This window comes from Vibrio sp. 10N.222.49.C12 (assembly GCF_041475025.1).
Classification (GTDB): Bacteria; Pseudomonadota; Gammaproteobacteria; order Enterobacterales; family Vibrionaceae; genus Vibrio; species Vibrio crassostreae_C.
This window is the reverse complement of record NZ_JBFRVF010000022.1, coordinates 1-57671: the sequence shown is the minus strand read 5'-3', so window position 1 is coordinate 57671 and position 57671 is coordinate 1. Positions and strand designations below refer to the sequence as shown.

51 protein-coding genes (1 of these 51 running past the window's edge) are annotated in these 57671 nt (G+C 45.4%); 32 read left to right on the top strand and 19 right to left on the bottom strand.

Annotation, left to right across the window (positions count from 1 at the left end):
• On the bottom strand, window positions 1–308 hold the 5' portion of the coding sequence (locus AB4583_RS07625) for a DUF805 domain-containing protein (protein WP_017061156.1). Its footprint begins 121 nt before the window's first position; the window shows 308 of its 429 coding nt (coding positions 1–308); its start codon is at window positions 306–308; the stop codon falls past the left edge of the window.
• 45 nt (window positions 309–353) lie between these two features.
• On the bottom strand, window positions 354–701 hold the full coding sequence (locus tag AB4583_RS07620) for a 5-carboxymethyl-2-hydroxymuconate Delta-isomerase (RefSeq protein WP_017061157.1): 348 nt from the start codon (window positions 699–701) through the stop codon (window positions 354–356).
• A 249-nt stretch (window positions 702–950) separates the two neighbouring features.
• Between AB4583_RS07620 and tpiA the strand changes: the two genes are divergently transcribed.
• Entirely contained in the window at window positions 951–1721 is a 771-nt protein-coding gene (gene tpiA, locus AB4583_RS07615; protein ID WP_017061158.1) for a triose-phosphate isomerase, read from the top strand.
• Between the two features lie 149 nt (window positions 1722–1870).
• Here the strand turns inward: tpiA and pfkA are convergent, their stop codons facing one another.
• The 3 genes from pfkA to AB4583_RS07600 all read right to left on the bottom strand — a co-directional run bounded on the left by pfkA (window position 1871) and on the right by AB4583_RS07600 (window position 4733).
• A complete protein-coding gene (gene pfkA, locus AB4583_RS07610) occupies window positions 1871–2833 on the bottom strand; it encodes a 6-phosphofructokinase (RefSeq protein ID WP_017061160.1) in 963 nt (320 codons plus the stop codon).
• Window positions 2834–3150: 317 nt separating this feature from the next.
• Window positions 3151–4059 carry a CDF family cation-efflux transporter FieF gene (gene fieF, locus AB4583_RS07605; RefSeq protein ID WP_029235400.1) on the bottom strand — a complete coding sequence of 303 codons (909 nt, stop codon included), beginning with the start codon at window positions 4057–4059 and terminating at the stop codon, window positions 3151–3153.
• Window positions 4060–4223: 164 nt separating this feature from the next.
• On the bottom strand, window positions 4224–4733 hold the full coding sequence (locus tag AB4583_RS07600) for a CpxP family protein (RefSeq protein WP_017063671.1): 510 nt from the start codon (window positions 4731–4733) through the stop codon (window positions 4224–4226).
• Window positions 4734–4911: 178 nt separating this feature from the next.
• On the opposite strand from AB4583_RS07600, the gene AB4583_RS07595 reads away from it, so the two are divergent.
• From AB4583_RS07595 to trmL, 4 genes are all read left to right on the top strand, one after another.
• Window positions 4912–5601 carry a response regulator gene (locus tag AB4583_RS07595; RefSeq protein ID WP_017066566.1) on the top strand — a complete coding sequence of 230 codons (690 nt, stop codon included), beginning with the start codon at window positions 4912–4914 and terminating at the stop codon, window positions 5599–5601.
• Window positions 5601–6980, top strand: a complete 1380-nt coding sequence (gene cpxA, locus AB4583_RS07590) for an envelope stress sensor histidine kinase CpxA (RefSeq protein ID WP_017068848.1) — start codon at window positions 5601–5603, stop codon at window positions 6978–6980. The genes AB4583_RS07595 and cpxA overlap by 1 nt, the downstream gene beginning before the upstream one ends.
• A gap of 76 nt (window positions 6981–7056) precedes the next feature.
• On the top strand, window positions 7057–7674 hold the full coding sequence (locus AB4583_RS07585) for a superoxide dismutase (RefSeq protein ID WP_136977491.1): 618 nt from the start codon (window positions 7057–7059) through the stop codon (window positions 7672–7674).
• Window positions 7675–7751: 77 nt separating this feature from the next.
• Complete coding sequence (gene trmL, locus AB4583_RS07580) at window positions 7752–8231, top strand: tRNA (uridine(34)/cytosine(34)/5-carboxymethylaminomethyluridine(34)-2'-O)-methyltransferase TrmL (protein ID WP_009844716.1); 480 nt, start codon at window positions 7752–7754, stop codon at window positions 8229–8231.
• Window positions 8232–8382: 151 nt separating this feature from the next.
• On the opposite strand, the gene AB4583_RS07575 is transcribed toward trmL, so the two are convergent.
• A complete protein-coding gene (locus tag AB4583_RS07575) occupies window positions 8383–8907 on the bottom strand; it encodes an FxsA family protein (RefSeq protein WP_012604974.1) in 525 nt (174 codons plus the stop codon).
• A 284-nt stretch (window positions 8908–9191) separates the two neighbouring features.
• Between AB4583_RS07575 and aspA the strand changes: the two genes are divergently transcribed.
• The 11 genes from aspA to AB4583_RS07520 all read left to right on the top strand — a co-directional run bounded on the left by aspA (window position 9192) and on the right by AB4583_RS07520 (window position 23830).
• A complete protein-coding gene (gene aspA / locus AB4583_RS07570; protein WP_017063668.1) occupies window positions 9192–10643 on the top strand; it encodes an aspartate ammonia-lyase in 1452 nt (483 codons plus the stop codon).
• Between the two features lie 180 nt (window positions 10644–10823).
• The gene (locus AB4583_RS07565; RefSeq protein WP_017061168.1) at window positions 10824–12131 is read left to right on the top strand and encodes an anaerobic C4-dicarboxylate transporter; all 1308 of its coding nucleotides are present in this window, start codon (window positions 10824–10826) and stop codon (window positions 12129–12131) included.
• A 510-nt stretch (window positions 12132–12641) separates the two neighbouring features.
• Window positions 12642–14090 (top strand): YfcC family protein, encoded by a 1449-nt coding sequence (locus AB4583_RS07560; RefSeq protein ID WP_372116947.1) that lies wholly within the window; start codon window positions 12642–12644, stop codon window positions 14088–14090.
• A gap of 805 nt (window positions 14091–14895) precedes the next feature.
• Window positions 14896–16119, top strand: coding sequence for an arginine deiminase (arcA, locus tag AB4583_RS07555; RefSeq protein ID WP_017062724.1), 1224 nt, complete (start codon window positions 14896–14898; stop codon window positions 16117–16119).
• Between the two features lie 72 nt (window positions 16120–16191).
• Complete coding sequence (gene arcC / locus AB4583_RS07550) at window positions 16192–17103, top strand: carbamate kinase (protein ID WP_017062723.1); 912 nt, start codon at window positions 16192–16194, stop codon at window positions 17101–17103.
• Between the two features lie 141 nt (window positions 17104–17244).
• Window positions 17245–18255 carry an ornithine carbamoyltransferase gene (locus tag AB4583_RS07545; protein ID WP_017062722.1) on the top strand — a complete coding sequence of 337 codons (1011 nt, stop codon included), beginning with the start codon at window positions 17245–17247 and terminating at the stop codon, window positions 18253–18255.
• A 484-nt stretch (window positions 18256–18739) separates the two neighbouring features.
• Entirely contained in the window at window positions 18740–19669 is a 930-nt protein-coding gene (gene pyrB, locus AB4583_RS07540; RefSeq protein ID WP_004729720.1) for an aspartate carbamoyltransferase, read from the top strand.
• 15 nt (window positions 19670–19684) lie between these two features.
• Window positions 19685–20149, top strand: a complete 465-nt coding sequence (pyrI, locus tag AB4583_RS07535) for an aspartate carbamoyltransferase regulatory subunit (RefSeq protein ID WP_060983419.1) — start codon at window positions 19685–19687, stop codon at window positions 20147–20149.
• 327 nt (window positions 20150–20476) lie between these two features.
• Window positions 20477–20965: an arginine repressor gene (locus AB4583_RS07530; protein ID WP_017063664.1), complete on the top strand. Its 489-nt coding sequence runs from the start codon at window positions 20477–20479 to the stop codon at window positions 20963–20965.
• Window positions 20966–21140: 175 nt separating this feature from the next.
• Complete coding sequence (locus AB4583_RS07525) at window positions 21141–22988, top strand: protein-disulfide reductase DsbD (protein ID WP_372116945.1); 1848 nt, start codon at window positions 21141–21143, stop codon at window positions 22986–22988.
• A gap of 212 nt (window positions 22989–23200) precedes the next feature.
• Window positions 23201–23830: a response regulator transcription factor gene (locus tag AB4583_RS07520; RefSeq protein ID WP_017062717.1), complete on the top strand. Its 630-nt coding sequence runs from the start codon at window positions 23201–23203 to the stop codon at window positions 23828–23830.
• Here AB4583_RS07520 and AB4583_RS07515 read toward each other — a convergent pair.
• Entirely contained in the window at window positions 23827–25578 is a 1752-nt protein-coding gene (locus AB4583_RS07515; protein ID WP_372116943.1) for a potassium/proton antiporter, read from the bottom strand. The genes AB4583_RS07520 and AB4583_RS07515 overlap by 4 nt on opposite strands.
• A gap of 426 nt (window positions 25579–26004) precedes the next feature.
• On the opposite strand from AB4583_RS07515, the gene AB4583_RS07510 reads away from it, so the two are divergent.
• The 4 genes from AB4583_RS07510 (at window position 26005) to AB4583_RS07495 (ending at window position 29970) form a co-directional block, all read left to right on the top strand.
• A complete protein-coding gene (locus AB4583_RS07510) occupies window positions 26005–26271 on the top strand; it encodes a DUF4212 domain-containing protein (RefSeq protein WP_010435433.1) in 267 nt (88 codons plus the stop codon).
• Between the two features lie 10 nt (window positions 26272–26281).
• Entirely contained in the window at window positions 26282–27985 is a 1704-nt protein-coding gene (locus AB4583_RS07505) for a sodium:solute symporter family protein (RefSeq protein ID WP_102394136.1), read from the top strand.
• Window positions 27986–28185: 200 nt separating this feature from the next.
• Window positions 28186–28572, top strand: coding sequence for a hypothetical protein (locus tag AB4583_RS07500; protein ID WP_017068852.1), 387 nt, complete (start codon window positions 28186–28188; stop codon window positions 28570–28572).
• A 12-nt stretch (window positions 28573–28584) separates the two neighbouring features.
• The gene (locus tag AB4583_RS07495) at window positions 28585–29970 is read left to right on the top strand and encodes a lyase family protein (RefSeq protein ID WP_017062713.1); all 1386 of its coding nucleotides are present in this window, start codon (window positions 28585–28587) and stop codon (window positions 29968–29970) included.
• A 117-nt stretch (window positions 29971–30087) separates the two neighbouring features.
• Here AB4583_RS07495 and AB4583_RS07490 read toward each other — a convergent pair whose 3' ends face one another.
• Window positions 30088–33519 carry a PAS domain-containing hybrid sensor histidine kinase/response regulator gene (locus tag AB4583_RS07490; protein ID WP_102398381.1) on the bottom strand — a complete coding sequence of 1144 codons (3432 nt, stop codon included), beginning with the start codon at window positions 33517–33519 and terminating at the stop codon, window positions 30088–30090.
• 117 nt (window positions 33520–33636) lie between these two features.
• Window positions 33637–34833: a 3-phenylpropionate MFS transporter gene (locus AB4583_RS07485; protein WP_017062710.1), complete on the bottom strand. Its 1197-nt coding sequence runs from the start codon at window positions 34831–34833 to the stop codon at window positions 33637–33639.
• Between the two features lie 232 nt (window positions 34834–35065).
• Between AB4583_RS07485 and AB4583_RS07480 the strand changes: the two genes are divergently transcribed.
• The 9 genes from AB4583_RS07480 to fis all read left to right on the top strand — a co-directional run bounded on the left by AB4583_RS07480 (window position 35066) and on the right by fis (window position 44854).
• Window positions 35066–36898 (top strand): DUF294 nucleotidyltransferase-like domain-containing protein, encoded by a 1833-nt coding sequence (locus AB4583_RS07480; RefSeq protein WP_017068856.1) that lies wholly within the window; start codon window positions 35066–35068, stop codon window positions 36896–36898.
• 10 nt (window positions 36899–36908) lie between these two features.
• Window positions 36909–37541: a 3'-5' exonuclease gene (locus tag AB4583_RS07475; protein ID WP_017062708.1), complete on the top strand. Its 633-nt coding sequence runs from the start codon at window positions 36909–36911 to the stop codon at window positions 37539–37541.
• Between the two features lie 218 nt (window positions 37542–37759).
• Entirely contained in the window at window positions 37760–39709 is a 1950-nt protein-coding gene (acs, locus tag AB4583_RS07470; protein ID WP_009844693.1) for an acetate--CoA ligase, read from the top strand.
• 322 nt (window positions 39710–40031) lie between these two features.
• A complete protein-coding gene (aroQ, locus tag AB4583_RS07465; RefSeq protein ID WP_010435475.1) occupies window positions 40032–40481 on the top strand; it encodes a type II 3-dehydroquinate dehydratase in 450 nt (149 codons plus the stop codon).
• Window positions 40482–40555: 74 nt separating this feature from the next.
• The gene (accB, locus tag AB4583_RS07460; protein WP_017062707.1) at window positions 40556–41008 is read left to right on the top strand and encodes an acetyl-CoA carboxylase biotin carboxyl carrier protein; all 453 of its coding nucleotides are present in this window, start codon (window positions 40556–40558) and stop codon (window positions 41006–41008) included.
• Window positions 41009–41023: 15 nt separating this feature from the next.
• Window positions 41024–42367 carry an acetyl-CoA carboxylase biotin carboxylase subunit gene (gene accC / locus AB4583_RS07455; RefSeq protein ID WP_017062706.1) on the top strand — a complete coding sequence of 448 codons (1344 nt, stop codon included), beginning with the start codon at window positions 41024–41026 and terminating at the stop codon, window positions 42365–42367.
• A gap of 170 nt (window positions 42368–42537) precedes the next feature.
• Window positions 42538–43425: a 50S ribosomal protein L11 methyltransferase gene (gene prmA, locus AB4583_RS07450; protein WP_017055901.1), complete on the top strand. Its 888-nt coding sequence runs from the start codon at window positions 42538–42540 to the stop codon at window positions 43423–43425.
• Between the two features lie 140 nt (window positions 43426–43565).
• Window positions 43566–44534 carry a tRNA dihydrouridine synthase DusB gene (gene dusB, locus AB4583_RS07445; RefSeq protein ID WP_032546269.1) on the top strand — a complete coding sequence of 323 codons (969 nt, stop codon included), beginning with the start codon at window positions 43566–43568 and terminating at the stop codon, window positions 44532–44534.
• Window positions 44535–44557: 23 nt separating this feature from the next.
• Window positions 44558–44854 (top strand): DNA-binding transcriptional regulator Fis, encoded by a 297-nt coding sequence (gene fis, locus AB4583_RS07440; protein ID WP_004729744.1) that lies wholly within the window; start codon window positions 44558–44560, stop codon window positions 44852–44854.
• A 511-nt stretch (window positions 44855–45365) separates the two neighbouring features.
• On the opposite strand, the gene AB4583_RS07435 is transcribed toward fis, so the two are convergent.
• The 8 genes from AB4583_RS07435 to zntR all read right to left on the bottom strand — a co-directional run bounded on the left by AB4583_RS07435 (window position 45366) and on the right by zntR (window position 51477).
• Window positions 45366–45626, bottom strand: a complete 261-nt coding sequence (locus AB4583_RS07435; RefSeq protein WP_019820774.1) for a hypothetical protein — start codon at window positions 45624–45626, stop codon at window positions 45366–45368.
• A complete protein-coding gene (locus AB4583_RS07430; protein ID WP_108187361.1) occupies window positions 45623–45943 on the bottom strand; it encodes a hypothetical protein in 321 nt (106 codons plus the stop codon). The genes AB4583_RS07435 and AB4583_RS07430 overlap by 4 nt, the downstream gene beginning before the upstream one ends.
• A gap of 238 nt (window positions 45944–46181) precedes the next feature.
• Window positions 46182–46469, bottom strand: coding sequence for a hypothetical protein (locus tag AB4583_RS07425; RefSeq protein ID WP_372116940.1), 288 nt, complete (start codon window positions 46467–46469; stop codon window positions 46182–46184).
• A gap of 84 nt (window positions 46470–46553) precedes the next feature.
• Complete coding sequence (locus AB4583_RS07420; protein WP_372116938.1) at window positions 46554–48326, bottom strand: primase-helicase family protein; 1773 nt, start codon at window positions 48324–48326, stop codon at window positions 46554–46556.
• Between the two features lie 263 nt (window positions 48327–48589).
• Window positions 48590–48772 (bottom strand): AlpA family transcriptional regulator, encoded by a 183-nt coding sequence (locus AB4583_RS07415; protein WP_102459171.1) that lies wholly within the window; start codon window positions 48770–48772, stop codon window positions 48590–48592.
• Between the two features lie 80 nt (window positions 48773–48852).
• A complete protein-coding gene (locus AB4583_RS07410; protein WP_372116936.1) occupies window positions 48853–49434 on the bottom strand; it encodes a hypothetical protein in 582 nt (193 codons plus the stop codon).
• Entirely contained in the window at window positions 49434–50636 is a 1203-nt protein-coding gene (locus AB4583_RS07405; RefSeq protein WP_372116934.1) for a tyrosine-type recombinase/integrase, read from the bottom strand. The genes AB4583_RS07410 and AB4583_RS07405 overlap by 1 nt, the downstream gene beginning before the upstream one ends.
• A 400-nt stretch (window positions 50637–51036) precedes the next feature.
• On the bottom strand, window positions 51037–51477 hold the full coding sequence (zntR, locus tag AB4583_RS07400; protein ID WP_017062704.1) for a Zn(2+)-responsive transcriptional regulator: 441 nt from the start codon (window positions 51475–51477) through the stop codon (window positions 51037–51039).
• Between the two features lie 324 nt (window positions 51478–51801).
• On the opposite strand from zntR, the gene purH reads away from it, so the two are divergent.
• Complete coding sequence (gene purH, locus AB4583_RS07395; protein ID WP_372116932.1) at window positions 51802–53409, top strand: bifunctional phosphoribosylaminoimidazolecarboxamide formyltransferase/IMP cyclohydrolase; 1608 nt, start codon at window positions 51802–51804, stop codon at window positions 53407–53409.
• A 282-nt stretch (window positions 53410–53691) separates the two neighbouring features.
• Window positions 53692–54981, top strand: coding sequence for a phosphoribosylamine--glycine ligase (gene purD, locus AB4583_RS07390; RefSeq protein WP_116871566.1), 1290 nt, complete (start codon window positions 53692–53694; stop codon window positions 54979–54981).
• Window positions 54982–55141: 160 nt separating this feature from the next.
• Here purD and AB4583_RS07385 read toward each other — a convergent pair whose 3' ends face one another.
• Complete coding sequence (locus AB4583_RS07385) at window positions 55142–55846, bottom strand: DUF1481 domain-containing protein (RefSeq protein ID WP_372116930.1); 705 nt, start codon at window positions 55844–55846, stop codon at window positions 55142–55144.
• A gap of 47 nt (window positions 55847–55893) precedes the next feature.
• Window positions 55894–56166: a nucleoid-associated protein HU-alpha gene (hupA, locus tag AB4583_RS07380; protein ID WP_004729753.1), complete on the bottom strand. Its 273-nt coding sequence runs from the start codon at window positions 56164–56166 to the stop codon at window positions 55894–55896.
• Between the two features lie 270 nt (window positions 56167–56436).
• On the opposite strand from hupA, the gene AB4583_RS07375 reads away from it, so the two are divergent.
• A complete protein-coding gene (locus AB4583_RS07375) occupies window positions 56437–57588 on the top strand; it encodes a CNNM domain-containing protein (RefSeq protein ID WP_372116928.1) in 1152 nt (383 codons plus the stop codon).
• The last annotated feature ends 83 nt before the right edge of the window (window positions 57589–57671 follow it).

The following is a 57671-nucleotide window of genomic DNA, read 5'->3' as shown; positions in this document are numbered from 1 at the left end:
GGCGATACCGGCTCTGTCGTCGTTGCAACCATTGGCGAAGCTAAACGACCCAATACTAATGGCACATTCAATAGTAGCCAGTAATTAGACTTATTGCGGTCGTGCCAGCGCTTAGCGGTTACCGCAAGGTCTGGGATCACAAGCATCAATAGGATGATTGGTAGCAGGATATAAGAGTAAGCAGGGAACAACACAGAGATACCTGAAGCAAAACCGGTAATCGCTATGTAGTAGAAAACATTCCAAATCCAGTAAGTCTTACGACCAATTCTCCCCTTGAAAGAGAGCAGTAATTCTTTCATCGACATCTTAAATACTCAAATTTATACGCCGCTAAAAGTCAGCAGCAATGGTTAGTTTATTACTTTTTGAAAGCAACTTTTATCCATATCACGAATATTCACCGTTAAGCTTCTTACATGACTCGCTTGTTCTTGCAGGATCTGCATTAACGATCGTGACAATTCTCGCTTTTGCTCTTCCGTTCGTCCCGAAAGTAACTCAAAGCTGATATGAATAAAGTCTACACTATCTTCCTCATCACCGACCAACCAATTATGGCAACGCAGTGAACGAGATTTCACTGATGGCACATCAAACAAGCCACATGTGAGAGCGACTTGGTGGAGATCTTCCAGTAAGCCTTGGATATTTACTCGCTCATCCACTGAATTGGAGTACTCTAGAACTAGATTCGGCATTGTTACTTCCTGTTGTTAACGCAATCGTTTGTCCCTTAATAACAACTAACGATGAAAAATCCGAGAAGTTAGCTATTATTCTGTCTGCCGGATCACTGATATATGCTCAAAATCTACTCTGACCATTGAGTAAGATCCAAGAAAGTCATGACCACAGTCATGATCTGTTGATATTAATCTGTTATATTATTTCGTAATAAAGTTTACTTTTTTACATTCGATTTATTTAAATACTTTGGAGATATTCCTATGCGTCATCCTGTAGTTATGGGTAACTGGAAACTAAACGGCAGCAAAGAAATGGTTGTTGATCTACTAAACGGTCTTAACGCTGAACTTGAAGGCGTAACAGGCGTAGACGTAGCAGTTGCTCCACCAGCACTTTTCGTTGATCTAGCAGAGCGTACGCTTACTGAAGCGGGCAGCGCGATCATCCTAGGTGCTCAAAACTCTGACCTAAACAACAGCGGTGCATTCACTGGCGACATGTCTCCAGCAATGCTTAAAGAGTTCGGCGCATCTCACATCATCATCGGTCACTCTGAGCGTCGTGAATACCACAACGAATCAGATGAGTTCGTAGCTAAGAAATTCGCATTCCTAAAAGAGAACGGCCTAACTCCAGTTCTTTGTATCGGTGAATCTGAAGCACAAAACGAAGCAGGCGAAACTGTTGCAGTATGTGCTCGTCAACTTGACGCTGTTATCAACACTCAAGGTGTTGAAGCTCTTGAAGGCGCTATCATCGCTTACGAACCAATCTGGGCTATCGGTACTGGTAAAGCAGCTACAGCTGAAGATGCACAACGCATCCACGCTCAAATCCGTGCACACATCGCAGAGAAATCTGAAGAAGTTGCTAAGAAAGTTGTTATCCAATACGGCGGTTCTGTTAAGCCAGAAAACGCAGCAGCTTACTTCGCACAACCAGACATCGACGGTGCTCTAGTTGGCGGCGCAGCTCTAGACGCGAAAAGCTTCGCAGCTATCGCTAAAGCAGCAGCTGAAGCAAAAGCTTAATTTAAACATCACCGTTTAGATTAGATGAAAGGTCAACTTAGGTTGGCCTTTTTTAGTACCTGTCGTTTCTGAAACCCAAACGGCGGGCACAAAAAAACCGCTGAATAATCAGCGGTTTTTAAATTCTTTAAGAGAACGCTAAGCGTGGCTTAGAACAACTCTTCTGCAACGCGGAACAGCTCAGAACGGTCTGGATTCTGCATGTTCTCGATACAATCGATGATGTCGTGGTGAACAAGTTCTTCTTTCTCGATACCCACACAACGACCACCGTGACCTTCTTGAAGAAGGTGAACAGCGTAGTTACCCATGCGAGAAGCCAATACACGGTCAAATGCAGTAGGACGACCACCACGTTGGATGTGACCAAGAACCGTTGCACGAGTTTCACGACCTGTTGAAGATTCAATCTCTTTAGCCAGTTCGTTAGCATCCATCATTAGCTCAGTTAGAGCGATGATTGCGTGCTTCTTACCTTTCGCAATGCCATCTTGGATGTTGCTGATAAGCTGTTCTTTATCTAGGCCAGTCTCTGGAGTAATGATGTACTCACAACCACCCGCGATTGCTGACATAAGCGTAAGATCACCACAGTGACGGCCCATGATTTCAACAATAGAAATACGTTGGTGAGAAGAAGACGTGTCACGTAGACGGTCAATTGAATCAATAACAGTGTTAAGCGCTGTTAGGTAACCGATTGTGTAGTCAGTACCCGCGATATCGTTATCGATTGTGCCTGGAAGACCGATACATGGGTAACCCATTTCAGTCAGCTTCTTAGCACCCATGTAAGAACCGTCACCACCGATAACAACAAGTGCTTCGATACCGTGCTTCTTAAGGTTCTCAATGCCTTTCTCACGAACAGCAACGTCTTTAAATTCAGGGAAACGTGCAGAACCTAAGAAAGTACCACCACGGTTGATCACGTCAGATACGCTTGAACGGTCAAGCTTTTCGATACGGTCTTCAACAAGGCCTTGGTAGCCATCGTAAATACCGTAAACTTCAATGCCAACTGATAACGCAGTACGAACAACGCCGCGAACTGCTGCGTTCATACCTGGAGCGTCACCACCACTGGTCAAAACACCGATCTTCTTAATCATGCTCACCCTCGATTTTTGGGAATCTATTATTCAATTCTTGTTCTTGCTGATTGTATATCAACAAGATTTTAAATCTATATTTGTGCGTTATGTTACATTTCCTCAACAGGAATAGCACTCAAATCGCGTAAAATTATGTAACATTTCTACTTCTGTAAGAGTATTACAGTTTTACTCAATAACTTTGTTGATTCACATCAGAATCAACATTAATTGTTACTAAGGTGGTTTTTGAATCACCTAACAGTTAATAATTTTTACTCACTTTAGTTCAAAAGCCACTCACTTACCATTTGCCCGCTGATTTTTAGCACGCATTACCACGAGTGGAATTTCTGCTGCTTCTCTGGTCCAAATACGACCGAATACGGGTCTTGGTGAATTAATACATCAGCATCAGGGAACACGGAGATAAGCTTAGCCTCTACTTCGTCAGAAATGCGATGCGCTTCAATAAGTGGGATATTATCTTCCAATTCTAGATGCAGTTGGATGAAGCGTATTGGCCCCGAGCGACGCGTTCGTAATTGATGCACACCCAACACGCCTTCCACGCTCAATGATGTCTCTTTAATCTGTTTCAGCTCATCATCTGGCAGCTTATGATCAAGCAGAGACTGAACCGCTTCCATCGCCATTTGATAAGCGCTGTACAGAATGTAGATACCGATACCGACCGCGAATACTGAGTCCGCCTGACCAATCCCAAACCAGCTCAATGCCAGTGCCAGCATGATCGCAGCGTTCATATAAAGGTCTGATTGATAGTGCAGAGAGTCGGCCGCAATAGCTTGGCTGCCTGTTTTGTTGACCACATGCTTTTGGAATCGAACCAAACCGAAGGTCATCACCATCGCAAATAAGCTGACATAGATACCAATCTCTGGAGAATTCAGTTCATGAGGTCGGAAGAAGCGCTCAATACCATTGAGAATAAGGAAACATGCAGAGCCTGAAATAAACATTGCCTGCGCTAATGCAGCGAGAGATTCAGCCTTACCATGACCAAAGGTGTGCTCTTTGTCGGCAGGCTGCAGAGAGTAGCGAACCACGATAAGGTTAACGACAGAGGCTGCGATATCAAGCATGGAGTCCACGACGGAAGCCAACAGACTCACAGAACCTGTTACCCACCACGCTGCGACTTTCACTATCAATAAAATAGTGGCGATGGTGGTGGCTGCCCAAGCGGCGAGCGTAACTAAACGTGCGTATTCTTGTTTCATAACTTGGCTATAAAGTGACTGATAGCACAAAGTATAACCTGCAAACCACCAATTGAATATGACAGCTATGATGTAAAACATTCATTTTTAAGGATCAAAAAAAGCGGCACTCGGCCGCTTCTTTCTAAACACTTTCATTCAACGCTGATTTTTCAAGCAATGAATTACTTGTCTTTGTTCATGCGTTTTCCCATTTTGTCAGCACACTTAGTCATGCGCTCTTGTTGGATTTCTTTCAGTTGAGTCTTTTGCTCAGCCGTTAGTACGCTCATCATTTGGTGTTGCTTCTTAAGCATTGCTACGCGACGCTCAGTTTGCTTCTCAACCATTTGGCTTGCTAGGTCGTTTGCTGCTGCTTCGTCAAAGTTGTCAGCAAGTACCAATGCTTGAACCTTTTCGTGATGCGCTTTCATTTGCGCCATTTTTGCCGTTTTGTTTGCACCGCGCTTTGCTTTCATCTCAGCACGGTCTGCTTCACGCATCTCTTTTAACTGTTCTTTTTGAGCGTCGGTTAGGTCTAGTTGGCGCATTACTTTTTTATCGAAACCGCCACACTTGTCGTGCATACCTTTGTGGTCACCTTTATCACCACCACCGTAAGCATACGCGCTTGCTGTACCAAAAATAAGTGGAAGTGCCGCAGCTGCTAGTACAAGTTTCTTAGTCATTTTCATAATTGTTGCCTCAATTCGGTATAATAAGTCATGTGTTGCGTCTGTTTCTCAGCGCTTAGATATAGATTAGTCTTTCCCTCGTAAAGTGACGTTTAGAAAGCGTAAAGAATCGTAAAGAGTGAAAGTTGACGAATAATTATCAGTATTATTAACCTAACTAAATGATTAAGGCTTCCCAATGGCGAACATTCTTCTTATTGATGACGACACAGAGTTAACCAGCTTACTTAAAGACATTTTGAGCTTTGAGGGCTTCACTGTCTCCGAAGCCAATGATGGCTATGCCGGGCTTGAAGCGATCAATGATGAGATTGATCTGGTCCTTTTGGATGTGATGATGCCGCGCCTTAATGGCATGGAAACGCTAAAAAAGCTGAGGGAAAATTGGGAAACGCCGGTACTAATGCTGACCGCAAAAGGCGAAGAGATCGACCGTGTGATTGGTCTTGAACTTGGCGCGGATGATTACCTGCCTAAACCTTTCAGTGACCGAGAGTTGTTAGCTCGTATTCGAGCTATCTTGCGTCGTACTCAAACCAACACCGCACCTAAGGCGGCCAGTGATAGAGTTCAATATCAAGACATCGAAGTCTTCCCGGGCAAACAAGAAGCCTACTGCAATGGGGAGCTCATCGACCTCACCACAACCGAGTTCGCCCTACTGAGTCACCTTATCCAAAACCCAGGGCAAGTGATCACCAAAGAAGCATTGAGTTTGGATGTGCTGGGTAAAAGGCTCGCAGCGTTTGACCGCGCGATAGACATGCACATCTCTAATCTACGTAAGAAGATTCCTGAGCGCACTGACGGCAAATCACGTATCAAAACCTTACGAGGCCGTGGCTACTTATTGGTAGAGGAAGATTAATGCGTATACCTAAAATCACCAGCTTATATGGACGTATCTTTGCTATCTTTTGGTTCACCATGTTACTGGTGCTTTTGTCGGTGCTGTCACTTCCCCATTTAGACCCTCGAGTCGCGCGAGATGTGCCCGCAGATCACCTCGATAAACTCGAGCGTATCGCTAAAATCACAGAGAAACGCTACGCCAAAGAACCTAATCTGGGCAAGATTGTCTTCCAACTGGAGGCGCCACGCAGCCGCAAGGATTCTAGAGCTCGCATCTACCTGACCGATCTTGAGGGCGCAGTCCTTACCTCGAAAAGGCATTCAGACTATAAGCTAAAGGCGATTCGTAACTTTGTTACCTCGATTGATAACCCTGAGATACCGAAGCAAAAACTCTACGGACACTACATGGTCGCAGGGCCAGTGCCAATTACTCTCGCTGGTGAAGAGTTGCTGATGTATGCCGGAGTGAAGTGGAACCAACCACCGCCATTCTTACTGCGCCTGTTTGATAGACCTCTGCAGCTATTGCTTGCCGTGATGTTGGCGAGTACCCCGCTATTACTTTGGTTAGCTTGGGCACTGAGTCAACCCGCTCGCAGGCTAGAACGCGCGGCACAACGCGTGGCGAAAGGTCAATTCGAGGTCGATCCAACACTCGAAAAAGGTACTTCAGAGTTCAGACAAGCTGGTGAAAGCTTTAACCAGATGGTAGAAGCGGTAAACCAGATGATTTCGGGGCAACAACGCCTGCTCTCTGATATCTCACACGAGCTCCGCTCGCCACTGACACGTCTTCGCATGGCCAATGCACTGGCGATTCGTAAACAAGGCGAGAGCCAAGAGTTAGAACGCATTGATACCGAAGCACAGCGTTTGGAACAGATGATCAGTGAGCTGCTGACGCTATCTCGTATGCAGGTCGACAGTCATATTACTCGTGAGGTTCAGCCTATCTCGAGCCTATGGGAAGAGATCTTAAAAGACGCAGAGTTTGAAGCCGAACAGATGGGCAAACAACTGACGTTCTCGGAGATCCCAGAACGCTCTATTTCGGGGAACCCTAAACTGCTGATGAGTGCGCTAGACAACATTACACGCAATGCCATCTACTACGGTAAAGACCAAGTGGATGTACAGTTCCATGTGGTTCAAGATCAGCTAACAATTTGCGTCAATGATAATGGTGATGGTGTTCCAGAGGATGAACTCGATTCTATCTTCAGACCTTTTTACCGTGTCTCAACAGCGCGTGACAGAAACTCTGGCGGCACAGGGCTTGGATTAACCATTACTGAAAGTGCGATTCGCCAACACAGCGGAACCATCACCGCAACCCGCAGCCAGCTCGGTGGATTACAACTCGAAATCACCCTGCCTATCTTACCGGTGTAATACCCCCACAAAGATCGCAGTTGATAATGATTGTCATTACCATTATGGTAAATCCTCTAATTAAGGAGGATTTACCATGTCGCACACTTTCCCTGCTTTACCCTACGCTTACGATGCCCTAGAGCCTTACATTGACGCTAAGACAATGGAAGTGCATTACAGCAAGCACCATAGAACCTACTACGATAAGTTTGTTGCGGCGGTGTCTGGCAGCGAGCTAGAACAGCAATCTCTGACCGAGATCTTCGCCAACATCTCTCAGCACAGCCCGGCTGTTCGTAACAATGGCGGTGGCTACTACAATCACATCTTGTACTGGAACTGCATGTCGCGAGACGGCGGTGGTGAACCTACGGGCGAGCTTGGTGAGGCTATCAAGAGTACCTTCGGTGATTTCGAGACATTCCAAGATCAGTTCGCCCAAGCGGCGATCAATACCTTTGGCTCCGGCTTTGCTTGGCTAGTGGTAGAGCAAGGGCAACTGAAGATCATCTCAACCTCGAACCAAGATAATCCGTGGATGGATACCGTGGCGAGTGATGGCGAACCGATTCTTGCGCTCGATGTTTGGGAACACGCCTACTACATCAGCTACCAAAACCGTCGTCCTGATTACATCAACGCATGGTGGAATGTGGTGAATTGGAAGGCGGTTGCTGAAAACTACGCACAAGCACTCGCGAATAAAGCGTAAGCGAATGGTGGTGAACTGTACTCACTCAGCTTGCCACCGTATACTCGGGCTATCTTTGATTACTCTTGTGAACCAACATGTTTGATATCGCTCTATACGAACCAGAAATTGCACCCAATACGGGTAACATCATCCGCCTATGTGCTAACTGCGGCGCAAACCTGCACCTGATTGAACCGCTTGGCTTTGATTTTGAAGAGAAGAAGGTTCGTCGTGCTGGCTTGGATTACCACGACCTTGCGCGAGTTAAGCGTCACAAGAACCTAGAAGCTTTCCTTGAGTATCTTGAGAATGAACGCGAGGGTGACTTCCGCATCTTTGCCTGCACCACTAAAACGACAGGTCACCACGTTGATGCAAAATTCCAACAAGGTGATGTGTTGATGTTTGGCCCAGAGACTCGCGGCCTGCCTGCTGAGTTCATTGAAAGCATGCCAATGGAACAACGCATTCGTATTCCAATGATGCCAGACGCGCGCAGCCTGAACCTGTCTAACGCAGTGGCAATCATTGCTTTTGAAGCATGGCGACAAATGGGTTTTGAAGGCGCGGTATAACCGAACACTCAAACTAATCTGTTATCAATAGACAATAAGCAACAACAGACGACAGACAATAAAAAAGGCTCTTACCATTATCACTTTCTTGCGAAGGATAAAGGTAAGAGCCTTTTCTGTTTTCCCTCTATCTAAAGAGAAAAAAGATTAATTAGTTTAAGCGATTACGATCGTTGTCGTCGTCTTTCTTCTCAAACTCACCCTCAAAGGTGTTGCCGTCTTTTGATTGATCAGATGGATCGCGATTGAATGGGTCTTGTCCAAATGGGCTCTGGCCAAAACCAGCTTGCCCACCCGCATGGAAACCGCCAGACATATTAGTCACCACCATTTTTTCCATCATTTTCTTGGCAATCATCGCTCTTGGTGCTGGCAGTAATACCAACATACCGAGTGCGTCCGTCATAAAGCCCGGAGTCAGCAGCAATACACCGGCAACTGCAAGCATCACGCCTTCAAGAATCTGTTGTGCTGGCATTTCGCCTTGTTGCAAACGACCTTGCACAGACATAAGTGTCTGAATGCCTTGGCTACGAACCAGCGATGCACCCACAAATGCAGTGATCAAAACCAACGCAATAGTTGGCCACAATCCTAAGAAGCCACCAACTTGAATAAATAGCCCAATCTCAATGATGGGTACGAAGATAAATAGTAATAATAAGATAGGAAACACACGCCCTCCTTTGTTACTTGCAGTTTACGCTGAAAGCCCTAACAATCTCAAATTTATCCTGTAAATAAGCGTGTTTATTGACCAAGAATAACTTTGCAAAATATTGACGAAACAAAACCGAAAAAGGTGATCCACTTAATATTTTTATGCGCTAAGTACAGTATCATGTGCCACATAAGTCAGGACGGATTTATCAGCCCAATATTCTAGCGAACGGAGTATTTGCACACAGAATAGGCTAATAACTAACTATATAATCAGAATAATTCTCTAAGGATCCTGTTATGGCTACTCAATCAGAAGCTCAAGTTGAAGCTCCTCAAGCTACTCGTCTCGAAGAAGATCTATTAGGTCAACGTCATGTTCCGGCTGATGCTTACTACGGCATCCACACTCTACGCGCAGTTGAAAACTTCAACATCTCAAATGTAACGATCTCAGATGTACCTGAATTCGTTCGCGGTATGGTGATGACTAAGAAAGCAGCGGCTTTAGCAAACAAAGAGTTAGGTGTAATTCCAAGCGAAGTGGCTAAATACATCATCCAAGCTTGTGACCTAATTCTAGACACGGGTAAGTGCATGGATCAGTTCCCATCGGACGTTTTCCAAGGTGGTGCTGGTACTTCTGTAAACATGAACGCAAACGAAGTTGTTGCGAACGTGGCTCTTGAACTTATGGGCAAAGAAAAAGGCCAATACGAGTTCATCAACCCGAACGACCATGTAAACCGCAGCCAATCTACAAACTGTGCTTACCCAACTGGCTTCCGTATCTCTGTTTACAACAGCGTTCGTAAACTGATTGATGCGATCGAATACCTAAAAGGTGCATTCGAGCTTAAGAGCCAAGAATTCAACACGATTTTGAAGATGGGTCGTACTCAGCTTCAAGACGCAGTTCCAATGACGGTTGGCCAAGAGTTCCACGCTTGGGCTGTAACCATCAATGAAGAAATCAAAAACCTAGAATACACTTCAAAACTACTGCTTGAAGTAAACCTAGGCGCAACGGCTATCGGTACAGGTCTGAACGCAGCACCGGGTTACCAAGGCCTAGCAGTGAAACACCTAGCAGAAGTAACAGGCCTAGAGTGTGTAGCGGCTGAAGATTTAATCGAAGCAACGTCTGACTGTGGCGCATACGTAATGACGCACGGCGCACTTAAGCGTCTAGCAGTTAAGCTATCTAAGATCTGTAACGACTTGCGTCTACTTTCTTCAGGTCCACGTACTGGTTTGAACGAGCTAAACCTACCTGAACTGCAAGCAGGTTCTTCAATCATGCCTGCTAAAGTAAACCCAGTTGTACCTGAAGTAGTAAACCAAGTTTGCTTCAAAGTTCTAGGTAACGACAACACGGTTTCTTTCGCTGCGGAAGGTGGTCAACTTCAACTGAACGTAATGGAACCTGTTATTGCACAAAGCATGTTTGAGTCTCTAGACATTCTGACAAACGCTTGTGTCAACCTGCGCGACAAGTGTGTAGACGGCATTACGGTAAACAAAGAAGTATGTGAAGCGCACGTATTTAACTCTATCGGTATCGTCACTTACCTAAACCCATACATTGGCCACCACGAAGGTGACATTGTTGGTAAGATCTGTGCAGAAACAGGTAAGAGTGTTCGTGATGTAGTTCTAGAACGCGGTTTATTAACCGAAGAAGAACTTGATGACATTTTCTCTGTTGAAAATTTGATGCATCCTCAGTATAAAGCGAAGCGCTACGAATAAAGTTAGCGAGAAAGGGTTCCAAACGGAGCCCTTTTTTAGGCTCCAATACGGTTAACCATGATTATTTTGTGGATTTCCGTTGGTTGCGCTTTTGCCAAATTGAATCTAAACCATAGAACTATTATGTGAACATTCCAGCGGCGAATGTTCACATAATAAAATCTAAATGAGGTGTTACTTATGATTGCAGTAGAACTGTTTGTCGTCCTGCTCTTTATCTTTTTGGGGGCCAGAATTGGCGGTATCGGTATTGGTTTTGCCGGTGGTGCTGGTGTTATTGCCCTTTCACTTATTCTTGGCGTTCCAACAAGCCAATCTTTCATCCCGATCGACGTAATCTTGATCATCATGTCAGTTATCACCGCAATTGCTGCAATGCAAGTTGCTGGCGGTATGGACTGGTTGGTACAAATTGCCGAAAACTTTTTGCGTAAACACCCTGAACGCATCACCTTTTACGCGCCGATTGTGACCTTTGTAATGACATTAATGGCGGGTACTGGTCACACAGCATTCTCTACGCTTCCTGTTATTGCAGAAGTAGCGAAAGGCCAAGGTGTTCGTCCTTCTCGTCCACTGTCTATCGCAGTTGTCGCTTCTCAAATTGCTATCACAGCTTCGCCAATCTCGGCTGCAGTTGTGGCTTTCGCAGCAATGTTGGCACCATTTGGTGTTGATTACCTAACGCTATTGATGGTTTGTATCCCAACAACCTTCATCGCTTGTATGGTTGGTGCGGTTGTTGCTAACTACATGGGTAGCGAATTGAAAGACGATCCTGTTTATCAAGAACGTCTAGAGAAAGGTCTAATCAAGCTAGCAACAGAAGAGAAACGCGAAATTCTACCTACAGCGAAGAAAGCAACGTACATCTTCCTAGCTGCAATTGGTTTCGTGGTTTGTTACGCAGCGGCTATCTCTAGCTCTGTTGGCCTAATTGAAAACCCGGCGCTAGGTCGTAACGAAGCGATCATGTCTGTAATGCTGGCAGCAGCAGCGGCTATCGTGATGTTCACTAAGATTGATGCAGCGAAGATTTCTTCAGCACCAACGTTCCGTTCTGGTATGACGGCATGTGTATGTGTACTTGGTGTGGCTTGGTTAGGTTCAACGTTTGTAAACGCACACGTTGCTGAAATCAAAGACGTAGCAGGCGCTCTACTGGCTGACTACCCATGGATGCTGGCTCTTGTTCTGTTCTTCGCTTCTATGCTGCTTTACTCTCAAGGCGCAACAACAGTTGCACTGATGCCTGCAGCACTAGCGATTGGCGTAGCACCACTAACAGCCGTTGCTTCTTTTGCTGCGGTAAGTGCGCTGTTCGTACTTCCAACTTACCCTACGCTACTAGCAGCGGTTGAGATGGATGACACAGGCTCAACGCGTATCGGTAACTACGTATTCAACCACCCATTCTTCATTCCAGGTGTGGTAACAATCAGTACTGCGGTAGCACTCGGCTTCGCATTCGGCGGTCTGTTTATCTAACATTCGCTGGTGATTGAACATTTAAAAGGAAGCTTCGGCTTCCTTTTTTGTTTTCTGCTCAATGTGTTATTTGATACGCATCAAATAACCATTATAAACTTTAAAAACCGCCTAAAAATAAAGTTTGAATAAAATTCCAAGATTATTCTGCCTAATCATAAACAACACCTACCAAATCAATCTCCTTCCACTTCCAGTTAATCCACAACGAATATTAATCCAAGCTAACTAACCAAAAAACCTTGACGATTTTCTGCCATTTTTTAGCCCTTTCATTAGCCATTATTTTTGTGAACAGCACCAAACTTAAATACCGGAGTAAGGAATAAAATAACCGCAGCTAAATTAAATCTAACTTCATTTGGATTAGTAAATATAAAAACAACCTTAATTTAAAGTCAGCAACTTTATATCGTTGAGTGCTTTATAAGTGTCCGTGTATTTACAATCTATAAATCATTAGTCGCTAATTCACATCACTTCTATTTAAGATGATGTAAGGAGATAGCCATGACAACTCAAACGATACCAAGCGAGAAAAAAAAGGGCGGCTTCTTTGCCAACTTTAAATTCCCTTCTGCCTACACCATTCTATTTATTCTGATTGCGTTCGTCGCACTGCTTACCTGGATTGTTCCAGCAGGCCAATACGACCGTGCAATGAATGAAGAGCTAGGCCGAGAAGTACCCGTAACCGGAACCTATCAAGCGGTAGAAGGTAACCCTCAAGGCGTGATTGATGTACTGCTCGCGCCTATTGACGGCTTCTATGACCACAATAGCTATGAAGCGGCGGCTATCGACGTTTCGCTGTTCATCTTAATCATTGGTGGCTTCTTAGGGCTAGTAACCAAAACGGGTGCCATTGATGCCGGTATCGAGCGCGTCACCGCCCGCTTAGAAGGGCGAGAAGAGTTGATGATACCAATACTGATGGCGCTATTTGCCGCAGGTGGTACCGTCTACGGCATGGCGGAAGAATCACTGCCCTTCTATACATTGCTAGTGCCGGTAATGATGGCAGCTCGCTTTGACCCTCTTGTTGCCGCTGCGACCGTACTGCTTGGTGCAGGTATTGGGGTGCTGGGTTCAACGATTAACCCATTCGCAACCGTGATCGCTGCCAACGCCTCTGGTATTCCATTTACAGACGGTATCGTGTTGCGCATTGCGATGTTGATTATTGGTTGGGGTATTTGTGTTGCCTACGTAATGCGTTACGCAAGAATGGTTCAAGCCGATCCAACAACATCAATTGTCTACGACAAATACGAAGAGAACAAAGCGCACTTCTTAGGTAATGCGAGCGGCGAAAAACTTGAATTCACCGCGACTCGCAAACTGATTCTGACCATTTTTGGTGGCTCGTTCGCTGTAATGATTTATGGTGTATCCGTTGCTGGATGGTGGATGGCTGAGATCTCAGCGATGTTCTTAGCAGCAACCATCATCGTTGGTATTGTGGCTCGCATGAACGAAGAAGAGTTTACCACCAGCTTCATTGATGGTGCCCGCGACCTACTTGGCGTTGCGCTCATCATAGGTATTGCACGTGGTATCGTAGTGGTGATGGACCGCGGTATGATCACCGATACCATTCTCTTCTCAGCAGAACAGATGGTAACGGGGCTTTCTTCGGTTATCTTCATTAACGTGATGTTCTTCTTAGAGATTCTACTGTCGTTCTTAGTGCCATCGACCTCTGGCTTAGCGGTACTGACCATGCCAATCATGGCACCACTGGCCGACTTTGCTGGCGTAGGTCGTGACTTGGTTATCACTGCGTACCAATCTGCATCTGGCTTGGTGAACCTAATCACCCCAACCTCCGCGGTGGTGATGGGTGGTTTGGCGATTGCTCGTGTCCCTTACGTGCGCTGGGTTAAATGGGTGATGCCACTAGTCGGTATATTGATGGTGTTCTGCATTGTTGTACTGAGTATTGGTGCGCTGATCTAACTAACAGCACTTCACTCCTTTCTCATCCAAAGCCGCTTCTCACAGCGGCTTTTTTATTGTTCCCTCTCAATGTAACCCTCTGCCACTGAAACAGCTCCTCAAAGCCATACACGCGATATTCAAGGTTCTTCTGTTCGTAGCCAAGCTCAACCAAACTCAAAGCACTCGCAATAGAAGAATCAATCCTACTTTTAAACATCTAATTTTCTTGATGAAATAACACTCTATTTTCAACCATGATGTTTAAACAAATAGTTAGTCACTTATTAGCGTTAATTATATTTAAAGTAATTAATAGCCTAATAAACAGACGAGGATTAATGCCCTTTTCTATCAAAAAAAACACTTAAACAGCCGATTTTAAAATGTGATCGCAACAGCTTTATTCGCATTTACTTTGTTAATAAACAATTAATTCCACATCAAAAATTAAATATCTAAATAAAAACACTGCATACTTCCAAGCTAAGTACACTCTTATCAATAAAACTATTCTGCATATAATCCCTCGTAAATTAGATTCTAGTAAGTTTCGTCAAAAAAGCGTGCATAAAGTTCCCTAACTGCTAACTATTTAGAATGTATTATTCATAACTGAAAGTGCATAAAGTTTGTTAAAACCCTTAATTTTAAAGGGCTGCGGGATAAAAAACGATTTGTGATAGATCTCTAAGAATACCTGACTAGCAGGCGTAATATTAATTCCAGACAAGAGATATGAATAAATAATTCATTCTTCTCAACTGAAAATAAATAATTACTCTTAGCGATAAAAGTAATTCAAATATATAAGAGAGAGACGATCATGAGTAAGTTCTATGTAGGTTCTGAAATAGGTCAATTACGCCGCGTTCTAGTTCACCGTCCAAGACGCGCACTGACTCACCTAACACCCTCTAACTGTCACGATTTACTATTTGATGACGTACTGGCTGTTGAACGTGCTGGTAAAGAGCATGACGCATTTACTCAAACGCTGCGTGATCAAGGTGTTGAAGTTCTTCTTCTTACTGACCTACTAGCAGACACGCTAGCAGTGCCAGAAGCGAAAGATTGGCTTTTGAATCATCAAGTTTCTGATTACCGCTTAGGCAAAACCTTTGCTAACGATGTGCGCTGCTACTTGGGCGACTTACCAAACCTAGAACTAGCAAAAATCCTAACGGGTGGTCTGTCTTACGCTGAGATGCCAATGAAATCATCTTCAATGATGCAAGGCATGCACGCACCAACCGACTTCATTATCGAACCGCTACCAAACCACCTATTTACTCGTGACACATCTTGCTGGGTATACGGTGGCGTATCCATCAACCCGATGGCGAAGCCTGCTCGTCAACGTGAAACCAACCACGTTCGCGCTATTTACCGCTGGCACCCAACATTTGCTGGCCAAGACTTCATTAAGTACTTCGGCGATGAAGAAAACATCAGCTACGACAACTCAACCATTGAAGGCGGTGACGTTCTTGTAATCGGTCGCGGTACGGTTCTTATCGGTATGTCTGAGCGTACAACAGCACAAGGTGTTGAGCACTTAGCATCTAGCCTATTCAAACACGGTCAAGCGAAACAAGTTATCGCAATGCAGCTACCAAAACACCGCTCTTGCATGCACTTAGACACCGTTATGACGCACATGAACGAAGATACGTTCTCTGTTTACCCTGAAGTGGTGAGTAAAGACGTACAGTGTTGGAACCTAACTGGTGATGAGTCTGGCGCAGTGAAAGTGAAAGAAGAAGGCTACTTCGTAACAGCTATCGAAAAAGCACTTGGCGTAGACAAGCTAAACCTAATCACGACCGGTGGTGACAACTTCCATGCAGAACGTGAGCAGTGGAACGATGCAAACAACGTTCTAACGGTTAAACCTGGCGTTGTGATTGGCTACGAAGGCAACACCTACACCAATGAAAAATACGATAAAGCAGGCATCACAGTTCTTCCTATCCCTGGAGATGAACTTGGCCGCGGTCGCGGTGGCGCACGCTGCATGAGCTGCCCAATTGAGCGTGATGGTATCTAATCACTAAGACGAAACGGCCAAGTTGAATGATCTTAAATAATCTCAGCTTGGCCAAAATGAGAGAACACAATTATGACTAAGCAAACTGTTGTTGTTGCACTCGGCGGTAATGCCTTACTTCGTCGCGGTGAGCCGTTAGAAGCCGATGTTCAACGCCGTAATATTGAAACAGCGGTTAAAACCATCTCTGAAATCGCGAAAGTGTACAACGTGGTTCTAGTACATGGTAATGGCCCACAAGTTGGTTTACTGGCTCTGCAAGGTTTGGAATACAAAAAAGTAAACCCGTATCCGCTAGATGTATTGGGCAGTGAGACTCAAGGCATGATCGGCTACATGCTGATGCAAGAGTTCAAGAACTATCTACCTAACCGCAACATCTCGTGCATGTTGACGCAAATGACCGTTGATCCAAACGATCCTGCATTCGCCGATCCAACGAAGCCGATTGGCCCGATCTACGAAGAAGCGGAAGCGCGTGAATTGGCGGAGAAATTCCACTGGATCGTCAAACCAGACGGCCAACACTTCCGTCGCGTTGTGCCAAGCCCACGCCCTACTGGCATTGTTGAGCACGAAGCGATCACCCAACTTATCGATGCAGGCCACCTAGTGATTTGTACTGGCGGCGGTGGCATCCCAGTGAAAAAAGAGAACGGCAAATTAGTGGGTGTTGAAGCGGTTATCGACAAAGACATGTCAGCGGCTTTCTTAGCGAAACAACTGGATGCGGATGCACTGCTTATTTTGACCGACGCGGACGCTGTTTACCTTGATTGGGGCAAACCGACTCAACACGCACTGCGCAGCACCACACCAAGTGAACTGGCGAAATTCGAATTTGATGCAGGCTCTATGGGACCAAAAATCGAAGCATCGTGCGAATTCATTCAGCAAGGCGGCAAAGTCGTCGGTATTGGTGCACTCGAAGATGGTTTGCAAATCCTGCAAGGCTTGGCGGGCACCAACATCACCAAAGATTAATCTACTCGCGAGCTTTTCAAACCTTGCGAGAAAACTGAATCACCGTTTGAACTGAAATTAATACACAAAAATTGAATCGCGCTTTCTTGAATTTTCTTTCCCTGTAACAAGAAAGCGCCTAAATCTAAGAAGGAATACATCATGGCTTTTAACCTACGCAATCGTAACTTCCTAAAACTACTAGATTTCACTCCACGCGAAATTCAACACTTGTTAGATCTTTCTATGGAGCTAAAAAAAGCGAAGTACAACGGTTACGAACAGCCAACACTGACTGGCAAAAACATTGCGCTTATCTTTGAGAAAACCTCAACTCGTACTCGCTGTGCATTCGAAGTAGCGGCATTCGACCAAGGCGCTCGCGTGTCTTACTTAGGCCCATCTGGCTCTCAAATTGGCCACAAAGAATCAATGAAAGATACCGCTCGCGTTCTTGGCCGTATGTACGATGGCATTGAATACCGCGGCTTCGGTCAAGAGATTGTTGAAGAGCTAGGCGCTTACGCTGGAGTTCCAGTATGGAATGGTCTGACTGACGAATTCCACCCTACACAAATTCTTGCTGACTTCCTAACCATGACGGAATACGGCCGTGGTAAACAACTGCATGAAATCAGCTTTGCTTACCTAGGTGATGCTCGCAACAACATGGGTAACTCTCTGATGGTTGGCGCAGCGAAAATGGGCATGGACATTCGCCTTGTTGCTCCAAAACAGTTCTGGCCACAAGAAGAGCTACTGGCTCAATGTCGTGAAATCGCAGAACACACTGGCGGCAAAATCACGCTAACAGAAGATGTTCAAGAAGGCGTGCAAGGTTGTGACTTCCTATACACCGACGTTTGGGTATCAATGGGCGAAGCAAAAGAGGCATGGGCTGAGCGTATCAACCTAATGATGCCTTACCAAGTGAACATGGAAATGCTGAAAGCAACGGGTAACCCACATGTGAAATTCATGCACTGTCTGCCAGCTTTCCATGGCGAAGATACCACGGTAGGCAAACAACTTGCGGCTGAATATCCACAGCTAAAAGACGGTGTGGAAGTGACTGATGAGGTAGTTGAGTCTGAATACTCTATCGTGTTCGATGAAGCTGAAAACCGCATGCACACCATCAAAGCAGTAATGGTTGCGACACTAGGCAGCTAAGAAGTTAAGAAGTTAAGAAGTTAAGAAGTTAAGCACGCACTTGTTCGCAATAAATTGACAAGCTAAGTGCAATAACAGGGAAATGCGGGTGGCGTTCTTGGGATTTTTACCTTGGATAAAACCCGCATTTTTTTTCATGTACTTGAGGGCATTATCGCCCCAAAAACCCTGAGATTTTCTGTTTCAACAAGGGCTTAAACCAAAGCAAAATGTAGAGGTTATTTCGCATAAAAATCCATTAAATGAATACTTTACAGAAAGTATTGCATGCCGTTTTTATCTGAGTATAATCCTCCGCAATTTGTCTTAAGAGAGCAAAAAATGAACCGCAGTTCTGTCGCACATAATTGTCAAACTACACGCCAAAGAGTGGCGTTAGTGTCATTTTTATTTTGCTCTATTGATCGTTTCGAAGCCTCCTATTTTTAGGGGGCTTTTTTTTGTCCGCAATTTGACTGTATGCATAGAAAAAGGAAGACCCGTTATGGCGCATTCGTTATTTAACAAGCACATCATCTCCATTCCAGAGCTCTCTCGTGATGAACTGGAGCTTATCGTCGATACTGCAGCAAGACTCAAAGCAGAGCCAAACCCAGAGCTGCTGAAAAATAAGGTGGTTGCGAGCTGCTTCTTTGAGCCTTCAACTAGAACTCGCCTTTCATTTGAAACCGCAGTTCAACGCCTAGGTGGCACTGTCATCGGTTTTGATAATGGCGGTAACACGTCATTGGCGAAAAAAGGCGAAACACTTGCCGATTCGGTGCAAGTTATCTCTTCTTACGTTGATGCCTTTGTGATGCGTCATCCACAAGAAGGCGCAGCACGTTTAGCCTCTGAGTTCTCTAACGGTGTGCCAATTGTGAATGGTGGCGATGGTGCCAATCAGCACCCAACGCAGACCTTGTTGGATCTATTCTCGATTTACGAAACGCAAGGCACGCTCGACAACCTCAATGTGGCATTCGTTGGTGACCTAAAATATGGCCGCACCGTACACTCATTGACGCAAGCACTATCAAAATTCAATAACGTACGTTTCTTCTTTATTGCGCCAGAAGTGTTAGCGATGCCTGATTACATCTGTGAAGAACTGGAAGAGATGGGTATCCAATACAGCACCCACAGCAGCATTGAAGAAGTGGTGCCTGAGCTGGATGTTCTGTACATGACTCGCGTACAGAAAGAGCGCTTTGATGCATCAGAATACGCGCACATGAAATCGGCTTACATTCTAACAGCTGATACGCTGAAAGATGCACGCCAAAACATGAAAGTGCTTCACCCACTGCCACGTGTCGACGAAATCACAACTGATGTAGATAAAACGCCACACGCTTACTACTTCGAGCAAGCTGAAAATGGTGTGTATGCTCGCGAAGCCCTATTAGCCCTAGTTCTAAACGACACTTTATAAGCAGGAGAAACAGTCATGGTTAAACAAACTCAGCTACAAGTAGAAGCCATTCGTAACGGCAGCGTCATTGACCACATCCCTGCTCACCTTGGGATCAAAATCCTCAAGCTGTTTAAATTGCACAAGACCGAGCAACGCATCACCATGGGATTAAATTTGCCATCATCAGCACTGGGTCATAAAGATCTGATCAAGATTGAGAACATCTTCCTAACCAAAGAACAAGCCAACCAATTGGCTCTGTATGCTCCGCAAGCGACGGTGAATCAAATTGAAGAGTACAAGGTGGTCAACAAGTTAACACTGGTACTGCCAGACCAAATCAATAGTGTGTTCGCTTGCCCAAATAGCAACTGTATTTCGCACGGTGAACCTGTCGAAAGCAGCTTTAAAGTGCAGCTAAAACAGGAAAACGTGCAGCTAAAATGTCACTACTGTGAAAAAGTATTCTCTCGCGAGATCATGAGTGAAATTCGCTAACCCTTAGCGCCATTATCACGGTCTCCAAAGCACCCTAATACCGATGGATATTTATGCCAAACTTGGAATAAATATCCATTTAACAAAAGAATAAAACTCCAAAATAAAAGCAATTAACTAGAATTTTATTTGGTGATCCCCTTCAAAAAGATAACTATCCTTTAGTGGTAGACTCAATGAGTAGACGATCATACATCACGCATACCTTCCCTCTTTATTTCGGGATTCATCGGTAAGCCCTATTTAACAATCGTACTCTACGGCTTTGGGAGTACGCTCGGCGCTATGGACAAGCGATAACCACATGTTGACCTTAAGGAGTTGTTCATGAACCCAATCACTGAGCACGGTTGCTTGTATTCAGCTGAAGATAAAACACTGACTGCAGCGTGCAAACGCTTACTACAACAACAAAGCTTCTCGACCCAAAATCAACTGCGAGAGAAACTCGTCGATATTGGCTATACCGGTATCAGCCAATCGACCGTATCTCGTATTTTGTCACAGCTTGGTGTTGTCAAAATTCAGAATGCTTGCGGTAAAAAGGTTTACTGCATCACGGTTGAAAGTGCACCGGTTCGTGTCGATGCATCCATCTCATCGCAAATCGAATTCATCACTCATAACCAAGCGATGGTCATCGTAAAAACTCATCCAGGTTGTGCACAACTAGTCGCAAGATTAGTTGATATCGACCCACACACTGAGATTATCGGCACCGTTGGCGGCAATGATACTGTGCTCATCATTCCAAAAGATACGATGAATATTGATGCTTGCGAACAAGTCGTAAAAGCACGCTTGGGTGTTGCTTAAATGTCCCTTTTACAAGGGCAAGTCACTCAAGTTGAATTGCAGCTCCCCGCTCGATTACCCAATAAAATCGCTATCCCGCCTTAGGGGATATTTGTTTGCCGATGAAACTAATAGCAAACTATTACGGTCTGATTGAGTTAAGATACCTTCAACTCCATTTTGATGACTAATTAGTATGCGACGACTTGCCACATTACTTTTTGTTTGTGTTTCCCTATTCACCCAGCCTGCGTGGGCGCTATTTGGGAACGACAACGCCGAGCCAAGCTTCGGAGGCAATAACAACGGTTTTGTCCCTGTAGACCAAGCTTTCCCTTTCAATTACTACCAGCAAGACGGCAAGGTCCTTCTCGACTGGCAAGTAAAAGAGGGCTACTACCTCTATCAACATAGCCTCTCGTTCACTGGCCAAAATCTCGCTATCGGCAATGTTGAAATGGAAGATGGCCAACCACACCAAGATGAATTCTTCGGTGAGGTGAGCATTTATACTCAGCCGTTATTCGTGCAAGTTCCACTACAGAGTTACCAAGATGGCTCACAGCTGATCGTTAAGTATCAAGGTTGTGCAGATGCAGGGTTCTGCTACCCACCAGAGACTCGTATCATCGACATTGAACCTTTCACAGCAACAGGTTCTGCTAATTCGCAAGGTAGTGACTCACAAGCTTCATCTTCTGCTGGCAACGAAACCGATGTTTCTACGCAACCAACATCTCCGAAAGCAGACGTTGTAAGTAACACGACTCAACAGCCAAATGCCCCTGTTTCAAAAGAAGCAGGCTTAGCCGATAAGCTCGGTGACAGTTGGTGGACCCCTCTATTATTCTTAGCACTCGGTGTTGGTTTAGCCTTTACGCCGTGTGTGCTGCCTATGTATCCGATTCTAACGGGTATCGTTTTAGGTGGTGGCAAACTCAGCCAAGGTCGCGCGCTGATGCTGTCCTTTATTTACGTGCAAGGCATGGCGTTAACCTACACCTTATTAGGTTTAGTGGTTGCTTCAGCAGGCATGCAGTTCCAAGCCGCTATGCAGCACCCTTACGTGCTGATCGCGCTGAGTGTTCTGTTCGTGGCGTTGGCAATGTCGATGTTTGGCGTTTATAACCTGCAACTGCCAAGCAGCATTCAAACTTGGCTCAACAATCAAAGCAATAAGCAGCAAGGTGGCAATACCTTGGGCGTATTCGCAATGGGCGCTATCTCTGGCTTGGTGTGTTCACCTTGTACCACGGCGCCATTGTCAGGCGCACTGCTGTATGTGGCTCAGAGTGGCGACCTATTTACCGGTGCGATTGCTCTGTATGCATTAGCCATGGGTATGGGTATTCCGCTGATTTTAGTTGCGGTATTTGGTAATAAGCTATTGCCTAAAGCGGGCAGCTGGATGGACAAGGTGAAGATCGTATTCGGCTTTATCTTGCTTGCCGCGCCTATCTTCCTGCTAGAGCGAATCATTCCTGAGTTGTGGGCAACCGTGCTTTGGTCTGGCCTTGGCTTCATCGCCTTTGGTTGGCTTTACCACAGTAAGAATGCACTGCCATTTGGTGGCTGGAAGCAAAGCGCTGTGGGCATCATTGCGATGCTTGGCCTGTTCGCATCAGCTCAACCTGCGCTCAATTACTGGTTTGCAGAAAAGAGCGTGACGGTAGAACAACACATCCAATTTGCACGCATCAACACGGTTGAAGAACTAGAAATCCAGCTCATCGAAGCGAAGAAACTCGGTAAGCCTGTGATGCTCGACTTCTACGCCGATTGGTGTGTGGCGTGTAAAGAGTTCGAGAAGTACACCTTCCATCAAGCTGATGTGGAAAACAAGCTTTCTGACTTTGTACTGCTACAAGCCGATGTAACGAGAAACATGCCTCAAGACATTGAACTGCTTAAACAATTACAGGTACTTGGCTTACCGACGATTGAGTTCTGGGATGGCGAGGGTAACCATGTTCCAAATGCTCGTGTAACCGGTTTTATGCCTGCTGATGTATTCTTAAAACACATGCAAAACCACCAGCTATAACGGCAATATTCACTAAAATATAAGCCGAATCGAAAGCCGCACCGCCCCTCCGTAACGAGATGGCAGTGCGGCTTTTTTGCTATTCAGAGTAACGCTTTCTTATTCCGGGGATAAAAGTCGATATGGTTCAGACTTTTAATGCATAGATATTGTCCACATACTCAATCAGGATGATAATAAATATTAACTAAATTGTTAAAAGTATGAACGTCATGGACTCGACCTATACCATCATCATTGCTGATGACCACCCTCTCTTTCGCAACGCCCTGTTTCAGTCAGTTCATATGGCGATCAGTGGTGCGAACCTGCTTGAGGCCGATTCTCTCGATGCCTTACTGACTCTGCTAAAGAAAGAAGGCGAGCCGGATCTATTACTGCTCGATCTGAAAATGCCGGGCGCCAATGGCATGTCAGGCTTAATTCAACTGCGCGCTGAATACCCAGATCTACCGATTGTGGTGGTTTCTGCCAGTGAAGATGCCAGCGTGGTCACTCAGGTGAAGAGCCACGGTGCGTTTGGCTTTATTCCTAAGTCGAGTGATATGCGTGAGTTGGTGAGTGCACTGAATCAAGTGCTGAATGGCGACCCGTTCTTCCCTGAAGGGCTTATCACCAATAATGCAGCATGTAGCGACCTTGCAGAAAAGATTTCCACACTGACGCCTCAGCAATACAAGGTATTAGGGATGCTTTCTGACGGCTTGCTTAACAAGCAAATCGCGTATGAATTGAATGTTTCGGAAGCGACCATCAAAGCACATATGACGGCCATCTTCCGTAAACTGGATGTGAAAAATCGTACTCAAGCGGTTATCTTGCTACAAGAAGTCCACAATTAAGCTTCACTGATATCCTCTTCTAAAGTCGTCTTAGGTAAACATAAACCCAACCTGACGACTTTATGATCATCTATCTCTGCAACCACCCAAGTGATGTCATGCCACTCAAAGCTATCACCCAATACAGAGTGTGCGCCAAGCTCTTGAGCAACCAATTGTTTTAGTGTCATTTCTCGCTCTTCTTCCGAGCCAAGTTCAATACCATAACAATCACTCACTGCCGCAACTGATAGCTCAACATCCAAGAAGAAGTCACCAAAGAATCGTGCCGCCTCTTCTGCTAGAGGCGCCTCACTGAACAACGAACTTAAGCTGTCCAAATCTTTGTCTTGACCAAGCACACATAAGATATCGTTCGCCTCTAACACGGTGCTGCCTGATGGGTGAAGCAAGGCATCTTGTCGAAACACTGCCGCAATGCGCGTCCCTTCTGGCATAGATAAGCGTTTAAGCGGCTCGCCGACACACCACTTCTCGTCTTTCAATTTGTAAACAAACATCTCCCACTCACTGGTCGGATAAATCTCCATACCGGTACGAGAAATCGGTGTTGGCGTCGGTGGTAAAGTCACTTGAGCGAGTCTTGCAACTTTCATCAAGCTACCGCCTTGAACAATCAGCGAAACCATAACCACGAAGAACGCGATATTGAAATACAGCTGAGCATTGGGCAGGCCTGCCATCATCGGGAATACCGCTAAGATGATTGGTACTGCACCACGCAAACCTACCCAAGAAACAAACCAGCGTTCTTTGGTGGAAAAGCTTCTGAACGGCAGTAAACCCAACCAAACCGACAGCGGACGAGCAAACAAAATCATACCGAAGGCCAGTGCCAGCGCAGGCAGAGCAATGTCCATCAACGTTGATGGCGTCACCAATAAACCCAATACCAAGAACATCACGATCTGGCTTAGCCACGTCATGCCATCAAGAACATTAAGAATAGAGTGTCGCGAGCGCGTCGGACGATTACCAATGAACAAGCCCACTAGGTAAATCGATAAGATGCCGCTGCCGCCAAGCATGTTAGAGAACGCAAACAGCGCCACGCCCCCACTGAGTACCAGAATGGAATAAAGGCCATCAGCCAATTGTACTCGATTGATTAAGCTCCATAGAACCCAGCCGCCGCCAATACCAACAAGAGTACCGATACCAAACTGCATCGCAAAACTTTGCAGTAGGAAGTTCATTCCCATCTCAGCGTCAGGGTTACCTAACAGCGCAATTAAGGTCACCGTCAGGAAGACCGCCATTGGGTCGTTAGTGCCCGATTCGATCTCTAGGGTTGAGCCAACACGCTCATTGAGACTCTGTCCTTTCAGCAAAGAGAATACCGCTGCCGCATCGGTTGAACCAACAATCGCCCCGACCAAGATGCCCTGCATTAATGACAAGTCAAACAGCCAAGCCGCCATTAATCCGGTTAAGGTTGCTGTACATGCGACACCTATCGTCGCCAGCGAGAGCGAAGGCCAGAAAGCGACCTTGAAGCTCGCCACCTTGGTTCGCATACCGCCATCCAACAGAATCACGGCAAGCGCAAGGTTACTCACCAAGTAGGTCAGTGAGTAATCATCGAAATGAATATTACCGGGTCCATCTTCACCCGCTAACATACCAACGAATAAAAAAATCAAAAGAATCGGAACGCCCAATCGTGAGGACACTTGTGAGAAAAGCACACTGATGGCGATGAGCACCGCACCAGTTAAAAATAAGTGGTTGATAGTTATTGCGTCCAATTCGTTCCCCCAAAGAATAAAACTCAAGATATAAGCATGTTGATCTTCTGCCGTTTAGCAAGGCACGGTCGGTGAAAGTGCCGTTGTTACTATAACAAACTTATGTTTCGCTTCGTGTCATAAGCCGGGCTAAATACCGTTTCTCGGTCATTTAGTTGTTAAATTTTATGACTCGCAGTCTAATTCATCCCTTTTTGTTAGACCTTTGGCTAATTTAACAACATTGTAACATCACATTTTTCTATGGTTATGTCTCCTAGCTCCCATATTTCAGTACATTAGCGCTAAAACCATCCCGACTAAAGTTGCACAGATCCCTTGACTTATCCTTGCTACATTCTAAATCGTAACATTACGTTAACACGCTATTTTACAAAACGGTTTCACAAAAACAGTTTCTACGAAAACGGAATAAAGGAGAAGGCAATGGCGTTCGAATCTACGGAACATGCTCAAGCCTACTGGAAGGAAAACTTGGGAATTATGGGAACACTGCTCGCGGTCTGGTTTGCGGTGTCTTACGGCGCTGGCATCTTATTTGTGGATGCCCTCAATACCGTTCAGTTTGGCGGGTTCAAGCTAGGATTTTGGTTCGCTCAGCAAGGTTCGATATACACCTTCGTGGCGCTGATATTTATTTACGTTGTCCGCATGAATGCGCTCGACAAAAAATACAACGTACAGGAAGACTAGAGGCTAGAACATGGATATTCAAACTTGGACGTTTATTCTCGTCGGTATTACTTTCGCGGTATATATCGGCATCGCAATCTGGGCTCGTGCAGGGTCTACTAGTGAGTTCTACGTTGCTGGCGGTGGTGTACACCCAGTAGCAAACGGCATGGCGACCGCCGCTGACTGGATGTCGGCAGCATCATTCATCTCAATGGCAGGTATCATCTCATTCGTTGGTTACGACGGTGCGGTTTACCTAATGGGTTGGACTGGTGGTTATGTACTACTTGCGCTATGTTTAGCACCTTACCTACGTAAGTTCGGTCAGTTTACGGTTCCTGATTTCATCGGTGAGCGTTACTACTCGAAAACGGCACGTATGGTAGCGGTATTCTGTGCAATCTTCGTATCGTTTACGTACGTTGCAGGCCAGATGCGTGGTGTGGGCGTTGTATTCTCTCGTTTCCTAGAAGTTGATATTAACCTAGGCATCATCATTGGTATGGGTATTGTGTTCTTCTACGCAGTACTAGGTGGCATGAAAGGCATCACTTATACGCAGGTAGCTCAATTCTGTGTCCTCATTTTCGCCTTCCTTGTTCCAGCAATCTTTACCTCAATCATGATGACAGGTAACCCACTTCCACAAGTTGGTATGGGCTCTACGCTATCAGGCACAGATGTTTACCTTCTTGATAAACTGGATGGACTGACCGAAGAACTCGGATTTACCGCCTATACCGAAGGTAACAAGAGCATGGTAGATGTATTCTTCATCTGTGCGGCTCTAATGGTAGGTACTGCGGGTCTTCCACACGTAATCATTCGTTTCTTCACGGTACCAAAAGTACGTGATGCTCGTATCTCAGCGGGTTGGGCACTACTGTTCATCTCATTGCTATACACAACAGCACCAGGAGTTGCAGCATTCGCTCGTGTAAACATGATCGAAACAATCAACGGCCCTGACATGCAAGGTGTCGCTGCAGCGGACGCACCAAGCTGGTACAGAAACTGGGAAAGCACTGGCCTAGTAGGTTGGGAAGATAAGAACGGCGATGGCAAAATGTTCTACTCGGGCGATGAGCGCAACGAGATGAAGATTAACCGTGACATCATCGTACTGGCTTCTCCAGAGCTAGCGAAACTACCAAACTGGGTTGTAGCACTGCTTGCAGCCGGTGGCCTAGCAGCCGCACTATCAACAGCCGCGGGTCTACTATTGGTCATCTCAACGTCGATTTCACATGACTTGTTGAAGAAAGGCTTCAGACCAAACATGACCGACAAGCAGGAGCTGTTAGCCGCTCGTCTGGCAGCCATGGTCGCGATTGTCGGTGCCGGTTACTTAGGTATTAACCCACCAGGCTTTGTAGCACAGGTAGTAGCGTTTGCCTTCGGCTTAGCCGCAGCATCCTTCTTCCCAGCGATTATCCTAGGTATCTTCTACAAGAAGATGAACAAGGAAGGCGCAATTGCAGGTATGTTGTCAGGTATTGCCTTCACAGCAAGCTACATCATCTACTTCAAGTTCATTAACCCAGCAGCAAGCACACCTGAAAACTGGTGGTTTGGTATCAGCCCAGAAGGCATCGGTACGCTAGGTATGTGTCTAAACTTCGTAGTATCGATTGCTGTAAACAAAGTAACTGCTGAAGTACCACAAGATGTACAAGATATGGTTGAGAACATCCGTTACCCGAAAGGTGCAGGTGAAGCTCACGACCACTAAGCACGACCATTAAACAAAGATGTTTAGCAAAAAATGAATCAGTACTTACATTGTAGGGATTAGGTACTGACTCCAGAAAGCCGATACTTCGTGTATCGGCTTTTTCTTTTTCTGCTCACTTTATAAAAAGATAAACAAAGGGTTGTTTTTAAAATTTTATTTGATAATAATTATCATTAACATCCAATAAAGAGATGCAGATGATGATGAAAGAGCAGCAGGTTCTCTATTCGAGATTTTACAAAGCACAGGATCGCTTTGCTTCATTAGAACAAGTTCAAGGCCATGAGCCGTTTGTAATTCGAGAGTATATCGAGTGTGCACTGACGCTTTCGGCTTACTATGAAAAGCATGCCGCTCAAGAAAACATCTTGTTGTGCGAGCTGTATCTACGCCAAGTTTTCTTTCATTTGATTGAAGCGATTGAGTCTCCTCAGCGCAGTTTCGCCTTTCGTCATATCTGCCTAGACTCTATTCACTCACCACTATTTTATTTGAAGCGCCACTACTGCCAGCAACCTCAAGGCCAAGCGCGTTTTTTGAATCTCAGCCAAACACTAAAACAAGTCCAAGCCCCACTTGGCTAACAAGGATAGAACATGACCCTACAATTTCGGATTGAAAAAGACAGCATGGGCGAAGTGAAAGTCCCTGCCGATGCGCTATACCAAGCACAAACTCAGCGTGCAGCGGATAACTTCGCGTTTAGCTCTCACAAGATGCCGACCAGTTTTATTCAAGCACTGGCGTTAATTAAACAGGCAGCGGCAGATACCAATGCTCAGTTAGGTCTACTGGAAGGTGATATTGCCAACGCGATAGCCGAAGCCAGCCAAGAGATCATTGAGGGTAAACACCTCGATCAATTCCCTATCGATGTCTACCAAACCGGTTCAGGTACCAGTTCCAACATGAATGCCAATGAAGTGATTGCTACGCTTGCCTCAAGAAGCTTGCAAGGCGACGTGAACCCCAATGATCACGTCAACATGGGCCAAAGCAGTAACGATGTGGTGCCAACCGCAATTCAAGTGAGCGTTGCTTTGATGGCTGAAAATAAGCTATTACCTGCATTAACTCACCTTTCTGAAGCACTCACCATCAAACAACAGGAACTTGCGGAGGTCGTGAAGACCGGCCGCACTCATCTAATGGATGCGATGCCAATGACCTTTGCTCAAGAGCTAGGTGGTTGGAAATTTCAGATAGAACACGCTAAGCAAGCAATAGAGAACACCCTGCCCGCTATCAAGGCTTTAGCACAAGGTGGTACTGCGGTTGGAACAGGGATCAATGCTGACCCACGCTTTGCCGATAAGTTTGCGAGTAACCTGTCTCAATCGACAAAGATCAGTTTTAGCTCGAGTGAAAACTTCTTTTTTAGCCTCAGCAGTCAAGACGCGATCGTTGCGCTGTCAGGTCAGCTCAAAACGGCAGCAGTTGCGATCATGAAGATCTCAAACGATCTTCGCTGGATGAACTCTGGGCCGTTGGCTGGCTTAGGGGAAATTGAATTACAGGCTCTACAACCAGGCTCATCGATCATGCCTGGCAAGGTAAATCCTGTGATTCCAGAAGCTGCAGCTATGGCGGCGGCGCAAGTCATTGGCAACGACACCACCATTACCGTAGCCGGACAATCAGGTAACTTCCAACTTAATGTGATGCTGCCGGTTATTGCTCATAACGTTCTAGAAAGCATAGAACTATTAGCCAACAGCTCAGTCGCACTGGCTGATAAAGCGATAGCTACCTTCACCGTGCGCCAAGACAATCTCGATTTGGCACTGTCAAAGAACCCAATTCTGGTGACAGCGCTCAACCCTGTGATTGGCTACTTGAAGGCGGCTGATATTGCCAAGAAAGCTTACAAAGAAGGCTTACCAATTCTGGATGTCGCAGAAAGAGAAACCGATCTTAGCCGAGAAGAGCTCAGTAAACTGCTTGATCCAACCACACTGACACAAGGTGGCATTGCTGGTTAGTTATTGAATTAACAAGCGAATCGGCGTTCGCAAAAAAAACAGAGACAAAAAAGGCCTCATCTGAGGCCTTTTCACTATCCGCTCACGAACGTACTAATCCGAGCCTGTTAACCCAAACTAGCTCACTCGATTCAAGACCGCTCTTAACTTAAGTGGCTTCACTGGCTTGGCAATAAAGCGAAAGCTGTTGGCCTTTATCGCTGCCAACATGTCATCGGTTCTATCGGCACTAATGATGACCCCTTCAAAAGAGTCTCCGAGGCGCAAGCGACACTGCTGCAGGACTTCGAGACCCGTTCTGCCATTATCTAAACGGTAATCAGAGAAAATCACATCAGGTAGCCAACCCTCATCTAGGCACTGCAAGCTTTCGACCAAATCAACCGCCGTCTTAACCTCACAGCCCCAACGTCCGATCAGGTTTTCCATACCGACTAAGATTTCTCGTTCATTATCGACACACAATATCTTGAGATGTTCGATGTCGCTGGTCGCCATTGGCGTCGAAGCTTGCACAACTGGAGCCACTTTTTCCGCTCTAGCTAAGGTGATGGAAAAGACACTGCCTTGCCCCGGCCATGAGCGCATCGAAATTTGATGGCCAAGCACATGAGCAATACCTTTCGAGATAGCCAGCCCTAACCCCAATCCTTGATCGGCTCGTACTTGGCTGCCACGAGTAAACTCTTCAAAGATTTCTTGTTGCTTGTCTTCATCGATACCGGTTCCATTATCCCACACATCAATTCGAACCTGTCCATTCACTCTTCTCGCACCCAGTACCACTTTCCCTTCCGGGTTATAGCGGAACGCATTGGTCAAAAAGTTCTGAATCACACGCCTCAACAGCTTAGGGTCTGAATGAATGAACAATGACGACGGAATCATCTTAAACTCAATTTTCTGTTGTCTCGCTAGAGCGCTAAATTCCGCGTTCAAATTGGTTAATACGTCATGCACGGCAATCGCGTGAATGTTGGTTTCTAACTTTCCGGACTCCAATCGAGAGATATCTAGCAAGTCACCAATCAAATCTTCTGCGGCGCCAAGTGCACTCTCGATGTGAGATGACAATTGCTTCACCTCTTGCTCTTTTGCCACCTCAGACAGTGACGAAGCAAATAGACGTGCGGCATTGAGCGGCTGCATCAAATCGTGGCTTACCGCGGCTAGAAAACGACTCTTAGATTGTGATTCTTGATCCGAAATCTGCGTGGCTTTTACCAAGCGATGGTTCAGTTTTTCGAGTTCTTGAGTTCGCTCATGCACTCTCGATTCCAAACTTTCGTTGGCATCTTTTAGCGCTTGCTCTGCTTGTCGGAATACCGTGATGTCGGTAAAGCTCATCACAAAGCCACCACTTGGCATCGGGTTACCTTGCACTTCAATCACTCGACCATCAGGACGAATGCGAGAAGAGGTATGTCGAGTGCCTTGTTCAAGGTGATAAACACGGCGGCGAACGTGATCTTCCGGGTCGCCAGGACCACACAAACCTTGCTCAGCATTGTGACGAATCACATCTGAAATGGGTCGACCAACCTGAATCAAGCCAGCAGGGAACTCAAACAGTTCTAAGTAACGTTGATTCCACGCCACCAGCCTCATTTGTTTGTCGATTACTGCAATACCTTGGCCAATATGTTCAATCGCGCCTTGCAGTAAACCACGGCTGAAGTCGTACAGTTCCGAAGCTTCATCCACGATGGTCGCGACTTCTTCAAGCTGCATGTTTCTTCCCTGTAAAGCGGAAGTAAGTACTAACTTAGCAGACGAAGCACCGAATACTCCGGCGAGCACGCGCTCTGCGTGTCGAATCAGACTTGCAGGCGCTTGTTGATTAGGAAGCAGCGGCTGACCGTGTTGTTGCCAATAGCTGTGTAAGGCACTTTTCGCACGTTTGCGACCCACAAAACGCGACGCCAGCATCTCTAATTCAGCGACCGTCACTCGGTTCTGGTAAAGGCTGATATTCTCGTTTTCAGGCAGCGGCGTGCCAACAAATGCTGCTGATTGTAAGCGCTCACTTAGGCTTGGCCTGGTCGACATCGAAACTACGGCATAGCACAAGGTATTAAGTACAATACTCAGCACAATGCCCCAGTTTGAACTGCTGATATTCCAGCTACTGAGCAGTTCTGGCGGCGTGATAATCCACAGTAAAAGGTTACTTTCACTGTCGCCAGCCAACATGCTGGTTTGGCTCATCAAGGTAATCAGCCAAATCAACGAGCCCACCATTAAGCCGACATACACGCCCTTGCGGTTACCCGGGCGCCAGTACAAACCACCAATAAGTGCTGGCGCGAATTGAGCAATCGCAGCAAAGGAAAGAAAGCCAATCGCTGACAGTGAATGGATGGTATCGAGCGCTTGATAAAACAGCCAAGCACCCAGTAACAGCAGTAAAATTAGCCCGCGGCGAATCACCAATAGCAGGCCAGAAAAGTGTCGATGGGTTCTTTGGGTTAGGCGCATACGGCGCAGTAACAGTGGCATCACTAAATCATTCGACACCATGATCGCCAAGGCGATGGTCGACACTATCACCATGCCACTTGCCGCAGACGTACCACCAAGGAAAGCCAGCAAGGCAATGTGATTAGCGCCTTCTGACATTGGCACACTGATCACATAGGTATCCGCTGGCATACCAGTAAGTAGTCCTTGTCCTGCCCAAGCAATTGGCAGCACGAACAGTCCCATCAAAATCAGGTAAAGCGGAAACAACCAGCGAGCGGTATGCAGGTCTTGAGGACGTTCGTTCTCTACCACCATGGTATGGAACTGGCGGGGCAAACAGACAATCGCCAACATGGTTAAAACGGTATGAATAATTAAGGTCGGAATATTGGGTGATTCGTAGGTGGAAGCCGCCACATCAAGCAAGTCGATCTTGTCGCTGCTCATCGCCAGATACATGATGAACAAGCCAACAATCAAGAATGCGGCGAGCTTAACGATGGATTCAAACGCCACCGCCATCATCATGCCACGGTGATGCTCTGTGTTATCAATGTGTCTTGTACCAAACAGCATGGTAAAAATAGCCAAAGCACCGACCACAAACCAAGACACATGATAGTCCTGATAACCGAAGTCAGCCGCTAGGTTGGGCGCAACAATATCCAACCCCATGGTAATACCACGCAGTTGCAGAGCGATATAAGGAAGGATACCGACCACGGCGATAACCGTCACCGCCACAGCTAAGCCCTGAGATTTTCCGTAACGAGCCGCGATAAAGTCGGCAATGGAGGTGATGTGCTCCCGCTTCGCAATCAGGATCAGCCGCGCCAAGATCCGCCAGCCTAGTGTAAAGACCAGAATCGGGGCGAGATAAATGGGTAAAAAAGACCAAGGGTTATTGCTCGCCTGCCCGACAGTTCCATAGAAGGTCCAAGAGGTACAATACACGGCAATCGAAAGGCTATAGATCCACGGACGCCAACGCGATAGCCAACGAACCTGCCTGTCTCCATACCAAGCGATCAGAAATAACACGCCCAAGTAGGCTAAAGAGACTGGAATTACTATCCATCCTTGCATTGAAAACCCTTTTTCATCCATAAAAAAACCTCTCCATAAGGGAGAGGTTTCATTTAACTAAGGATGGTTGATTAACTCAATCGCATCGCTTAAATTCTGTGCTTTAGACTCTAATTATCAGCATTTGCTGTGAGATTCTGACTGTTCCGAATCTGATTGATTAATCTCAACTACTGAACTTCTTTCATCCAACTTAATGAACAGAGCAAGTGCACCCATAGCAGCCATACCCCAGAAGATATTTGCACCCCAAAGCTCATAACCCCAACCACTTAAGGTGGTCATCAGTGCAATAAAGGCACCTAATGGAATCGCGTTATACAGAGCTTGTAGCGCAACCATCTTGTTTTGTTCTTCAGATTGGATGTATTGAATCGCGGCGATGTGTGCCATGGCAAAGGTCACGCCATGCAGTAGCTGCACCATAACCAGTGCGAAAATCGCTGTCGTTGATGCGGTAATACCCCAACGCGCCATCACCCCAATAGCCGCGACGACAAACAAAGTACGCAGTGACCAGCCTGAGAATAATCGCTTACTCAGAGCAAATACGGCCACTTCAGCAACAACACCTAAACTCCACAAGTAACCGATGATAGCTTCTGAGTGACCCGCTTCTTTCCAATAAATCGCACTAAAACTGTAGTAAGCCGCATGACTACCTTGCAGCAGCGCCATCAAGGCTAAAAACTTTACCACTGACGACTCACGCAGCAGTTCACCTAGTTTTGGTCGCGCCGCTTGTTGCTCAGATTGCGTTACTGGCATCACGTTAGGATTTCTCATCGCCAGAATTAATGACAACAACACGCCCGCAAGTGCAGTATACAAAATCATGTCGGTGCCAAATTGTGCCACCAAATAGCCAACAACCGTTGAACCTGCGATAAAGGCAATTGAGCCCCAAAGGCGAGTTCGGCCGTAGTCGAGCATTTTCAAACGACTGTAATGGTTAGCCATCGCATCAGAAAGAGGAATGATCGGCCCACAACAGAGGTTAAACAGTACCGTTGCCAACAACATCAGTATAAAACTGCCACCGGTGAAGAAGTGGAAACCGACAAACAGCAGCGCAGCGAAACTCAAACAGCGTAGCGCTGGCATCAAGTGTTCCACTTTATGGATACGCGGCGTAATCACTAAGTTGGCCACACAACGAGTCGCAAAGCCGATACCAATCAATACGCCAATATCACCAGCAGACACGCCTTGGTCTTCAAACCACAACGCCCAAAATGGCAAATACACGCCATACGCAAAAAAGAAACCAAGAAAATACTGAGAGATCCAGCCATAGGGTGAAGGGCTAAACATAAATGACCTATAAAGTGTACGGAAAAAGGCAGCACCAATTATGCCTATCTCGCATACGATGAAAAAGGGAATTATTACTGGGATAGTATTCCCATATTCAATGGGTCTGGATATCGCATTTCAACAAGAGATTTCACGCTTATCAATACTCATACTCGCATTTAGACTAAAGTCGTCTGGAGCTTCGCTGGTATTTTGTCAGACTGATTAAAGACTCCCATTTCTTCTTGTGATGCTTATGCCTGACAAATTTAATATGCAGCACCCGCCCTTCGATAGCCTGTCCGACGCCGAACAGTTGAAGCTTCGCTCTTCATTAGACGTGGTTTATTACCGCTCTCAAGAAGTGATACTGGAAGCTGAAAGGCCGAGCCGACACCTGCATATTTTGATCAAAGGAGCTGTTGAAGAGCGCGCGAGCAGTGATGGTGAGATTTACGCACACTATGCCAATGACGATATTTTTGATGTCCGCAGCCAGTTTGAACCCCACACCAAACACCAATATATCGCACTCGAAGATACATTAAGTTATCTGCTGCCCACCGATATTTTTCTTGAGCTTTACCACGCCAATGGCCAATTCGCTGCCTACTTTGATAGCAACCTATCAACACGAAAAGCTTTGATAGAAGCCGCCCAGCAGCAACAGAATCTTGCCGAGTTTATATTAACCAAAGTGGATGACTCTATCTATCACCCACCACTGATACTTGAACCAAACCAACCGATCAACCAAGTCACTCAAACCCTTAAAGAACAAGGGTTAGACTCGGCCCTAGTCCATTTGGAACATGATGATCCAAAAGCTTTTGGAACATCATGTTCCTTGTCGTATGGAATCGTCACTCGAACCAATTTATTGCATGCTGTGATGCTCGATAATTTCACACTGGATGCGCCTGTCGGTGAGATCGCAACGTTTCCGGTGATGCACGTGAACCAAGGCGATTTCTTATTTAACGCCATGATTACCATGACCAGAAATCGAGTAAAAAGGTTGATGGTTTGTGATGGTAAAAATGCGGTCGGCATGGTGGATATGACACAGATCCTCAGTGCATTCTCCACACACTCCCACGTTCTTACTTTGCGTATTGCGCGCGCCACCAGCGTTGAAGAATTGGCAATGGCATCCAACAAACAACGTCAACTGGTCGAGAGCTTGCTCAGTAATGGGATTCGCACACGCTTTATCATGGAGCTGATTTCTGCGGTCAACGAACAGATCATAGAGAAGGCTTTTGAGTTGGTGATCCCACCTGCACTGCATAATCATTGCTGCCTAATCGTGTTGGGTTCCGAAGGCCGTGGGGAACAAATTCTCAAAACCGATCAAGACAACGCGCTCATAATTCAAGATGGCTTGGAGTGGCATCAATGCCAAAGTGCCATGAACGACCTCACTCATACCCTTCAACAATTGGGTTACCCACTGTGCCCGGGCAACGTGATGGTCAACAATCCGAAATGGGTGCATTCAGAGCAAGAGTGGAAACAAACCCTTACCCATTGGGTAAAAAAAGCCACGCCAGACACCGTGATGGATATCGCGATCATGGCAGATGCACACGCAGTAGCGGGGAATAGAGAGCTATTAAAACCTGTAAAGCAGCACCTCAGTGATTTGATGCTCGGACAAGAATTGATTCTGACGGAGTTCTGCCGCCCGGCGCTGAACTTCTCGGTTCCCCTGACCCTGTTTGGTAATGTGAAGCAATCTAAGTCCGGACTCGACATCAAACAAGGTGGTATTTTCCCTATCGTGCATGGTGTGAGAGCACTTTGTCTTGAGCATGGTGTCACCGTAAACAACACCTTCGAACGCATTGAGCAACTGGTCAGCAAGAAAGTGCTTGAGCAAAGTACTGCCGATAATCTCAGTGAAGCGCTCAAGCAATTCTTCAAGTGGCGCTTAGCCCAAAGGCTTTCTCAACAGCACAGCAGCAACAAAATTAACGTCAAACTGATGGAACGAGCAGACAGGGATCTGCTTCGTCATAGCCTGCACGTGGTGAAGAAATTCAAGCAATGGCTCGGCTACCACTATCAGATACGGGATTAGGCATTGAACGATGAATAGGTTGGTTCGCTATTACTGGCATCACAAGCTCAAAGGCTCCCTCTATCAGCCTCTGTTTACTGCGCCTATTGATCATGAATATGTATCGCTCGATTGTGAAACCACCAGCCTAGATCCCAATCAGGCAGAATTAGTTACCATTGCCGCGACCAAGATCATCGGTAACCGAATCATTACCAGCCAACCTTTTGAAGTCCGGTTGCGCGCCCCCCAATCGCTCGATTGCAATTCAATAAAAATCCACCGTATCCGTCATCAAGATCTAAAGCACGGCATCGAAGAAAAACAGGCTTTAATCGAGCTACTGAACTTCATTGGAAATCGTCCTTTAGTCGGCTATCACATCCGCTATGATAAAAAAATTCTCGACCGCGCCTGTTTAAAACAGCTTGGATTTCCACTGCCTAACCGATTAGTCGAAGTGAGCCAACTCTATCAAGACAAACTCGAAAGACAGCTGCCCAATGCCTATTTTGATCTCAGTATGGACGCCATCTGTCGCCAACTCGATTTACCTATCCCGGTCAATAAACATGATGCATTACAAGACGCTATCTCCGCTGCGCTGATCTTTGTGCGCCTGAAACATGGTGACCTTCCCCGTTTCAACTCTTCTTATTCTTAATTCAACCACTGGCGCTTCACATAGAGAGCAACATCTCAAAATTGAACTTAACTCGCTATTTTGTAAGTGAAAAGCAGCGTCTCATCCTAAAGTCTAATTGTGGAAATCGCCGTCCTAGCCGAGAGTGATAACACAAAGACGGTTCTGTAATAGACCTAGAAACTGAACACAAAGGAAGTTGCCAGTTCATTAGGAATGTAGGCACAAGGAGAGATGCAATGAGTGAAGCCCACGTTTATCCGGTAAAAGAAAATATTAAATCAACCACACACGCGGATAATGACACTTACCTAGCCATGTACCAGCAATCTGTTTCTGACCCTGAAGGCTTTTGGGGTGAACACGGAAAAATCGTTGATTGGATCAAACCTTTCACACAAGTAAAAAACACCTCTTTCGACCCTGGCCACATTGATATTCGCTGGTTTGAAGATGGCACGCTTAACGTTTCGGCTAACTGTATCGACCGCCACCTTGCTGAGCGCGGTGATGAAGTCGCTATCATCTGGGAAGGCGATGACCCGGCAGATGATAAAACTCTAACTTTTAATGAACTGCATAAAGAAGTGTGCCTGTTTTCGAATGCTCTAAAAGAGCAAGGCGTGCGCAAAGGTGATGTGGTTTGTTTATACATGCCAATGGTGCCAGAAGCGGCAGTAGCCATGCTGGCGTGTACCCGTATCGGTGCGGTTCACACAGTCGTATTTGGTGGTTTCTCACCAGAAGCACTGTCTGGTCGTATTATCGATTCAAATTCTAAAGTCGTTATCACTGCCGATGAAGGCGTGCGTGGCGGCCGTGCTGTTCCACTGAAAAAGAATGTCGATGAAGCACTGACGAACCCTGAAGTGAAAAACATCGAGAAGGTTGTTGTATTCAAACGCACTGGCGGTGATGTGGCATGGCACGAACATCGCGATGTGTGGTGGCACGATGCTATTGCTAATGTATCTGCAGATTGCCCACCAGAAGAGATGAACGCAGAAGATCCACTATTCATCCTTTATACGTCAGGCTCAACAGGTAAACCTAAAGGCGTTATGCACACCACAGGTGGCTACCTTGTTTATGCTGCGATGACCTTCAAATACGTATTCGATTACCAAGAAGGCGAGACTTTCTGGTGTACAGCCGATGTGGGTTGGATTACCGGTCACACATATCTTGTTTACGGACCGCTTGCTAATGGCGCAAAAACGATTCTGTTTGAAGGCGTGCCAAATTACCCGAACACCAGCCGCATGAGCGAAGTGGTCGATAAGCACCAAGTTAATATTCTTTATACGGCGCCAACGGCTATTCGTGCATTGATGGCGAAAGGCAATGAAGCCGTTGAAGGTACTTCTCGTGACAGCCTAAGAATCATGGGCTCAGTGGGTGAACCTATCAACCCAGAGGCGTGGGAGTGGTACTACAAAACAATCGGTAATGAGCAATCTCCAATTGTTGATACATGGTGGCAAACAGAAACGGGCGGTATCTTGATTGCACCGCTACCAGGCGCAACAGACCTGAAACCGGGCTCTGCAACTCGTCCATTCTTCGGTGTGCAACCGGCACTGGTTGATAACATGGGTAACATCATTGAGGGTGCAACAGACGGCAACCTAGTGATTCTTGACTCTTGGCCAGGCCAAATGCGTACCGTTCATGGCGATCATGACCGCTTCGAACAGACTTACTTCTCGACCTTTAAAGGCATGTACTTCACCAGTGACGGCGCTCGTCGTGATGAAGACGGTTACTACTGGATTACGGGGCGTGTCGATGATGTACTTAACGTATCAGGTCACCGTATGGGTACTGCTGAGATTGAATCGGCTCTAGTCGCGTTCGATAAGATTGCAGAAGCCGCGATTGTGGGCATCCCTCATGATATTAAAGGCCAAGCGATTTACGCTTACATCACGCTGAATGATGGTGAGTTCCCAACCGCAGAGCTTCATAAAGAAGTAAAAGACTGGGTACGTAAAGAGATTGGCCCAATTGCAACGCCAGATGTACTGCACTGGACCGACTCTCTACCAAAAACTCGTTCGGGTAAAATCATGCGTCGTATCCTGCGTAAAATCGCGACTGGCGATACAGGTAACCTAGGTGATACCTCGACACTGGCCGACCCAAGTGTGGTTGATAAGCTGATTGCCGAGAAAGCAGAACTGGCATAAGCAACCAGTCACAGCAGCTAATCACTGTTTAAAACAGCACTTTCTAAACCGTCACCTATGTGGCGGTTTTTTTATGGCTGATCTTGATCTCAAATATCCCGCCCCAAATTAAGGCTAAGACGCTTTTTTGTTAAGTTGGTAACAATTCCAAGCTGTATCAATAGGAGATTAGACCAGTAAATTGCTGCGATTTGCGCTGAATTAGCTATAATCTGGTTCTAATTTTTAAATTTGGGTTTTTCTCACTGGAAATTAACCGCAAATTTTCAATAAAATGGCAACATTCACGTTCGTAAACACGATAAAGGAAGATAGCCCCACGATGTCTACAAAGTTTCGCATTCTAGTTTTAAATGGCCCAAACCTTAACCTGTTAGGCCTTAGAGAGCCCGCACACTACGGTTCTCAAACACTTGACCAGATTATTAGCTCACTGACCGAGCAAGCGAAAGCACACGATGTTGAGCTATCTCACTTACAGTCAAATCGTGAGTACGAACTGATTGAAGCTATCCATAGTGCTTATCAAAATGTTGATTTTATTATTATCAACCCAGCAGCCTTTACACATACCAGTGTGGCACTGCGTGATGCACTACTTGGCGTTGCAATACCATTTATTGAGGTTCATCTATCGAATGTTCACGCGCGTGAACCATTCCGTCACCACTCTTACCTATCTGATAAAGCAGAAGGTGTGATTTGTGGCTTAGGTGCCCAAGGTTATCAATTTGCTTTGACCGCTGCGCTCAGCAAGCTCAACTCAAAGTAAACATAAACAACGAACTATTACTAACCTACTCAGTCATAGAGTAAGTTCAATTAACAGATAAAGAGAAAGAAACAATGGATATTCGCAAAATCAAAAAGCTAATCGAATTGGTTGAAGAGTCTGGTATTTCTGAGCTAGAAATCTCTGAAGGTGAAGAGTCAGTACGAATCAGTCGTAACAGCACTGCACCTGTAGCACCTGTTCAATATGCAGCTGCTCCAGCACCTGTAGCGGCAGCAGCTCCTGCGGCGGCACCTGTAGCAGCAGAAGCAGCAGCTCCTGCAGTTCCAGCTGGTCACCAAGTTCTTTCTCCAATGGTTGGTACTTTCTACGGCGCTCCAAGCCCAGACGCAAAACCATTCGTTAAAGTTGGTCAATCTGTAACTGCTGGCGAAACGCTATGTATCGTTGAAGCAATGAAAATGATGAACCAAATCGAAGCTGATAAATCTGGTGTTGTAACAGCTATCCTAGTTGAAGACGGTCAACCAGTAGAATTCGACCAAGCTCTAGTAATTATCGAATAATAGAGAGCACTCATTATGTTAGATAAATTAGTAATCGCGAACCGTGGTGAGATTGCACTACGTATTCTGCGTGCATGTAAAGAGCTTGGCATTAAAACGGTAGCGGTTCACTCAACTGCTGACCGTGATCTTAAGCACGTACTGCTTGCAGACGAAACCATTTGTATCGGTCCAGCTCGTGGTATCGATAGCTACCTAAACATCCCTCGTATCATCAGCGCAGCTGAAGTTACAGGTGCAGTAGCTGTTCACCCTGGCTACGGCTTCCTATCTGAAAATGCAGACTTTGCAGAACAGGTAGAGCGCAGTGGCTTTATCTTCGTTGGCCCTAAAGCTGAAACCATTCGCATGATGGGTGACAAAGTGTCAGCTATCACGTCAATGAAGAAAGCTGGCGTACCTTGTGTACCAGGTTCTGACGGCCCTCTTGACGACGACGAAGCAAAAAACAAAGCGCACGCTAAACGCATTGGCTTCCCAGTTATCATCAAGGCATCTGGCGGCGGCGGCGGTCGTGGTATGCGTGTTGTTCGTTCTGAAGCAGAATTAACAGAAGCTATCGCGATGACTCGTGCTGAAGCAAAAGCATGTTTCAACAACGACATGGTTTACATGGAGAAATTCCTAGAAAACCCACGTCACATTGAAGTACAAGTGCTTGCAGATGGCCAAGGTAATGCTATCCACCTAGGTGAGCGTGACTGTTCAATGCAACGTCGTCACCAGAAAGTTGTGGAAGAAGCGCCAGCTCCAGGTATCACTGAAGAGATGCGTAAGTACATTGGCGAACGTTGTACTCGTGCATGTATTGAGATCGGTTACCGCGGTGCAGGTACATTTGAATTCCTATACGAGAACGGTGAATTCTACTTCATCGAAATGAACACTCGTATCCAGGTTGAACACACGATTACTGAAATGGTAACGGGTATCGACCTAGTGAAAGAACAGCTACGTATTGCAGCTGGTCAGCCTCTATCATTCACTCAGGATGACATTAAGCTGCGTGGCCACTCAATCGAATGTCGTATCAATGCTGAAGATCCAGTTCGTTTCCTACCTTCACCAGGTAAGATTGAACGTTTCCACGCACCAGGCGGCATGGGCGTACGTTGGGAATCTCACATCTACACGGGTTACACAGTGCCACCACACTACGATTCAATGATTGGTAAGCTGATCACTTACGGTGAGAACCGTGATGTTGCTATCGCTCGTATGAAGAACGCATTGGGTGAAATGATTGTTGAAGGTATTAACGTTAATACTGAGCTTCAACTGTCTATTATGAACGACGAAAACTTCCAACACGGTGGTGCAAACATCCACTACCTTGAGAAGAAACTTGGTTTGTCATAATCCGTTCGTTTAAGAACAGTCAAAATGCTCACTGCGGTGAGCATTTTTGTTTTTGAACCGCCGAAAAAATCAATCTTTAATCCCCATTATATTCCGTGGGGTTTTGGTGAATTTGCTCATATTTTCTGCTAGACTCGCCATCCAATTTTTCTCATATAGAAGATGCAGCCATGCCTTGGATTCAAATCAAGCTTAATGCTACCAATGAAAATGCCGAACAAATCGGCGACATGTTAATGGAAGAGACTGGTGCTCTTTCTGTAACTTTCCTGGATGCACAAGATACCCCTGTATTTGAGCCTCTGCCAGGCGAAACTCGCCTTTGGGGTGATACTGACATTCTCGCGCTTTACGACGCTGAGACTGATACTGGTGTCGTTCTAGCGCAGATTAAAGCAAGCAACATGTTCCCTGCAGACTTTGCTCATAAAGTAGAGCAAATTGAAGACAAGGATTGGGAGCGTGAATGGATGGACAACTTCCACCCAATGAAGTTTGGTGAGCGTTTATGGATCTGCCCTAGCTGGCGCGATATCCCTGAACCTGACGCTGTTAACGTAATGCTAGACCCTGGCCTTGCATTTGGTACAGGTACTCACCCGACAACGGCATTGTGTCTTGAGTGGCTTGAAGGCTTAGACCTTGCAGGCAAAACCGTGATCGACTTCGGTTGTGGCTCAGGCATCCTAGCGATCGCTGCGATCAAACTAGGCGCAGCAAAAGTTATCGGGATCGACATTGATCCTCAAGCTCTGCTTGCATCAAAAGACAACGCACAACGCAATGGCGTTGCTGAGCAACTAGAGGTGTTCTTGCCACAAGATCAACCGGAAGGTTTGCTAGCAGACGTTGTTGTCGCCAACATTCTTGCGGGTCCATTACGCGACCTTTCTGGCATCATCAAGGGCCTAGTTAAGCCAAATGGTGTACTTGCGATGTCGGGTGTTTTAGATACACAAGCAGAAGATGTTGCCACTTATTATCGTGATGAGCTTCACATTGATCCGATCATCGAACAACAAGAATGGTGTCGAATCTCAGGTCGCAAGCAAGGCTAGACAAGACTTTAGGCGCTAATTGACTGAAATTTAAACAAATTACAAAAACAAATTGTAAATGCTCAAATATTAGTCTTTTCACGCAGCGAAAAAATGCGTAAAATGCGCGCCCTTGCTGGTACAGAACTGTGATGACATTTTTGAAAATCGGAAATTATCAACTTAAGAACAATCTAATCGTCGCTCCTATGGCTGGCGTAACGGATAGACCATTCCGTGAGTTGTGTCTTCGCTACGGTGCGGGGATGGCAGTCAGTGAAATGATGTCCTCCAATCCGAAAGTTTGGAAAACGTCAAAGTCTCAGCAGCGTATGGTACATGAAGGCGAATCGGGCATTCGTTCAGTACAAATCGCTGGTGCAGATCCACAGCTTATGGCCGAGGCTGCTCAATTTAATGTCGATAACGGTGCGCAAATCATCGATATCAACATGGGTTGTCCAGCCAAAAAAGTGAATAAAAAGCTTGCGGGCTCAGCCTTACTGCAGCATCCAGAACTCATTGAAGACATTCTGAAAGCGGTGGTAAATGCTGTCGACGTTCCAGTAACGTTGAAAACGCGCACAGGCTGGGATACAGACAATAGAAACTGTGTCCAAATCGCGAAAATAGCCGAAGACTGCGGCATACAAGCTCTTGCGCTCCATGGAAGAACTCGCGCTTGTATGTACAAAGGTGAGGCAGAATACAAACACATTAAAGCAGCGAAACAAGCAGTATCTATTCCGGTTATCGCTAACGGTGATATCGATAGTCCGGAAAAAGCGAAGTTTGTGCTGGAGTACACCGGCGCTGATGCTTTAATGATAGGTCGACCTGCCCAAGGACGTCCTTGGATTTTTAACGAAATCCTACACTATTTGGAAAACGGCACCACGATGGACCCACTCCCGATTTCGGAAGTGAAAGACATCATGCTTGGTCATGTGCACGCTCTACATGAATTTTATGGAGAATTTTTAGGCCCTCGCATCGCTCGTAAGCATGTGGGTTGGTATCTAAAAGAACATGAACAAGCGAGTGAGTTTCGCCGTACCTTCAACGCATTCGAAGCAGGTGATCTGCAGCTTGAAGCGCTAGAAGGTTTTTTTGATAACGTTGCACCATAATTACGAGAAGAGCTAGACCGAATATGTTCGAACAAAATCTGACTTCAGAAGCATTGACAGTAACTACAGTTACATCACAAGACCAAATCACGCAGAAGCCACTACGTGACTCAGTTAAAGCATCATTGAAAAATTACCTTGCTCAATTAAACGGTCAAGAAGTCAGCGAGTTATACGAATTAGTATTAGCTGAAGTTGAACAGCCACTACTAGACACTATCATGCAGTACACTCGCGGTAACCAAACTCGCGCAGCAACCATGATGGGTATTAACCGCGGTACTCTTCGCAAGAAACTTAAAAAATACGGCATGAATTAATAAAAAATTCATAAGTTATTGTTTTTAAAGGCCATTCATTTTACTGAGTGGCTTTTTTATTTTATAGCTACCACACAAACTACCAATTCCGTTTTTTTACACTAAAAACTGCGCATTAATTTTTATCATGCGACCTCCCAAACTCATCAAAAAAATCCCCCGCGTTTTTTTCAAAAAATAAGGTGGAAAAGGTGACTAATGTGACCAGCCCTTATGTAGCAAGGGTTTCAAAAACACGCTCTTATGACGCCCGTCATATTAGAAACGTGACCAAAACATGACAGGCACAAAAAAAGCGCCGTTCCTAGCGCCTCTCTCAATTCAATAATTTGTATTTTAGCTCTTTTCTTCGGGTGGTACGGACTTCACCGATTTAGGGAAAAAGTTGGCTAAGTGGTCGTTCATTTTCTTATAGGCCGGATTGGTCATATCTTTTCCAGTGCTCGATTTTGGCGGATATGAATTACTCATGATGTGTTTTCCTTGTTTGGGGTTTCTGTGCTTGGGTCGGTTACTTTAGTCTACGTAAAACTCCAGTTAACCCGCCCGTGTTAATCGATGGGTCACGATAATTCATGATTAAGTTGAACTCTTCCTGCCCTGCGCGCTCGTATACGGCTTTTAGGTACTCATCGATACACTGGCGTAGCTTTTTACCTTTAAGTTCCTTAGAAGAGAAATTGGGATGCCTTGCGACCATAATCTGAATAATTGCATCGTCAGCGGCCTTTGACATATTAAGCAGCTCTAGTAATTTGTCCTTTTTGCTCATTTCAAACCCTCCACTTCCTCGATTAGCTTCTGTAATTCCATTTCGTGATTCTTGTTTGCCTCCCTTAGCGAACCCTCTAATTCTGCAATTCGAGCTTGGTAGTTACTGTGAACGTGATCAGTCAGCAAGTCGCGAGCGTTAATCTCAATCAGTTTTTCTATTCCTGCAATTAATGCAGCCTTTGCGCGACTTGAGTCCTTTTCCTGCATATGAGAAGGCGCGTCTAAATCCACATTGTGAGCAACAGCAAAGCCCAGTTTAGCTGCCAGTTCTGAGATTGCTTTTGCTCGCGCTTGTTCAATGGTTAATAGCTTCAAAATGGTAATCCTGTGTTTTTTTTTGCCAGTAGATCTAACCAATGCCTTGTAGTTAGTTAGTGGGCAATAATTCATGTGAAAATCAATATTCTGTGTTTGTGTAGTGATATTTGCTGTTTTTGCTAATTTCGTTATCTGAAAATCAATATTATTGTTATTAGAATGGGAATTAAGACTCTAAAAATCAGCCTTTTTACATTCCCAACTTCGTAGGGTTGATATTCCCATTTCGCTATTTTTAAACGATTTTTCGCCATCCATGATCGCAAAACGGGTCAAATCCAACATCAATCATAATCAGGCTTACATCATATGATTTACCCATATCCTTTAATGCCTGAGCAATATCCGCAGTTGCGTAAATTGTGGCGCGTTCATAGGGTGCTGAGTTAATGCCGGCCTCAAACACAGTTATTAGTTTTTCCATCATTTCATCGTTCTGAGAATCGCCCGCAACATAATCCTTAATAACCGCTTTTGTGTCGCAATACTCGCAACCACTAAATAGCCTGCTTTGCTTTGCCATCTTCACTGTCTTTCGTGCGTTTCGCTCAACCAGTAACGACTTTAAACTTCCCTTATCACTCATAATCAATTTACCCGCTCTCAATTATTGGTACTCATAAGCTTTATCAAATGCGCTTTTCATTTCTTCTAGCAATGGCACTTTGTAACAAGTGGTGCGCTTACCGTTGATTGTGGGTCTTCCTCCATCGATCAAACTCACTGTCCCAATCAAGTACCGCCCTAGCTTTTTCTCGTTTATTATTCGATGGCCTGAAACACTCAATTTCTGGCAATACCCTGTATAAGATTCAAAAAAACTGCCTTTGGGAACGATTGCCCCACCCTCAAGATCGTATGACTGGTTCCCGTCAATTATTTCGCCATTTTCTATGATTCCAGACAGCCATTCCTCATGTGGTTCTAGCGACTCCATAACTTGTTGTTGTGTCGCCTCAGTCCTTGGTGCTTTTCTTAAATCGAAGCTCGATAAATCGTAATCTTGTAGGAAGTTCAAAAACTGCCCTATGGTTTGCTCATCTTCAATGTCAGCATTAAGCGGCTTAAAATAATCGCGGTTATTGGCCTTTTCGTCCGAAACCTCCAACACAAAAAAGCGTCTTTCATTAGCAGTTTGAGGTACTACCCAATCATTGTTAGTAATCATTAAAAAGCGATGAAAGCTGTCAACCTCAATAGCGTCCTTTCCTTTTGCCTCAATAGATATCGTGCTCTCAGTGATTAATGTTCTTATCTTGCCGGCATCCTTAGGTGATCCACTCCAAAATGCCTCCTCAATCGTCACTAACAGCTTGTTAGCTAAATGGCTATTAAACGCCCCCAGTAAATGCTTAGAATCCTGCACAGTGATTGCGTGCTGCCCCAACAATCGACTTAACAGCCTAGACACGGTGCTTTTACCCGTTCCCCTTGCGTCTGATTTTAGAGCGACACAAATGCCACTTTTTTCCTCAGGTTTTTGGATCAGGTGAGCCATCCACGCCAGTAAAAATCTAAAATGCTCATCATTACCACAACAAATAATATGCTTTAAATGCCACATAATCCGGTCTAGGAGATCGTCACCATCGGCGGGTTTAACCGAAAAACCTTGCCACATATTTAAAAAACGATTGCTAGCGCGTCCGGACGGGTCAAATACCACACCGTGAAAGGTGCTGCGTGAGAAGTCTTTCATCCAGACGCCATAACAATTTGCCTTTTTAGTTTGTTCGCCCTGTTGGTATGAAAAGTTGAGATTTCCGTAAAACTGCCTTTTGTCTTCCGGCTTGGAGAATGCGTAACTCACACCACCTTTATGATCGGTAGCTCTCTCGCAAATAAGCGTTTTACTTCCATGCAAAACAACAGAATGCGTAGAATTGAAAATAGAAATAATTTCAGGAGTAATTTCATTTAAAACCGTTGCCCCTGTAGATTCCCTACAAAGGATAAGCAGTGCGTCATAAGCTACCGGATGAGCGCTTTCGCTAATTTCGTGTAAGTACGTAGGTGCGGTGGTGTCCGTTCTCAGCCCTTTTAGTGCTCGCCTGATTAAAAGTGTATCCGGCTCTATACCGTGAAAGTCTTCAACCCTGTCAGCTATGCGTTCCGCATCCTCCATAGCCATACCGCTTCGAGTAAGTCTAATTTGAATTTCCTTTGCTACATCCTGCCCTGTTGGGCGAACGTGTGGGCGCTCAAATAAGTCTACATAGGTTGAAATTACCCGTTTGTAGTGTTCATCCTGTATTAAGCTCACATCAATTTCTTTAGCGTCACCAAATGCAATATTCATATCCGAGCAAATGCCATCATGAATAGCCTTTTCAAACTTTCGCTGATCACCACTTACGGAAGTCCGTGCGTTTTTAGCCATAATTTTCTATACTCTTAGCGTTGGCTAATGGTTCGAATCTTGCTGGAATCTACCGTTAGCCAATGATTTTTTAAGGACGCTCAGCATTTATTTGTTGGGCGTTTTTTCTTTCTGGCGCTTGATTGACTTCGTTCATTCGATAAATTCAAAGTTTTTGGTATTTAACATGGTAGCCACTTCGTTTTTAAATCCCAAAAATCAATAATTTCAATTAATAATCAACAACTTAAAAATAAAGATTAATTCATAAGTGATTATCTAACCTAAGATTCACTACTTTCTTTAATCCAGTTTTCAACATCCAATTGCTTCCAACCAATTGTACGGCCAAGGTGCTTAACAGGTTGTGGAAACGTGCCATTCTGTACCCATCGCCAAATGCTTTTGTAACTTCGATTTAGCATTGGACAAAGGTCTGCATATGTAAGTAGTTTTTCTGTATTCATTACTCTTGCCTTTTGTTGGTACGCCCTGAGATATGAAATAAATAATATTTGAGTTTTCACTCAAGCAATAAACAGGAAAACTAATTTTTAATTCTGTTTATCGGCCACTCGCTGTCCTCACATAGCTTTATGCTGCCAAACTGATAGGGAGCTCCGCCGATCTCTAACAACACAAGCATTAATTCCACAAGCTCCGCGTTAGTCCTTTCTGTTGGAGTGCCGGGCGCGAATCTTCGTAAAAAATTACTCATAAATTCTGAGTCTTCTCCGCCGGATCGGGACAAGCCAAACTCACCAGACAAATGTGAAACAAGCCATTCATCTAATGCCGTTGTGTGTTGCTTTCCGTATTTATCTAGTAGGTGAGTTTTCCGCTCTCCCCGATAGAGGCTATATAGACATTTATAAGCAGGCTCTAATTTTTTAATATAATCACGCCTGGTGTAGTTCAAAGGAATTGGCTTGAAAGGATTTACACCTCGCATTAGCTTGGATAGTGCGTCCTTAGCTCCACGTTCATCCCCTTCTAATAAATATTTACCTTCCCCAATACCATCTCTAGGACTCCATGGTTTAAACTCATCATTCAGCCATCGCTCGACGGCTTCTTTTTTACAAAGCGCATAAGACCATGTTTTTCCATCAAATTTAGGACGCGCCATTATTTAAACCCCACTACATTTGACTCTTGTTTAATGTCAGTTAGTTTTGATAACCAAAGATCTAAAGCTGCTCTTTTTTTCTCTATATGCTGCGATCTGTTGTAAATAGCCATCACCCCACCTAAGGCGTGCCCTAGCATCTGCTCAACCACATAAGGCTCTATCTCCATATCATTTAGGTAGGTAGCAAAACTTCTGCGTAAATCATGTAGATTCCACTTTTCATGACCTAGCTTTTTGCTAATTCCTGCACCATAAGCAGATACAGCCTCTGGTCGCTTTTCTTCACCCAAAAGAAATTCATTTTTTGAGTTATGGATTAGGGATTGAATAACACTTTCTAGCTCTATCGGGATTGGGCGTTTAATTTCAGAACCCGTTTTGCTGTTAGATTTCGGAACAGTCCAAAGCATCGAATCCAAATCCCACTCTTTGATTTTTGATAAACGCAACTCTTGAGTTCTGCAGCCAAAAACAACCAATAAACGAACTAGATTCCTGTAGTACCAATGGTTTTTTCCGTTATCACACCATTCCCAAGCCTCCATAAGCTCAGGCCACGACAAAACGCGATCTTTTTTATTTTGGTGTTCGCCAATATCAGCAATGTTTAAGTCTTCCAGTGCTGTCGAATAAGCAAACTGGCGGTTTCGGCAAAATCTAAGGGCTTGTTTCGCATTTTGAAGAATATACCCGCTTGCTTTTGGGGCGGGGCGAGAGTGCGCTCCGTTAGTAATATCGTCAAAGACTTGAACCCAATGCCGCGTTTCACACAGCTCTAAAGGCAAACGACCAATGAACGGATATATGTGCTTTTTGAATTGAGCTCGGTGCCTTTCAAAGTTTGCACGTTTTTTAACTGCATCATTATCTATCCAGTGCTCGAGAGCATCCCTGACCGTTACCGCTTCCAATGTCTTCTCTCGTTGGAGTTGTGCCTGCACCTTTGGATCTAAACCTTTATCTAAATGCTTTTGATGCTCGGTAGCTGCCGTTCTCGCTTCTAGCAGCGATGTTGCGGGATAGGAGCCTAGTTTTAATTCGTATTGCTTTTTGTTGTATCTATAGCGAAGTACAAACGAAACTTTCCCTGTTTTGTAGTGGAACGCGTAAAGCCCGTCTCGATCTGCAATCTTTATAGGGTTAGCGTTGTCGTGTTTCTTTCCACTGAGTGCTTTTAGCTTGCTGTCACTGATTGCCATGTCATAAGCCTTTCATTATCCGTCACAAGAAAAACAAGTCTTATGACGCCTCTAAGCCCTTATATTTAAAGGCCTAGTCATAAGAGTCATAAGAGTCATATTAAATATTAGAATTGTTTTGAAACTTGCTAGCGATAGGGATTAGCTACCACAACAAATACCACACAATTGCTGATACATCTGAGGATATTACGGGAGAAGGTGAGACACAATAGGATAGCAAACCGTTGCTACAAGGGGCATTAGGAGAACTAAAGTGAGATATAATGAGTTTGAGGGTAATGGCTTATTTGATAATACGGCATGAACTAATCGTTCTTTCGTAATTTATTGAATTGAAAGCCAAGCTCATTGTTGAGTTTGGCTTTTTTTTGGCTTGTCGATCCGTGATAGTCGCTGATTACTCTCCAGTGCGACAGCAGCGACCTTTGTCGACGTTTGCTGAGTCCAAGGCTGCTAGAATCGAACAATGGCTTGCATCATCGTCTACGTGACCACAACACGCATCATTAATCTTTTTAAGTGCGGTGCGAATCTTAGTTAACTCGGTAATCTTCTCATCAATCATCTCTAGCTTTGCTGAGGTAATCGACTTCACTTCAGCGCAACTGTGCTGTGTGGCCTCGAGGCGAATCTCAAGCAATTCTTTAATCTCGTCCAAACTCAGCCCCAACGCTTTAGATTTGAGAATAAACGTCACCTGTTTCTGGTTATTTTCATCATACAGGCGATAACCCGAGTCACTGCGACTGGCTGGCGCGATCAGGTTATTCTTCTCATAAAATCGCAAGGTATCGGCTGTCACACCGCATCGCTTCGCTAATTCACCGATCTGAAACATGTTTTTTCCTACTGTTCGTCCATTCCACAATTAACCTTATCGTTACTTTTCAGGCTGAAATGGCACTTTTCATAATTAATTTTGAGATGCCAAACGATTGCGCGAGCTTTTTTGTAATAAATTAGTTAGAATCTGCGCCATCAAATTTGGAGTTGGTTATCTTATAGCTTAATCATAAGACTAACCCAAAAGGTCTTTACCAAAACTGGCCAATATTTTATCTCTTACTGGTATCTAAGATAATCCACGCTAAGAAGATAGAAACAAGTTCTTTTTTGGCAAATATCTTTATTTTAACCCCATGAATTTGAGGAAGATGGAAGCATGAATAACGCTCGTCCAATTCGCCGCGCTCTAATCAGCGTATCAGACAAAACTGGTATCGTTGAATTTGCACAAGCTCTTGCTAACCGTGGTGTAGATATCCTATCTACCGGTGGCACTGCTCGCCTGCTTGCTGAAAAAGGCATCTCTGTTACAGAAGTATCTGACTACACTGGTTTCCCAGAAATGATGGATGGCCGTGTTAAGACTCTGCACCCAAAAGTTCATGGTGGTGTTCTAGGCCGTCGTGGCCAAGATGATGACGTGATGGAAACTCACGGTATCAACCCTATCGATATGGTTGTTGTAAACCTATACCCATTCGCAGAAACCGTTGCTAAAGAAGGTTGTACCCTTGCTGATGCTGTTGAGAACATCGACATCGGCGGCCCTACAATGGTTCGCTCTGCAGCGAAAAACCACAAAGACGTAACGATCGTTGTTAACGCACACGACTACGATCGCGTTGTCGCTGAAATGGACGCGAACGATAAATCTCTAACACTAGAGACTCGCTTCGACCTCGCTATCGCAGCATTCGAGCACACCGCTTCTTACGACGGCATGATCGCAAACTACTTCGGCACTATGGTTCCATCTTACGGTGAGAACAAAGAAGGTGACGAACCTTCTCCTGAAAACAAGAGCAAATTCCCTCGCACGTTCAACCAACAGTTCGAGAAAAAACAAGACATGCGCTACGGTGAGAACAGCCACCAAGCGGCAGCATTCTACGTTGAAGCAAACCCTGAAGAAGCGTCTGTTTCTACTGCTCGCCAAATCCAAGGTAAAGCACTTTCTTACAACAACATCGCTGACACTGATGCAGCACTTGAGTGTGTGAAAGAGTTCGATGAGCCAGCATGTGTGATCGTTAAGCACGCTAACCCATGTGGTGTAGCACTAGGTGAAGACATCCTAGAAGCTTACGACCGTGCATTCAAAACAGACCCAACGTCTGCATTTGGTGGCATCATCGCATTCAACCGTGAGCTAGACGCAGCAACAGCAACCGCTATTACTGAGCGCCAATTCGTTGAAGTTATCATTGCACCTTCTGTTTCTGCTGAAGCAGTAGAAATCGTAGCGGCTAAGAAAAACCTTCGCCTACTTGAGTGTGGTGAGTGGACAACTAAGACGACTGGCTTTGACGTGAAACGCGTTAACGGCGGCCTACTGGTTCAAGACCGCGACCAAGGCATGGTGTCTGAAGATGACCTTAAAGTGGTTTCTAAGCGTCAACCAACCGCTGAAGAGCTAAAAGATGCCCTATTCTGCTGGAAAGTAGCGAAGTACGTGAAATCTAACGCGATCGTTTACTCGAAAGGCGACATGACTATCGGTGTGGGCGCAGGCCAAATGAGCCGTGTTTACTCTGCGAAAATCGCAGGCATCAAAGCTGCAGACGAAGGTCTACAGGTTGAAGGTTGTGTGATGGCATCAGATGCATTCTTCCCATTCCGTGACGGTATCGACGCGGCGGCAGAAGCGGGTATCAAATGTGTTATCCAACCAGGCGGCTCTATGCGTGATGACGAAGTTATCGCAGCAGCAGACGAGCACGGCATGGCGATGATCTTTACGGGCATGCGTCACTTCCGCCACTAATTTCCTCTTCGTATTTGGCACTGTGGTGTCGTTAGCTGCTTTCGCCCACCCCGGTCACATAGCGAGCTATGCTCCCGGGGATGGGCTCAATTGCTGCCTCGCCACATCACCAACTACTTTGAGCAAAACTTATAATTTTGTTTTTTAAATATTCCGATATTTGAAATACGTAGAGCAAGTCAGTGACTTTAGTTCAAGGAAAACACGCGGAGCTTATGACTATAAGTGAGCATGTTTGACACAGAAATAAAGACTCTGAAGCAGCTATAAGGATTTTAAAACATGAATGTATTGATTATTGGTGCTGGCGGTCGTGAGCATGCACTAGGTTGGAAAGCAGCACAAAACCCAAACGTTGAAACAGTATTCATCGCTCCAGGTAACGCAGGTACTGCACTTGAGCCAAAACTTGAAAACGTAAACATCGGCGTTGAAGACATCGCTGGTTTAGTGGCGTTTGCTCAAGAGAAAAAAATCGAACTGACTATCGTTGGCCCTGAAGCGCCATTGGTTATTGGTGTGGTTGACGCGTTCCGCGAAGTAGGTCTGCCTATCTTTGGTCCAACTCAAGCGGCAGCACAGCTGGAAGGCTCTAAAGCATTCACTAAAGACTTCCTAGCTCGTCATGACATCCCAACCGGTTCTTACGCGAACTTCACTGAGATTGAGCCAGCTATCGCTTACGTTCGTGAGCAAGGTGCACCAATCGTAGTTAAAGCTGACGGCCTTGCGGCTGGTAAAGGCGTTATCGTTGCGATGACTCTGGAAGAAGCAGAAGACGCAATCAAAGATATGCTAGCAGGCAACGCATTTGGCGAAGCAGGCAGCCGCGTGGTTATCGAAGAGTTCCTTGAAGGCGAAGAAGCAAGCTTCATCGTAATGGTTGACGGCTCTAGCGTTCTACCTATGGCCACCAGCCAAGACCACAAACGTGTTGGCGACAAAGACACTGGCCCTAACACGGGCGGCATGGGTGCTTATTCTCCGGCTCCTGTAGTAACGCCAGAGATCCACAACCGTATCCTTGAAGAAGTTATCTACCCAACGGTACGTGGCATGGATGCAGAAGGCGCACCTTACACTGGTTTCCTTTACGCTGGCCTAATGATCGATGCTGACGGCACTCCGAAAGTTATCGAATACAACTGCCGCTTCGGCGATCCAGAAACGCAACCTATCATGATGCGCATGGAGTCAGACCTTGTTGAGCTATGTCTAATGGCTATCGATGAGAAACTAGATCAAGCTGAGTCTAAGTGGGATCCACGTGCTTCAATTGGTGTTGTTCTTGCAGCTGGCGGCTACCCTGCTGACTACGCAAAAGGTGACGTAATTTCACTACCAACAAGCGAAGTTGAAGGCCAAAAGGTTTTCCACGCAGGTACTGCAAATAACGAAGCTGGCGACGTGGTGACAAACGGTGGTCGTGTACTTTGTGCAACAGCGCTGGGTAACACGGTTTCTGAAGCTCAGGAACGCGCATACGCGTTAACGAAGCAAGTGAGCTGGAATGGTATGTTCCACCGCAATGACATTGGTTACCGTGCGATTGCGCGCGAGCAAGAGCAGTAATCAAGATTGTCACTCGCTTACTATCCAATAACAGTGAGCAAATGACAGCAAGCGAAGAACAGAAAAAGGCGCCTTAGTGGGCGCCTTTTTTATTGTCCAACGTACATATGTACAGACTAAAGAGCATTTGGCCTACAGTAGGCTAAATACTCTTAATGATTTATTCGCTGCTCTTCAGCAATGATGGTCTTACGACACAATCGTGACTTTCTTCCGCTAACATCAATAGCTCTTCTACAGTGATTTTTCCGAGTGAATCACTACCAAGAAACGCAGCATAGCTTTCTACTGACGCTAAGCGATTAATCACAAAGTTTGGTAAGGCTTGGTTAATGTCGATACTTGAAAACTCTTTACCCGAGCAAGTTTCGAAAGATTGACCATTCCAATAGCCTTGGATCAACTTGAAGCCTTCGTCATTCTGCTTAGCCGTGGTATCTAAGGCCTGTGAGGCTTCATTCTTGTAAGTTTCAAGCTGCTTAGCGCGGATTGGTAGGATTTTACCGTCAATACGGTACTGCTGATACACAGCTTCGCCTGATTTGTTGAAACGGACATGAACCCGAAATGGAGCCAGTTCATTTGATGCGTTGCGCTGCTCACCTTCACGAATAAATTCACGAAGCACACCATCCGACCATGCATAGTCAGTTTGATACCAGCCATAATCACCCATAGTGACGTAGTCTGCTGAATTATGAGGTTGTGTGAGCTTGTTAGTCACCCAGTAGAAACTTGTCGCGTCGCCCATGACTTGGCCGCCGGTGTAGGTTTCAAATTGCTCTAGGTTTTTGCGAGGGCTTGTTGAAGAACAGCCAATAAGAAATGTAGATAACAGTGAAACGAGAAGAAATGCTTTTTTCATAAAAACCTGTACCGAGGTGGAATACGACTACCTCGGTACAGTTTAGATTATTTCACTGAATCTTTCAGCGCTTTACCTGCAACAAATGCTGGAACGTTTGCAGCAGCGATTTGGATCTCATCACCAGTTTTTGGGTTACGACCAGTGCGAGCTGCACGGTGGTTTACTTTAAAAGTACCAAAACCAATTAGCTGAACTTGATCGCCATCTTTAAGAGCATCTGTTACACCACCAAGAGTCGCTTCTAGAGCAGCTTTAGCTTGTGCTTTAGAAAGGTCCGCTTTTTCAGCAATAAAGTCGATTAATTGAGTCTTGTTCATTTTAGGTTTCCCTTCTTTGTATTTTTGAATTCAATTCACTCTAAAACATAAATGCCCCATCTGGCAAAGGTTTGTCGTCGATCTTTGACTCTAATGCCGTAGTTTTAGCCATAATATGAGTAATAACTCACAATTTGTTACTGATTTATTTAAGCAAGCCCTTGTTTAAAAGGGGCTGAGCGCAAAATTAATGATGACCTAGCCACTACTTTTTCTCTATAATCCACGCTGAATCGCTGATAAAGCGTACAATTTAATTTAAGGGCAAACATGCTGCTGCTAACTATTTACGTCTCCATCGCCATTGGAGTTTCTTTCATTTGTTCTGTTTTGGAAGCTGTACTTTTGAGTATTAGTCCGAGCTACATCGCTCAACTAAAACAAAATGGGCATCCTGCAGCAGAGTCATTAGACAAACTGAAAACAGACATCGACCGCCCGCTTGCGTCAATTTTAACGCTCAACACCATCGCCCATACTATCGGTGCTGCGACAGCAGGTGCACAAGCGGCTGTCGTTTTTGGTAGCCAATGGTTAGGTGTCTTCTCTGCCGTGCTAACGCTAGGTATCTTGGTATTATCTGAGATTGTTCCAAAAACCATTGGTGCAACCTACTGGCGTCAACTTGCTCCTGCTTCGGCAAGCGTGCTTCGTTGGATGGTGTTCTTCCTAACACCGTTTGTATGGTTCTCAGAACAGATCACCAAACGTCTTGCTCGTGGCCACCAAGCACCAAAAATGCGTGATGAGTTATCTGCAATGGCGATTTTGGCAAAAGAGAGCGGTGAATTTGCAGAAGGCGAGTCAAAAATCCTGAGCAACCTACTGGGTATTCAAGATGTACCCGTGACTCAGGTAATGACGCCGCGCCCAGTGGTATTCCGTGTTGATGCGGAAATGAGTGTCAATACCTTCCTAGAACAACATAAAGACACGCCATTCTCACGTCCGCTGGTTTACAGCGAGCAGAGTGACAACATCATCGGTTTTGTTCACCGCTTAGAGCTGTTTAGATTGCAGCAAGCCGGTTGTGGTGAGAAAGCTTTGGGTGAAGTAATGCGCCCTATCCACGTGTTGCTGAACAACATGGGCTTGGCTAAGGCCTTTGACCAGATGATGGCAAACCGCCTGCAACTGTCTTTAGTTGTGGACGAATACGGCACTATTCAGGGCATCATCACCCTAGAAGACATCTTTGAGCACCTAGTGGGCGAAGAGATTGTCGACGAAGCGGATAAGACGACTGACATGCAAGAACTGGCGTTCCAACGCTGGGAGAAGTGGAAAGAGACACACGGTGTTATCGAAAACCGCGATGACGAGGACGAGGAAGAAACTCCAGCAGACAACGACTCTTCAGATGCAAAATCAACGAATGACGACGACGCATCAAAAGATAAGGCATCAAAAGACAAAGTGTAGAACGAAGACAAAAAAGACGCTTAATCTCAATTTGATACCGTCAGATACAACAAAGGCTCCCTAGGGCTGTCTCTTATACACAA

Bases quoted from the DNA above. Each gene is read 5' to 3' on its own strand.
- AB4583_RS07490 (WP_102398381.1), bottom strand. From the start codon at position 33,519: ATGCAAGGATGGATAGTAATTCCAGTCTCTTTAGCCTACTTGGGCGTG.
- AB4583_RS07480 (WP_017068856.1), top strand. From the start codon at position 35,066: ATGCTTATGCCTGACAAATTTAATATGCAGCACCCGCCCTTCGATAGC.
- AB4583_RS07500 (WP_017068852.1), top strand. From the start codon at position 28,186: ATGATGATGAAAGAGCAGCAGGTTCTCTATTCGAGATTTTACAAAGCA.
- AB4583_RS07620 (WP_017061157.1), bottom strand. From the start codon at position 701: ATGCCGAATCTAGTTCTAGAGTACTCCAATTCAGTGGATGAGCGAGTA.
- AB4583_RS07595 (WP_017066566.1), top strand. From the start codon at position 4,912: ATGGCGAACATTCTTCTTATTGATGACGACACAGAGTTAACCAGCTTA.
- arcA (WP_017062724.1), top strand. From the start codon at position 14,896: ATGAGTAAGTTCTATGTAGGTTCTGAAATAGGTCAATTACGCCGCGTT.
- AB4583_RS07475 (WP_017062708.1), top strand. From the start codon at position 36,909: ATGAATAGGTTGGTTCGCTATTACTGGCATCACAAGCTCAAAGGCTCC.
- cpxA (WP_017068848.1), top strand. From the start codon at position 5,601: ATGCGTATACCTAAAATCACCAGCTTATATGGACGTATCTTTGCTATC.
- aroQ (WP_010435475.1), top strand. From the start codon at position 40,032: ATGTCTACAAAGTTTCGCATTCTAGTTTTAAATGGCCCAAACCTTAAC.
- fieF (WP_029235400.1), bottom strand. From the start codon at position 4,059: ATGAAACAAGAATACGCACGTTTAGTTACGCTCGCCGCTTGGGCAGCC.
- accB (WP_017062707.1), top strand. From the start codon at position 40,556: ATGGATATTCGCAAAATCAAAAAGCTAATCGAATTGGTTGAAGAGTCT.
- accC (WP_017062706.1), top strand. From the start codon at position 41,024: ATGTTAGATAAATTAGTAATCGCGAACCGTGGTGAGATTGCACTACGT.
- trmL (WP_009844716.1), top strand. From the start codon at position 7,752: ATGTTTGATATCGCTCTATACGAACCAGAAATTGCACCCAATACGGGT.
- pyrI (WP_060983419.1), top strand. From the start codon at position 19,685: ATGGTTAAACAAACTCAGCTACAAGTAGAAGCCATTCGTAACGGCAGC.
- AB4583_RS07375 (WP_372116928.1), top strand. From the start codon at position 56,437: ATGCTGCTGCTAACTATTTACGTCTCCATCGCCATTGGAGTTTCTTTC.
- AB4583_RS07405 (WP_372116934.1), bottom strand. From the start codon at position 50,636: ATGGCAATCAGTGACAGCAAGCTAAAAGCACTCAGTGGAAAGAAACAC.
- pyrB (WP_004729720.1), top strand. From the start codon at position 18,740: ATGGCGCATTCGTTATTTAACAAGCACATCATCTCCATTCCAGAGCTC.
- aspA (WP_017063668.1), top strand. From the start codon at position 9,192: ATGGCTACTCAATCAGAAGCTCAAGTTGAAGCTCCTCAAGCTACTCGT.
- purD (WP_116871566.1), top strand. From the start codon at position 53,692: ATGAATGTATTGATTATTGGTGCTGGCGGTCGTGAGCATGCACTAGGT.
- AB4583_RS07485 (WP_017062710.1), bottom strand. From the start codon at position 34,833: ATGTTTAGCCCTTCACCCTATGGCTGGATCTCTCAGTATTTTCTTGGT.
- purH (WP_372116932.1), top strand. From the start codon at position 51,802: ATGAATAACGCTCGTCCAATTCGCCGCGCTCTAATCAGCGTATCAGAC.
- AB4583_RS07530 (WP_017063664.1), top strand. From the start codon at position 20,477: ATGAACCCAATCACTGAGCACGGTTGCTTGTATTCAGCTGAAGATAAA.
- AB4583_RS07545 (WP_017062722.1), top strand. From the start codon at position 17,245: ATGGCTTTTAACCTACGCAATCGTAACTTCCTAAAACTACTAGATTTC.
- acs (WP_009844693.1), top strand. From the start codon at position 37,760: ATGAGTGAAGCCCACGTTTATCCGGTAAAAGAAAATATTAAATCAACC.
- zntR (WP_017062704.1), bottom strand. From the start codon at position 51,477: ATGTTTCAGATCGGTGAATTAGCGAAGCGATGCGGTGTGACAGCCGAT.
- hupA (WP_004729753.1), bottom strand. From the start codon at position 56,166: ATGAACAAGACTCAATTAATCGACTTTATTGCTGAAAAAGCGGACCTT.
- AB4583_RS07510 (WP_010435433.1), top strand. From the start codon at position 26,005: ATGGCGTTCGAATCTACGGAACATGCTCAAGCCTACTGGAAGGAAAAC.
- AB4583_RS07520 (WP_017062717.1), top strand. From the start codon at position 23,201: ATGGACTCGACCTATACCATCATCATTGCTGATGACCACCCTCTCTTT.
- AB4583_RS07560 (WP_372116947.1), top strand. From the start codon at position 12,642: ATGACAACTCAAACGATACCAAGCGAGAAAAAAAAGGGCGGCTTCTTT.
- AB4583_RS07565 (WP_017061168.1), top strand. From the start codon at position 10,824: ATGATTGCAGTAGAACTGTTTGTCGTCCTGCTCTTTATCTTTTTGGGG.
- arcC (WP_017062723.1), top strand. From the start codon at position 16,192: ATGACTAAGCAAACTGTTGTTGTTGCACTCGGCGGTAATGCCTTACTT.
- AB4583_RS07495 (WP_017062713.1), top strand. From the start codon at position 28,585: ATGACCCTACAATTTCGGATTGAAAAAGACAGCATGGGCGAAGTGAAA.
- pfkA (WP_017061160.1), bottom strand. From the start codon at position 2,833: ATGATTAAGAAGATCGGTGTTTTGACCAGTGGTGGTGACGCTCCAGGT.
- AB4583_RS07385 (WP_372116930.1), bottom strand. From the start codon at position 55,846: ATGAAAAAAGCATTTCTTCTCGTTTCACTGTTATCTACATTTCTTATT.
- fis (WP_004729744.1), top strand. From the start codon at position 44,558: ATGTTCGAACAAAATCTGACTTCAGAAGCATTGACAGTAACTACAGTT.
- tpiA (WP_017061158.1), top strand. From the start codon at position 951: ATGCGTCATCCTGTAGTTATGGGTAACTGGAAACTAAACGGCAGCAAA.
- AB4583_RS07600 (WP_017063671.1), bottom strand. From the start codon at position 4,733: ATGAAAATGACTAAGAAACTTGTACTAGCAGCTGCGGCACTTCCACTT.
- AB4583_RS07425 (WP_372116940.1), bottom strand. From the start codon at position 46,469: ATGGCAAAGCAAAGCAGGCTATTTAGTGGTTGCGAGTATTGCGACACA.
- AB4583_RS07525 (WP_372116945.1), top strand. From the start codon at position 21,141: ATGCGACGACTTGCCACATTACTTTTTGTTTGTGTTTCCCTATTCACC.
- AB4583_RS07585 (WP_136977491.1), top strand. From the start codon at position 7,057: ATGTCGCACACTTTCCCTGCTTTACCCTACGCTTACGATGCCCTAGAG.
- AB4583_RS07420 (WP_372116938.1), bottom strand. From the start codon at position 48,326: ATGGCTAAAAACGCACGGACTTCCGTAAGTGGTGATCAGCGAAAGTTT.
- AB4583_RS07415 (WP_102459171.1), bottom strand. From the start codon at position 48,772: ATGAATACAGAAAAACTACTTACATATGCAGACCTTTGTCCAATGCTA.
- AB4583_RS07435 (WP_019820774.1), bottom strand. From the start codon at position 45,626: ATGAGCAAAAAGGACAAATTACTAGAGCTGCTTAATATGTCAAAGGCC.
- prmA (WP_017055901.1), top strand. From the start codon at position 42,538: ATGCCTTGGATTCAAATCAAGCTTAATGCTACCAATGAAAATGCCGAA.
- AB4583_RS07505 (WP_102394136.1), top strand. From the start codon at position 26,282: ATGGATATTCAAACTTGGACGTTTATTCTCGTCGGTATTACTTTCGCG.
- AB4583_RS07410 (WP_372116936.1), bottom strand. From the start codon at position 49,434: ATGGCGCGTCCTAAATTTGATGGAAAAACATGGTCTTATGCGCTTTGT.